Annotated in this window: 50 protein-coding genes and 5 pseudogenes (2 of these 55 only partly in view); 25 read left to right on the top strand and 30 right to left on the bottom strand. The window is 70.4% G+C overall.

The genetic code is table 11. The annotated features are described in order from the left end of the window. Together ACIOGX_RS28275 and ACIOGX_RS28270 are read left to right on the top strand one after the other, a co-directional pair. A protein-coding gene (locus ACIOGX_RS28275) for an SDR family oxidoreductase (RefSeq protein ID WP_356516180.1) crosses the window boundary here: on the top strand, positions 1–99 show its final stretch. The gene continues 648 nt to the left of window position 1, outside the view; the window shows 99 of its 747 coding nt (coding positions 649–747); its start codon lies off the left edge, out of view; its stop codon occupies positions 97–99. A 321-nt stretch (positions 100–420) separates the two neighbouring features. Further along, the gene (locus ACIOGX_RS28270) at positions 421–1143 is read left to right on the top strand and encodes a VOC family protein (protein WP_401917375.1); all 723 of its coding nucleotides are present in this window, start codon (positions 421–423) and stop codon (positions 1141–1143) included. A gap of 643 nt (positions 1144–1786) precedes the next feature. Here the strand turns inward: ACIOGX_RS28270 and ACIOGX_RS28265 are convergent. The 3 genes from ACIOGX_RS28265 to ACIOGX_RS28255 form a co-directional block, all read right to left on the bottom strand. Next, positions 1787–3292, bottom strand: coding sequence for a HEAT repeat domain-containing protein (locus ACIOGX_RS28265; RefSeq protein WP_401917373.1), 1506 nt, complete (start codon positions 3290–3292; stop codon positions 1787–1789). A gap of 575 nt (positions 3293–3867) precedes the next feature. Beyond that, complete coding sequence (locus ACIOGX_RS28260) at positions 3868–4674, bottom strand: helix-turn-helix domain-containing protein (RefSeq protein WP_401917371.1); 807 nt, start codon at positions 4672–4674, stop codon at positions 3868–3870. Then, the gene (locus ACIOGX_RS28255; protein WP_401917576.1) at positions 4626–5126 is read right to left on the bottom strand and encodes a hypothetical protein; all 501 of its coding nucleotides are present in this window, start codon (positions 5124–5126) and stop codon (positions 4626–4628) included. The genes ACIOGX_RS28260 and ACIOGX_RS28255 overlap by 49 nt, the downstream gene beginning before the upstream one ends. A gap of 102 nt (positions 5127–5228) precedes the next feature. Between ACIOGX_RS28255 and ACIOGX_RS28250 the strand changes: the two are divergent. Next, a pseudogene (locus tag ACIOGX_RS28250) lies at positions 5229–5327 on the top strand (IS5/IS1182 family transposase); the annotation flags it as partial. A 73-nt stretch (positions 5328–5400) separates the two neighbouring features. Here the strand turns inward: ACIOGX_RS28250 and ACIOGX_RS28245 are convergent. From ACIOGX_RS28245 to ACIOGX_RS28230, 4 genes and pseudogenes are all read right to left on the bottom strand, one after another. Then, positions 5401–6162, bottom strand: coding sequence for an alpha/beta fold hydrolase (locus tag ACIOGX_RS28245; RefSeq protein ID WP_401917369.1), 762 nt, complete (start codon positions 6160–6162; stop codon positions 5401–5403). Positions 6163–6430: 268 nt separating this feature from the next. Beyond that, positions 6431–7462, bottom strand: a pseudogene (locus tag ACIOGX_RS28240) (IS630 family transposase); the annotation flags it as partial. A 166-nt stretch (positions 7463–7628) separates the two neighbouring features. After that, positions 7629–8288 carry a response regulator transcription factor gene (locus ACIOGX_RS28235; RefSeq protein ID WP_356516192.1) on the bottom strand — a complete coding sequence of 220 codons (660 nt, stop codon included), beginning with the start codon at positions 8286–8288 and terminating at the stop codon, positions 7629–7631. Positions 8289–8305: 17 nt separating this feature from the next. Continuing rightward, a complete protein-coding gene (locus tag ACIOGX_RS28230; protein ID WP_356516194.1) occupies positions 8306–9565 on the bottom strand; it encodes a histidine kinase in 1260 nt (419 codons plus the stop codon). Positions 9566–9766: 201 nt separating this feature from the next. Between ACIOGX_RS28230 and ACIOGX_RS28225 the strand changes: the two genes are divergently transcribed. The 8 genes from ACIOGX_RS28225 to ACIOGX_RS28190 all read left to right on the top strand — a co-directional run bounded on the left by ACIOGX_RS28225 (position 9767) and on the right by ACIOGX_RS28190 (position 17877). After that, positions 9767–11443: a hypothetical protein gene (locus ACIOGX_RS28225; protein ID WP_401917366.1), complete on the top strand. Its 1677-nt coding sequence runs from the start codon at positions 9767–9769 to the stop codon at positions 11441–11443. Continuing rightward, positions 11440–11880 carry a hypothetical protein gene (locus ACIOGX_RS28220; RefSeq protein WP_356516198.1) on the top strand — a complete coding sequence of 147 codons (441 nt, stop codon included), beginning with the start codon at positions 11440–11442 and terminating at the stop codon, positions 11878–11880. Before ACIOGX_RS28225 ends, ACIOGX_RS28220 begins: the two co-directional genes overlap by 4 nt. A gap of 60 nt (positions 11881–11940) precedes the next feature. Further along, complete coding sequence (locus tag ACIOGX_RS28215) at positions 11941–13095, top strand: hypothetical protein (protein WP_401917364.1); 1155 nt, start codon at positions 11941–11943, stop codon at positions 13093–13095. 3 nt (positions 13096–13098) lie between these two features. After that, entirely contained in the window at positions 13099–13716 is a 618-nt protein-coding gene (locus ACIOGX_RS28210) for a hypothetical protein (RefSeq protein WP_356516202.1), read from the top strand. A 330-nt stretch (positions 13717–14046) separates the two neighbouring features. Beyond that, positions 14047–14730: a GntR family transcriptional regulator gene (locus ACIOGX_RS28205; RefSeq protein ID WP_401917361.1), complete on the top strand. Its 684-nt coding sequence runs from the start codon at positions 14047–14049 to the stop codon at positions 14728–14730. Between the two features lie 170 nt (positions 14731–14900). Then, positions 14901–16157: an MFS transporter gene (locus ACIOGX_RS28200; RefSeq protein ID WP_356516206.1), complete on the top strand. Its 1257-nt coding sequence runs from the start codon at positions 14901–14903 to the stop codon at positions 16155–16157. 35 nt (positions 16158–16192) lie between these two features. After that, a complete protein-coding gene (locus ACIOGX_RS28195; protein WP_401917358.1) occupies positions 16193–17554 on the top strand; it encodes an acyclic terpene utilization AtuA family protein in 1362 nt (453 codons plus the stop codon). Positions 17555–17559: 5 nt separating this feature from the next. After that, positions 17560–17877 (top strand): DUF4387 domain-containing protein, encoded by a 318-nt coding sequence (locus ACIOGX_RS28190; protein ID WP_356516210.1) that lies wholly within the window; start codon positions 17560–17562, stop codon positions 17875–17877. 224 nt (positions 17878–18101) lie between these two features. Here ACIOGX_RS28190 and ACIOGX_RS28185 read toward each other — a convergent pair whose 3' ends face one another. Continuing rightward, on the bottom strand, positions 18102–18398 hold the full coding sequence (locus ACIOGX_RS28185) for a hypothetical protein (RefSeq protein ID WP_360419539.1): 297 nt from the start codon (positions 18396–18398) through the stop codon (positions 18102–18104). Positions 18399–18802: 404 nt separating this feature from the next. Here ACIOGX_RS28185 and ACIOGX_RS28180 point away from each other — a divergent pair, with 404 nt between their 5' ends. Next, entirely contained in the window at positions 18803–19657 is an 855-nt protein-coding gene (locus ACIOGX_RS28180; RefSeq protein WP_401917562.1) for a SigB/SigF/SigG family RNA polymerase sigma factor, read from the top strand. 419 nt (positions 19658–20076) lie between these two features. Here the strand turns inward: ACIOGX_RS28180 and ACIOGX_RS28175 are convergent. Then, positions 20077–20784 (bottom strand): annotated as a pseudogene (locus ACIOGX_RS28175) (histidine kinase); the annotation flags it as partial. Between the two features lie 123 nt (positions 20785–20907). Between ACIOGX_RS28175 and ACIOGX_RS28170 the strand changes: the two are divergent. Together ACIOGX_RS28170 and ACIOGX_RS28165 are read left to right on the top strand one after the other, a co-directional pair. Continuing rightward, positions 20908–21633 carry a class I SAM-dependent methyltransferase gene (locus ACIOGX_RS28170; protein ID WP_401917354.1) on the top strand — a complete coding sequence of 242 codons (726 nt, stop codon included), beginning with the start codon at positions 20908–20910 and terminating at the stop codon, positions 21631–21633. After that, entirely contained in the window at positions 21630–22307 is a 678-nt protein-coding gene (locus ACIOGX_RS28165; protein ID WP_401768609.1) for a DedA family protein, read from the top strand. The genes ACIOGX_RS28170 and ACIOGX_RS28165 overlap by 4 nt, the downstream gene beginning before the upstream one ends. Here ACIOGX_RS28165 and ACIOGX_RS28160 read toward each other — a convergent pair. After that, positions 22277–22570: pseudogene (locus ACIOGX_RS28160) on the bottom strand (response regulator transcription factor); the annotation flags it as partial. The gene ACIOGX_RS28165 and the pseudogene ACIOGX_RS28160 sit on opposite strands and share 31 nt — an antisense overlap. A 98-nt stretch (positions 22571–22668) precedes the next feature. Here ACIOGX_RS28160 and ACIOGX_RS28155 point away from each other — a divergent pair. After that, positions 22669–23415, top strand: a complete 747-nt coding sequence (locus ACIOGX_RS28155) for a hypothetical protein (protein ID WP_401917351.1) — start codon at positions 22669–22671, stop codon at positions 23413–23415. A gap of 148 nt (positions 23416–23563) precedes the next feature. Here the strand turns inward: ACIOGX_RS28155 and ACIOGX_RS28150 are convergent, their stop codons facing one another. From ACIOGX_RS28150 to ACIOGX_RS28120, 7 genes are all read right to left on the bottom strand, one after another. Then, positions 23564–25087, bottom strand: a complete 1524-nt coding sequence (locus ACIOGX_RS28150) for an aldehyde dehydrogenase family protein (protein ID WP_401917349.1) — start codon at positions 25085–25087, stop codon at positions 23564–23566. A 147-nt stretch (positions 25088–25234) separates the two neighbouring features. Beyond that, positions 25235–26803 carry a GMC family oxidoreductase gene (locus ACIOGX_RS28145; protein WP_401917346.1) on the bottom strand — a complete coding sequence of 523 codons (1569 nt, stop codon included), beginning with the start codon at positions 26801–26803 and terminating at the stop codon, positions 25235–25237. Positions 26804–26831: 28 nt separating this feature from the next. Beyond that, positions 26832–28439 carry an APC family permease gene (locus ACIOGX_RS28140; protein WP_401917343.1) on the bottom strand — a complete coding sequence of 536 codons (1608 nt, stop codon included), beginning with the start codon at positions 28437–28439 and terminating at the stop codon, positions 26832–26834. After that, positions 28427–29896 (bottom strand): aldehyde dehydrogenase family protein, encoded by a 1470-nt coding sequence (locus tag ACIOGX_RS28135; RefSeq protein WP_356516228.1) that lies wholly within the window; start codon positions 29894–29896, stop codon positions 28427–28429. The genes ACIOGX_RS28140 and ACIOGX_RS28135 overlap by 13 nt, the downstream gene beginning before the upstream one ends. A gap of 191 nt (positions 29897–30087) precedes the next feature. Then, positions 30088–31341, bottom strand: a complete 1254-nt coding sequence (locus ACIOGX_RS28130; protein ID WP_401917340.1) for a GAF domain-containing protein — start codon at positions 31339–31341, stop codon at positions 30088–30090. 100 nt (positions 31342–31441) lie between these two features. Next, positions 31442–32845, bottom strand: coding sequence for an SWF or SNF family helicase (locus ACIOGX_RS28125; RefSeq protein ID WP_401917337.1), 1404 nt, complete (start codon positions 32843–32845; stop codon positions 31442–31444). After that, positions 32842–35754, bottom strand: coding sequence for a DEAD/DEAH box helicase (locus ACIOGX_RS28120; protein WP_401917334.1), 2913 nt, complete (start codon positions 35752–35754; stop codon positions 32842–32844). The genes ACIOGX_RS28125 and ACIOGX_RS28120 overlap by 4 nt, the downstream gene beginning before the upstream one ends. 279 nt (positions 35755–36033) lie before the next feature. Here ACIOGX_RS28120 and ACIOGX_RS28115 point away from each other — a divergent pair, with 279 nt between their 5' ends. Next, entirely contained in the window at positions 36034–37113 is a 1080-nt protein-coding gene (locus ACIOGX_RS28115) for a fatty acid desaturase family protein (protein ID WP_401917332.1), read from the top strand. Positions 37114–37181: 68 nt separating this feature from the next. Further along, positions 37182–37364, top strand: a complete 183-nt coding sequence (locus ACIOGX_RS28110) for a hypothetical protein (protein WP_129766350.1) — start codon at positions 37182–37184, stop codon at positions 37362–37364. A 151-nt stretch (positions 37365–37515) separates the two neighbouring features. Here ACIOGX_RS28110 and ACIOGX_RS28105 read toward each other — a convergent pair whose 3' ends face one another. The 3 genes from ACIOGX_RS28105 to ACIOGX_RS28095 form a co-directional block, all read right to left on the bottom strand. Next, the gene (locus ACIOGX_RS28105; protein ID WP_401768625.1) at positions 37516–38346 is read right to left on the bottom strand and encodes a hypothetical protein; all 831 of its coding nucleotides are present in this window, start codon (positions 38344–38346) and stop codon (positions 37516–37518) included. A gap of 70 nt (positions 38347–38416) precedes the next feature. Beyond that, on the bottom strand, positions 38417–38713 hold the full coding sequence (locus ACIOGX_RS28100; protein WP_383971771.1) for a hypothetical protein: 297 nt from the start codon (positions 38711–38713) through the stop codon (positions 38417–38419). Between the two features lie 239 nt (positions 38714–38952). Further along, a complete protein-coding gene (locus tag ACIOGX_RS28095) occupies positions 38953–39552 on the bottom strand; it encodes a class I SAM-dependent methyltransferase (RefSeq protein WP_401917328.1) in 600 nt (199 codons plus the stop codon). Between the two features lie 254 nt (positions 39553–39806). Here ACIOGX_RS28095 and ACIOGX_RS28090 point away from each other — a divergent pair, with 254 nt between their 5' ends. Together ACIOGX_RS28090 and ACIOGX_RS28085 are read left to right on the top strand one after the other, a co-directional pair. After that, the gene (locus tag ACIOGX_RS28090) at positions 39807–40208 is read left to right on the top strand and encodes a YciI family protein (protein ID WP_383971766.1); all 402 of its coding nucleotides are present in this window, start codon (positions 39807–39809) and stop codon (positions 40206–40208) included. A gap of 63 nt (positions 40209–40271) precedes the next feature. Next, positions 40272–41513, top strand: coding sequence for an RNA polymerase sigma factor (locus ACIOGX_RS28085; RefSeq protein WP_401917560.1), 1242 nt, complete (start codon positions 40272–40274; stop codon positions 41511–41513). A 75-nt stretch (positions 41514–41588) separates the two neighbouring features. On the opposite strand, the gene ACIOGX_RS28080 is transcribed toward ACIOGX_RS28085, so the two are convergent. Further along, on the bottom strand, positions 41589–42293 hold the full coding sequence (locus ACIOGX_RS28080) for a CGNR zinc finger domain-containing protein (RefSeq protein ID WP_401917325.1): 705 nt from the start codon (positions 42291–42293) through the stop codon (positions 41589–41591). A gap of 96 nt (positions 42294–42389) precedes the next feature. Between ACIOGX_RS28080 and ACIOGX_RS28075 the strand changes: the two genes are divergently transcribed. After that, a complete protein-coding gene (locus tag ACIOGX_RS28075) occupies positions 42390–43091 on the top strand; it encodes an SDR family oxidoreductase (RefSeq protein WP_401768632.1) in 702 nt (233 codons plus the stop codon). Positions 43092–43216: 125 nt separating this feature from the next. Here the strand turns inward: ACIOGX_RS28075 and ACIOGX_RS28070 are convergent, their stop codons facing one another. Continuing rightward, a complete protein-coding gene (locus ACIOGX_RS28070; RefSeq protein ID WP_356516248.1) occupies positions 43217–43645 on the bottom strand; it encodes a PPOX class F420-dependent oxidoreductase in 429 nt (142 codons plus the stop codon). Between the two features lie 133 nt (positions 43646–43778). Between ACIOGX_RS28070 and ACIOGX_RS28065 the strand changes: the two genes are divergently transcribed. Then, positions 43779–44192, top strand: coding sequence for a roadblock/LC7 domain-containing protein (locus ACIOGX_RS28065; RefSeq protein ID WP_129766342.1), 414 nt, complete (start codon positions 43779–43781; stop codon positions 44190–44192). A gap of 112 nt (positions 44193–44304) precedes the next feature. Further along, positions 44305–45129 (top strand): annotated as a pseudogene (locus tag ACIOGX_RS28060) (DUF6397 family protein); the annotation flags it as partial. 417 nt (positions 45130–45546) lie between these two features. Here ACIOGX_RS28060 and ACIOGX_RS28055 read toward each other — a convergent pair. Further along, the gene (locus ACIOGX_RS28055) at positions 45547–46521 is read right to left on the bottom strand and encodes an NADP-dependent oxidoreductase (RefSeq protein WP_356516252.1); all 975 of its coding nucleotides are present in this window, start codon (positions 46519–46521) and stop codon (positions 45547–45549) included. Positions 46522–46675: 154 nt separating this feature from the next. Here ACIOGX_RS28055 and ACIOGX_RS28050 point away from each other — a divergent pair, with 154 nt between their 5' ends. Next, positions 46676–47086 carry a winged helix-turn-helix transcriptional regulator gene (locus tag ACIOGX_RS28050; RefSeq protein WP_401917321.1) on the top strand — a complete coding sequence of 137 codons (411 nt, stop codon included), beginning with the start codon at positions 46676–46678 and terminating at the stop codon, positions 47084–47086. Here the strand turns inward: ACIOGX_RS28050 and ACIOGX_RS28045 are convergent. Both ACIOGX_RS28045 and ACIOGX_RS28040 read right to left on the bottom strand, forming a co-directional pair. After that, positions 47058–47411, bottom strand: coding sequence for a VOC family protein (locus tag ACIOGX_RS28045; protein WP_129766339.1), 354 nt, complete (start codon positions 47409–47411; stop codon positions 47058–47060). The two genes, ACIOGX_RS28050 and ACIOGX_RS28045, sit on opposite strands and share 29 nt — an antisense overlap. Positions 47412–47485: 74 nt before the next feature. Beyond that, positions 47486–48460 (bottom strand): fibronectin type III domain-containing protein, encoded by a 975-nt coding sequence (locus ACIOGX_RS28040; protein ID WP_401917318.1) that lies wholly within the window; start codon positions 48458–48460, stop codon positions 47486–47488. Between the two features lie 231 nt (positions 48461–48691). On the opposite strand from ACIOGX_RS28040, the gene ACIOGX_RS28035 reads away from it, so the two are divergent. Beyond that, on the top strand, positions 48692–49486 hold the full coding sequence (locus tag ACIOGX_RS28035) for an SDR family NAD(P)-dependent oxidoreductase (RefSeq protein WP_401917315.1): 795 nt from the start codon (positions 48692–48694) through the stop codon (positions 49484–49486). Between the two features lie 57 nt (positions 49487–49543). Here the strand turns inward: ACIOGX_RS28035 and ACIOGX_RS28030 are convergent, their stop codons facing one another. After that, positions 49544–50254 carry a carbonic anhydrase gene (locus tag ACIOGX_RS28030; protein ID WP_356516260.1) on the bottom strand — a complete coding sequence of 237 codons (711 nt, stop codon included), beginning with the start codon at positions 50252–50254 and terminating at the stop codon, positions 49544–49546. 228 nt (positions 50255–50482) lie between these two features. On the opposite strand from ACIOGX_RS28030, the gene ACIOGX_RS28025 reads away from it, so the two are divergent. Then, positions 50483–51013: a GNAT family N-acetyltransferase gene (locus tag ACIOGX_RS28025; protein WP_356516262.1), complete on the top strand. Its 531-nt coding sequence runs from the start codon at positions 50483–50485 to the stop codon at positions 51011–51013. A 185-nt stretch (positions 51014–51198) separates the two neighbouring features. On the opposite strand, the gene ACIOGX_RS28020 is transcribed toward ACIOGX_RS28025, so the two are convergent. The 4 genes from ACIOGX_RS28020 to rhaI form a co-directional block, all read right to left on the bottom strand. Then, the gene (locus ACIOGX_RS28020) at positions 51199–52221 is read right to left on the bottom strand and encodes a LacI family DNA-binding transcriptional regulator (RefSeq protein WP_356516264.1); all 1023 of its coding nucleotides are present in this window, start codon (positions 52219–52221) and stop codon (positions 51199–51201) included. Positions 52222–52364: 143 nt separating this feature from the next. Beyond that, positions 52365–53867, bottom strand: a complete 1503-nt coding sequence (locus ACIOGX_RS28015; protein WP_401917310.1) for a rhamnulokinase family protein — start codon at positions 53865–53867, stop codon at positions 52365–52367. 137 nt (positions 53868–54004) lie between these two features. Then, a complete protein-coding gene (locus ACIOGX_RS28010; RefSeq protein WP_401917307.1) occupies positions 54005–56056 on the bottom strand; it encodes a bifunctional aldolase/short-chain dehydrogenase in 2052 nt (683 codons plus the stop codon). A gap of 54 nt (positions 56057–56110) precedes the next feature. Continuing rightward, on the bottom strand, positions 56111–56235 hold the end of the coding sequence (rhaI, locus tag ACIOGX_RS28005; protein ID WP_356516268.1) for an L-rhamnose isomerase. Its footprint extends 1045 nt past the window's final position; the window shows 125 of its 1170 coding nt (coding positions 1046–1170); its start codon lies off the right edge, out of view; the stop codon is at positions 56111–56113.

Genomic DNA, 56235 nt, shown 5'->3' with positions numbered 1-56235 from the left:
GACGAGGTCGCCGACGTGGTGGCCTTCCTCGCCTCCGGGCGGAGCAGCTTCATCCTCGGCGCCAACCTGTACGTCGACGGCGGCGAGAACCAGATCTGACATCGGCTTACGCGACCCGAATGACACAACCCGAAATCCAGAGCGAGAGAAAGGCCATCATGTCCGACACCGACCTGCGCGAGTTATTCCAGCGCTACATCGACGCACTCAACACTCACGAGTTTCAGCGCATGACCGGCGCCGCCGTCAGGCCGCGGTGACCGAGGCGGCAGCCCTGCGTCGGGCCCGCGCGCAGCGTGCCGCCAGCCGTTTCGAGCGTGCTCGACAGCGGACGAGCGCGGGGCGTTAATCAGTTGACTGGGTGGCACCGACTGGGCACGCTCCAGCACGACCCGCCTGCCCCTACCGGAAGATCTGCGGATGACTTCTCACCTGCACGCGCTCTGCTTCGATGCGCACGACCCGCTCCGTCTCGCGCGCTTCTGGGCGGAATTTCTCTGCTGGGAGACAGCCGAGGACTCCTCCGACGGCATCACACTGCTGCCCAGCGATGACACCGGGTTCCGGCTCCGCTTCCTCCCGACCCAGGAGCGGAAGACAGGCCAGAACCACATGCACTTCGATCTGACAAGCACGTCCCTCGACGACCAGAAGCAGGTGGTGGAGAGGGCACTCCAACTTGGCGCCCGGCACATCGACATCGGCCAACGCCCGGAAGAAGGGCATGTAGTGCTCGCCGACCCCGAAGGCAATGAGTTCTGTGTCATCGAGCCTGGCAACAGCTTCCTCGCCGAGTGCGGATTCATCGGCGCGCTGGCGGGCGATGGTTCGCAGGAGACCGGGTCCTTCTGGAGCCGAGCGCTGGGCTGGCCATTGGTCTGGGACCAGGACCAGGAGACCGCGATCCGCTCACCGCACGGAGGCCCGAAGTTCACGTGGGGTGGTCCACCCCTGATGCCGAAGACGGGGAAGGAACGGCTGCACTTCGACCTCGCTCCACCAGCCGGCAGTGACCAACAGACGGAGGTAGATCGACTCGTCTCCCTCGGAGCAACGCGCATCGACATCGGCCAAGAGGACGTCGGCTGGGTGGTGATGGCCGACCCCGACGGTCACGAGTTCTGCGTGCTGACCCCCCGGTAGGCCTCAGAGTGGGGTGGGTGCATGAAAACAGGGCCTCCGATGCAGAACGAGGGTTGCTGACACCACTTGGCGAGACGCCATCAGGTAATGGACACAATGACGGGACGAGACCCTGTGGACACCTGATGGGACGAAGGCAGAACCGACGGTCAGAGCGACGTCAGTGGTCAAGCCGAAGCGGAACCTACAGGCCTTGTGGGATCTCAAATCCCGTTCCGGAATCTCACGGTCGATATCGGATGGAAGTCGGATCCGGAATCGACCGTGAGACACCGCATGTCCTGTCGCACTGAAGCTGTCGGATTCTCACTCGTTCTCGTTCGTGCCGACGGATTCTCACTGTGTCGCATACCGCGCGATGCCGTTTGCCCCGTACATGGGTTTGATCTCATTTCTACGGTCCGGTTCTCCCTGTACCTGTCACGGTAGCTTTCGGCAGGTACGCGGGGCGCCCAGCTGGTCAACGGCCCACCATCTGACAGCCTCAGTGCGACATGACGGATTCGCTTTCCTCGTCTTGGTCTCATTGCACCCGTAACAGCTGCTTTCGGCGTGCACGAGTACTGGAAGGCAATAGATCTGGGGCTGGGGGATGTCGAGCGGGCCACAGCTCGAATTACTGTTCCCCAGGGGTCTTCCACCTTCATGTATCATCGGCCGCCTCGTAGTACGCACGTTCCCGAAACTCGTCCATCAAGTTCCGCGTCTGCCGGTAAACGAGCAGAGCGGCTGGGATGGGGACACCGGATACGGCGGCGTTCCGCAGGGCGTGAACGGCCGCTTTTGCTACCGCCGGTTCCACGTCCTGCAGGAGCGGTCTGAGGCGCCTTACCGTAGCTGATCCCGGTAGTCCGCCAAGCGCGAAAGCAGCGCGTGCGCGCACGAGTCGGTCCGCGTCACGCGAAGCTTCGACCAGAAGTTCAGCCGCGTTCCCGGCGTCCAGGCACAGCCACACGGCACGGATCGTGGTGTACCGCACCAGGGCGTCGCGGTCGGCCAGCGAAGTCCGCAGCAGGTCCGCGACAGGTTCGGTTGGCCGCTGCCGACTGCCTGCGATGTTCGGTGACCAGTCGCCGACGGCGTCCGGAGCGTCACCGTCGGCGAGGGTAGCTAATACGGCGCGGCGCACGTCCGGATCCGACTCAGCGTCGGCAAACAGGTCGGCAAGCTCGGACCATCGCGGTTCGTCCAGCAGCGCGGCCGGCATCCGGCAGGCGCCGTTCGCCGACGCTCCGATGGCTTGGCGAACGGCGGATTGATCGAAGGGCATACCGTCAGCAAGGGCTCGGATGAACGCGAGGGCGACCGAGGGCTGGCCCGCCCAGGAAGCGAGGAGCCGCAGTGCCCCGCTACGCGCAGGCGCACTGCTTGTACGGGTGTCACCCCACCAGCGTTCTGTCCACCAGACCTGCTGCCATTCCAGGGCAAGGGTGGTGAGGGTCGGCAAGTGTCGACTCTCAACCGCCTGATTGGGGAGTCCTGCGTGGACCGCCGCTCTGGCCCGTGCTGCCAGATCCTCGTGCTCGTCGTCCAGTGCGTCGAGAACTGGCCTCGCTGCATCTGTTTCCCCACGCTTGGCACGTTCTGCCAGCTCCTCGAACGCGGCGATACGTAGTGAGGACAATCGGCTGCCCAGGGCGGTCGAAAGTACAGTCGTTGGCACCTCATCTACTCCAGCGGCGGCGCTGCCCGGCGGCCGGCGGTGGTATGCATCGGACAGTGAGCGGTTGTGTTCAGACGGCGGGTGAGCCAGCTGCGAGCCGGCGAAATCCCAAAGGTCGATCTGGTCCGAACGGGGGCCCTGCCCGTTTCGGAAGTCCTGTCCCACTCCGCAGTGGTTAAGTGGGTAGACCAGCGCCGCCAAGGTCTCGCGCAGTGCGAGCAGTTCGAGGGAGGCCCGTGGCAGCCCCGGCCACTCGGCCTGCATCACGTGCCAAACCGGCGACGGGTGTGCCTGATCATGGAGCTTGAGTGACCCCTCATGCCGCCCGAGGTAGCTGCGGACCGCGGTGAGCATCGCGTCGATGACGGCGAGGATCTGCTCTGGCCCGGTGACGACGATTTCGGCGTAGGCGTCGGCCAAGGCGTCGCGCAGTTCCCGCAGCGAGCGGAAAAACAACCTTGAAGATCTCGTGCTCCATTTCGTCATGGAGCACGTTCTTACTGCGCATCATCGCCAGCACACGTCCGACGGCACGTCGGGCGGCGGTCTGGTCGTCGCCTGAGCGCTGTAGCGCGGACAGCGCCTGTGCGATCTTCGTCGTGGAGGCATTGTCAAGTACCGGCAGTTTCCGATTGGCGTCCACGACCTGACGCAGCATGCGCTGCGGATCGCCAGGGTCGACCGGGGACCGGGGCCATGTGTTCGCTCTATCAAGCCGCTGCGACCACGCCACCAGCCCGGGAGCATGGGCGAAGTGCCGCGCGGGTATGGCGCGCAGTTCCCGCCGCCCCGGATTGCGGGTGTCGACGTCGGCCTCCACGATGCCGACGAGCAGACCGTCCGCAAACAGTGCTGCACCGGACATGCCCGCCCAGATGCTGCGGCCGTCGGATCGGATAGGAGGATCTCCGCCCTCGACTTGGACAACCCAGCGGTCCTGCTTGACCCCTGACAGCGGTGCGACAAATCCCCTGATCTGCCGGGACTCGCGTACGCGCCCGTGCACGTCGCCATCGGGGAAACCTACGGCTGTCACCTCGACGGGGTCCGCGACGGTCAGGTCAGCCCACATCGGGCGTCCGGAAGGCGTCCTCGGCCGGATCCGGCTGCGCCGTGCCCGTCGGCCCGTGGCCCGTCACGCGTGGCAACGCCGCGATCCGCAGGGCCAGATCGAGCTTCGCCTGGTCACCCACCAGCTCCGGGTCCAGGCCGAGAAGCGTCTCGACGTGACGAAGGCGTGAGGCAAGGGTGTTGCGGTGGATCTTCATGTGCCGGGTCGCGGTGGACGAGAAGGTCAGCCACGACCGAACCGTCCCGGTGAGCGTGCGGCTGTCGGGGCCGGTGCCCCGGGTGGGGACGTGCCCGGTCAGCGGTGCCAGCAGGCGGTCGGCCCAGGCGTGGCCGTGGCGGCCCACCACGACGGGCAGCCCCAGCGCGGCGTCGAACCGCGCCCAGCGCTCCGGGCGGCCAGGGGCCACCGCGAGCGCGTGGAATGCCTGTTCGTAGCCGGCGGCGGTATCACGCAGCGCCAGCGTGTCGCCGGTCCCCACGACACAACCCTCGATCTCGGCCGCGAGCGCGGCTTCCAGCGGGCGGGCGTCGGCGGGGACGGGCGTCGCCGACGCGACGACGAGCACATGGTCGGAGTAGACGGGACACCGTACGATCCACGCCCGGCCGCCGGTGAGTTCGGCGCAGATACGGATCGTCTCGGCCCGCCGGTCGACGCCGCACTCGATGACGTGGAACCGGGCCGGATCGGACAGGCGCGGTGCGAGGACGCTCGCGATCTGATGCGCCGTCGTGAGGTTCCCGGACATCAGCAGATGCAGCACGGCCTCCCGTCCACGCGCGTCGGCGATCTCCACGCGCCGCCGGGTCCGTTGGGTTTCCCTCGCCCCCAGCAGACCCCGAGCAGTGGCTCCGCGTCGGCCGGGGCGGCCGTACCGAGAGGATCGGATCCGACGACCGCGAGGACCAACCCGGACGGGACGGTTCCGGACCGGTCCCCGGGGATGCCGACGGCCAGCAGCGCGACCGAACAGTCCGGGGACTCGCCCGCGACGAACGCACGCAGCCCCCGCTCACGCATCACGCACAGCCCGTCGGCGACGAGCTTCATCACATCCGAGTCGCATCCCTGGGGAGATGCCGCCTGTATGCCGCCGGCCGGGTCCACCAGCCCGACCCAGCACCCCGTCCGGCGTGCCAGCCACCGCAACAGCGCCTGTACGCCGTCCGCCTTACGGGCCAGCCGGTGCATGGTCAGGATGTTGGCCGCGCGCCGGGAGTCCGGGAACGGCGCCGATGGCTCGCCCACGCCGCACCCCCTCTATCTCACCGGTCAGCGTGCCTGGGTCCTGGAAACCCGCCACGGGAGGAGACGGATTATCCCCGCTGTAGCGGGACTTCTGCCACCCTCCTGGGTGTCTTCACGCGGCTCCGGCACTTTGTCCTGGAGGCGTACTGGCGCATCGCCGGCCTCGTCGTGGACCAGATCGCTATCGGCGGGGCGATCTTTTAGGTGCCCGGAGGGGGAGAAGCCGCCGGACGCTGGCGGGTGGGCCGGGGCAGACGACAGGCCGTGAGCAGACTCAATGGGCAGGGAGCGTCTCACGCAGGAAGCCGAGAAGCAGATCGGTAACAACGGATGGCCGCTCCAAGCTGGGCAGATGACCTGCCCAGGGCAGTTCGAGGTGGCGGGCGTCCGAGAGCAGATCCGGCAGGCGGGCAGCGATCCGCTGGAAGTCCGCCAGATCATGCCCACCGGACAGGGCGAGGCAAGGGGCTTCGATCGCCGCCAGGTCGAACTCCGCCTCGATCGGCTCGAACTCCTCGGCGGCGAGTTGCACCTCAAAGGCGTGCCGCTGCATCAGGCGCACCGCCTCCCGAGCGGCCTCGTCGGCGTCCGGGCCCAGCCAGGTATCAGCCATCAGCTCAACCGCCCCGGTGATATCCCCAGCCTCAAGCAGCGCATCCTCACGCTCGCCGACAGCCTCAAGCGCAGGACTGGGCTCGTGGCCGGGAAGCGCGGAACACACCAGCACCATCGCGCTCACCCGGCCTGGCCACCGGGCGGCGACTTCCAAGGTGACCTGCCCGCCGTACGAGGCTCCAACCAGCGCCGCCTGGCCGATGCCGAGAGCGTCCAGGAGTTCCAGCACATCCTCAGCGTCACTGTGGGGTTCATCCGCCGCAGCAGTCTGGCCGAAGCCCCGAAAGTCGCAGCGCACCAGCCGGTAGCCGGCCTCGATCAAGGCAGGCGCCTGCGCGTCCCACATCCGCCGGTCACACACCCCGGAATGCAGCAGCACCAGTGCAGGACCGCTTCCAGCCACGTCATGGGAGATCGTCATCCGGCAGACCTTACGCAGCAGGTACTTGAAACGCTTCCCCAATACCACCACCGTCGACCCACCCGCCAACCCGGTGAACCCTCCCGGTCACAGCACTTGCGGCTTCGGTCGCTTTCTCCACGTGACGGACGAGGCTGTTCCAGGTGTGTGCGGTGGGGTTGGGCTGGCGGAGGATGTGGTGCCAGTAGGTGGCGAGTTCCCCGAATGCTCGCGCAGGGCGCACTGGGCGGCTGGCACGTTCGAATCCAGAGCTGGCGAAACTCCCGCCGGGACTTTGAACACAGGTACTGATCCAAAGGACACGCCCTAGTGACCTGAGTCGGAGATTCGTCGGCAGTAGGCGGCGACGGACACCCCGCTTGAGCTTCTTCTGGGTCAGCTCGGCGAACCACCGCTCCACCAGGTTGAGCCACGACGAGCTTGTGGGGGTGAAGTGCAGGGAGGTGGAGCCTTCGAAGCGAGGGTGTGCCAGCAGCCACTGTTTGACGGCCGGTGTCTTGTGGGTCGCGTAGTTGTCCAGGATCAGGTGCACCTGGCAGTCGGCAGGCACCTCCTTGTCGAGCTTGGCCAGGAACTTCTTGAACGCGACGGCCCGGTGGCGGCGGTGCAGGGAGCCGATCACCTTGCCGGTGGCGACCTCCAGGGCGGCGAACAGGGTGGTGGTGCCGGCACGGACGTAGTCGTGGCTGCGGCGCTCGGGGATCCCGGGCACCATCGGCAGCACGGGCTGGGACCGGTCCAGCGCCTGGATCTGCGACTTCTCGTCCACACACAGCACCAGGGCCTTCTCCGGCGGGTCGAGGCAGAGGCCCACGACGTCGCGGACCTTGTCGATGAACAGCGGGTCGGTCGACAGCTTGAAGGTCTGCGACCGGTGTGGGGCCAGCGCGAACGCCCGCCAGATACGGGAGACGGCGGACTACGACCTTCCCGTGGCCGCCGCCATCGACCTGGTCGACCAGTGGGTGGCGTTCTTCGGTGTCTGCTCCAGCGTCTTGACGATGACCCGTTCGACATCCGCGTCGGTGATCTTCCGCGGGACACCGGGCCGGGCTTCGTCGCACAGGCCGTCCAGTCCCCGTTCGAGGAATCGCCGCCGCCAGGTGCGGACCGTGTCCGGAGCAATCCGCAGCCGACGCGACACCTCCATGATCGAGTGCCCTTCGGCGCACTCCAGCACGATCCGCGACCGCTGGGCCAGACCCTGAGCCGTCGTGCGGCGACGCTGCCAGCCCTCCAACACACCTCGTTGGGCATCGGCCACAGACAACGGCGGAATCTTCGGCCCGGGACGACTCATACCGAACCAACGACGAATCTCCGACTCAGGTCACTCGGTGTACTGACCCGGCCGGGGTCCCGAACCTGGGTCACGGCACTCACCACCCCAGCCTCGTCTCGGCGGGCAGGACATCACGGAAGCGGACTGAGCTTCGCGCCGCCCGTCGGTCGAGGTCCGAGAACCGTCAGCCGGGGCGTCGGGGGAGGCCGTGGAGATGGGCGTAGACGACCGCGTGGACGCGGTCGCGCAGGTTGAGCTTGGTGAGTATCCGGGAGACATGAGTCTTGACGGTTTCGTCGCCGATGCCCAGCCGGGCGGCGATCTCGGCGTTGCTGTGCGCGCCGGCCAACTGGAGCAGCACCTCGTACTCGCGGGTGGTGAGCTGGTCGAGTTCGGGCGGGGCCGGGGGCGGCGCGATGCTGCCGGTGAAGCGGGAGATCAGGCGCCGGGTCACCGACGGGTCGATGAGAGCGTCCCCCCGGGCGGCGACGCGTACCGCCGCGATGAGCTCTTCCGGCGGCAGGCTCTTGAGAAGGAAGCCGCTGGCTCCGGCCCGCAGGGCTTGGTAGACGTATGCGTCGTCGTCGTAGGTGGTCAGAACGATCACTTTGGTGGTGTTGTCCGGGCGGGCCAGGATGCTTTCGGTGGCCCGCAGCCCGTCCAGGCGCGGCATCCGGATGTCGAGGATGGCCACTTCGGGGCGGAGCCTGATGACTTCGCTCACCGCCGTGCCGCCATCGGCGACCTCCGCGACACACTCAAGATCGGGCTGCGTCTCCAGGACGGCGCGCAGCCCGGAACGGAACATGGCGTGGTCGTCGGAGAGCAGGATGCGCACCTTCATGGCTGGGTCCCGGGGGCTCATGAGCGGTCCAGGGGGAACGCCACCGCGGTGGTCCAGGCGGTGCCGTCGGGCGTCGGGCCGTAGGTGGCCGACCCGTTGAACAGGGCGGCCCGGCCACGTATCCCGGCCAGTCCGCGCTGCGCGGACTCGGGCGGGCGGTGCGGTCGGAGGGGGCGGGGGAGGGGGTTGGCAGCGGTCAGGGTGAGAGAGGTGTCCGTGTAGGCCAGCTCCACCTCCACCTGGCTGCCGTCCCCGTGCCGCAGGGCATTGGTGAGCAGTTCCTGCACGATCCGGTATACGGCCATGTCCAGGGACTCCGGGAGTACGGGAGGGGTGCCGCGCGTGGTGAGGCGCGCTGTCAGTCCCGCGGAGTCCACGGCGTGCAGGAGCTCGTCGATGTTGTCCAGACCGGGCTGGCGCGCACCCCGGGAGTGGTTGCCGTGCAGGAAGTCCAGGAGCCGCCGCAGATCGAGCATGGCGGCGCGGCTGGACTTCTCGACGGCGGTCAGCGAGCCGGCGAGCGCCGTGGTGTCGGGGGAGGCGGTGAGTCCCAGGCGGGCGGCGCCCGCGTGTACACCGATCGCGCTGACATGGTGGGCGATCACATCGTGCAGATCGCGGGCGATGGCGCTGCGCTCCTCCGCGATCGCCTCGGTCAGCGCCTGCCTGGCGTGGTTCCGCTCGCGCTCCGAACGCTGCTCCAACTCGGCGATGTAGGCCCGGCGTGTGGTGGTGTACCGGCCCACCAGCCAGGGCAGCAGGGCGTTCTGCATCGCCTGGATGAGAAGCAGATGGATCTGGGCGAGCCCCGCACCGGCGATCAGACTCGACGCGACGATTCCGGTTGCCAGACCGGCCAGCGATACGGCGGCCGGGCGCAGTGTCAGCCAGGCGCCCGCGCGGTACGCCGAGATGAGCAGGCCCGCGTCGTTGAGATCGGGCAGGGGCCGACCGTCGGGGAGGAAGGCCGCGCAGGTCATCAGCAGGGCCGCCTGGGCGAGCGCCACCATACCCGACCTCCGGGCCGAGGTGGCCAGCGCCGCGTCCACGAGCACGATCGCCGCCAGGACGAGCCAGTTCCAGAGGCCGGGGTAGGAGTGGAAACCCTCGAACCGGAACGACAGGGTGTCCACCACCAGGCAGACCACGGCGACCAGCAGGGACTGGCGGGTCAGGGGTCCGCTGATGTCGCGGGCGCCCGCGAGCAGCGCGGTTCCCAGGCCGCGCAGCCTCCTCCGCGCGGGCCGTGGCGCCGTGTCGCGCCGGTGGTTCCTCATACGTCGTCTCGATTCCGTGTCGCGCCGGGCCGCCTGTGCCGCCTGTGCCGTCCGCACCGCGTGGCTGCCCGTACGGCGTGGTGGTGCCGCCTGCCCCGATGATGCCGGGCCGTACGTACCGGCGGGTCCCCTGCACGGGGGACCTGGGATCCCCTGTCTCCGTGACGACGGCGTCCGGCGGGGTTCCTAATCTCTGCCGGGATGAAAGACAACGTACTCAAACGCCGCCCGCGCGCGCTGGTGGCCGTGCTGCTGTGCGCCGTGGGTCTGCTGTTCGCGGCGAGTCCCCCCGCCGGGGCGGACGGCGGATCGAGCCGCGGGGACCTTCAGGTCGCCCAGACGCTCGGCGACCGCGAGCTGACGGTCACCCTGCGCCGCGTCACCGGTGTCCCCGGACCACTCCATGTGGATGTGCTCACTCACACGGGCACGCCCGCCGGACGGCTCCGTCTCGCGGCCACCCCGACGGGCATCTCCACGAACGCCTCGGCGGCGGCCACCTCCGGCACCGCCACCAGCACGGCCTCCGTCACCCTGGGCGCCACTCCGGGCTCGTACTCCGCCGTTCTGCGTGTCGACGGAGCCGGGCCGTGGGAGCTGTCGCTCGACGACGGCCGGCGTACGGCGAAGATCCCCTTCGTCGTCCCCGCGCAGACCGCCTCCCCGCCCGAACTCACCGTATACGCGGGCTTCGTCACGGCGGGGGTCCTCATCCTGATCACGCTCGTTGTCGCGGTCCGTGCCCGCCGGGGCTGGTGGGTGACGGTGCCCGCGGGCGGGGCGGTCGCCGCGTTCGCCACGGCGGTCACCGGCGCGCTGCTCTCCGCCTCCCTGCCCCTGCCGCCCGAGCAGGGGCAGCAGGTGGATCCCACCATCGACGGCGTCGCCCGCCCCTACTCCCTCGTCAGACCGCTGACTAGCGACTACTCACGTCCACCGGCCTCCTTCGTCCTGCGGCCCGTGACCGCCGGCGCCGGGGACGCCACTGACCTGCGCTTCTCCCTGTACGACGGCTCCACAGGCCTGCCCGCGGACGATCTCGTCGTCCACGACGGGGCGCTGTTGCATCTGCTGGTGATCGGGCCGTCCGGTGAGCTCTGGCATCTGCACCCCATTAGGACGGGACCCGGCGCCTTCGAGGTACGGCTGTGGCTGCCCGCGGCAGGTCACTACGCGGTGTCCGCCGAGTTCGCCCGGCGGGGAGGGGGCGTACAGCAGATTCGCTCCGCCACCGGGTTCGAGGCGGAGAAGCCCCCGGGTCCCGCGCAGGGCGGCGCCGTACGGGCCACCACACCCGGCACCACACCCGCACCGGAGCCGCCGTCGGGTCCCGGCACCACGCGGACCGTCGGGGGCGTACCGGTACGGCTCACCGCGCCGTCACTGACCGCGGGCAGGCCCAGTGCGCTGACCGCCCGCATCGGGGACACGGCGACCTTGCAGCCCTGGCTCGGCATGGTCGGGCACATGATCGTCGTCGGACCGCTGTCCCGGGCGGACGCGACCCGCACCACCGGACTGGGAGAAGCGGCCCACGACGCCGAGGTCTGGGCCCATGCCCACTCCATGGGCGGCATGTCGCATGAATCGGAACATTCAGCACACTCCGGGCATGGCATGGAGGGCATGAGGGGCACGCGCCCGGATCGGACGTCGGGAGGTTCCTCGGATACGCGATCGATGAGCGGCCTCATGCCGCTCAACGGCGACAGCCCGGCCGACGAGACCGTCGCCGCCTACGGCCCGGACGCCACGTTCGTCTACACCTTCCCGGCCCCCGGCCACTACCGCGTCTGGATCCAGGCGGAGCGCGACAACACCATCCTGACCGTCCCCTACCTGCTCCAGGTCACCTCACCCTCAGGGGGCACGCCATGACCGGACCTCTCGCGCCGCCGGTCCGCCGAGGTCTGCTCGGCGCGGCCGCCCTGGCCGCCGTCGTGGCGTCCCTACTGGCGATCGGGGCGATTCTGCCGGGCCACGCCACCGATACGACCCTGACTGGCGGCACCGCCCGGGAGGTGGTGACCCTCACCGTCTCCCCTCCCCGCACCGGTACAGCCACCGTCGACGTCCACCTGACGCCTCGTCGGAACACCGCGGCCACCGGCCCGGCGACGGTCGTCACGGCACAGGCCGTCCTGCCCACCGCAGGACACGCGACCCCCGCGGCCACCGCGACCCCGGACGGGAGAGGCGGCTACCGCATCTCCGGCGTCCATCTGATGATGCCCGGCCGCTGGGAACTCCTGATCGGCATCGAAGGCGACGGCCGCCGGGAGCGTCTTGTCTTCCCCCTCACCGTCACCGGCTGAGCGGCCCCGTCACCCCCGTACGCGACCGACGACCCACCCCCCCACCGGAAAGAAGCCGCGATGAACCCCATCTCCGCAACCGTTCCCCACGACCTGGCCTCGCCACGCCGCACGGGCCTCGTCCGGACGTACGGGCAGCCGGGCGTCCTCGGCGCCTACCTCGTACTGGCCGGCACGCTGGTGTCACTGATCGGCATCAGCTGGGACGTCCAATGGCACGTCGACGTCGGCCCGGACACCTTCTTCACCCTCTCCCATCTCCTGCTGTACTCCGGCAGCGCCGTCGCCGGTCTCACCAGCCTGGTCATGGTGGTGCGCGCCACCGCCGCGCAGCGCGCGGGACGCCCGGCCGAGCGAGCCGTCGGCGGCAGCCCCGTCCGGGTGTTCGGCGGGACCTTCACGGCGCCCCTGGGCTATCTGGTCGCCGGGACGGGCGGTGCGCTCTTCCTGCTCTACGGGCTGCTGGATCTTTGGTGGCACTCTCTGTACGGATTCGACGCCGTACTCGACTCACCACCGCACGTCGGGCTGTTCGTCTCGATTTCGCTCACGATGGTCGGCAGCGTCATCGTCTTCGCCGCGGCCCGCGCCGAACGCTGGGGCCGGGTCGGACTGATCGTCAGCATCCCTGTCCTGATGACGTTCAGCCCCATTACCACCAACGCCTTCGCCGCCCTGCCCCTGCCCTTCGAACCGGTCGTCGCGGGCACCGTCTTCTTCGCCGTCCTCCTGGTCATCATGGGAGGGCTCACCCTCGGCCGGGGAGCCGTCCTCGCCATCAGCGGCACCCTCGCCGCCATCCAGGGCTTCCTGTGGTGGTTCTCCCCCTGGGCCTCCCACGTCTACGCCGCCTCGCAGGGCCTGCCGCTGCGCGACAACCTCGGCAACAAGGCCCCGGAACTGCCCGCGAGCATCCCCATGTTCATGCTCCTGGCGGCGGCGGTCATCGAAACACTGCTGTGGCTGGGCTCGACGCGTGGCTGGTCGAACCGGTGGCTGCCCCAGCTTCTGGGCGCGTCCGGCGGACTGGTGATCAGCGTCTCGGTGCTCCTCCAGAAGTCCCTGCTCGGTGATTCCGGCACTCCCGACGCCGCCGGTCTGCTGACCGCCGCCGCCGTGGGCCTGGCCTTCGGCGCCCTCGCCGGCTTCCTCGGCGCGCGCTTCGCCGTCATCCTGCGCGCCAATACCCCGACCTCCAGCCCGGAAGGCAACTGATCCGTGCACAGCCATCTCACCGGCCCCGCCCCGGCGCCGTCCTCACGCACCACCACTCCCCGGCACCCGGCCCGCCGCGTACGCTCCCTGGTCCTCGCGCTGTCCGCGGTGGCGGCCCTGCTCTTCGCGTCGGCCGCGCCGGCCGCCGCCTACGAGCCAGTCGGGATCGTGCACACCGAACGCGTCCAGGCGGGCCCGTACAGCCTGACCATCGGGTTCTCCACCTGGCCGCTGCGTGCCATGCAGTCGCTGGACTTCACCTTCGCCCCCGAAGGAGGGATAGCGGGCAAATCCGGCACTCTTACCCGTGACGCCACCGGCCTCGACTCCGGTGACCGCGTCACCCCGCTGGCGCGCCACCCCCGCAAACTCGATGTCTGGGGTCTGGACATCAAGTCCTTCCCCGACCCGGGCGACGTGGCGCTCACCTTCGCCATCGACGGTCCCGAGGGGCATGGCACGGGGACCCTCAGGCACCTGACTGTCCTCGACCAGCCGGGCCCGCCGCTGTCGCTGAGCTGGAGCGTCTGCGCCCTGCCCGTCCTCGGGCTGATCGCCTTCCTGGTCATCGCCTGGCGGCGCAACGAACCGGCGTGCCGACTTTCCGAGTTGGGCATGTAGCACCGGACAGGCGCTGTACGCGCCGACGCCCGAGGGGGGTGCGTGGGAGTGGGCCGCGCTCCCCTTCGGCCGTGAACTGCCGGAACACTCGGCCATGCAATACATGCGCCTCCCTCGCGCCGCGAAAGGGCTGGGCAGGCAGTGGCTGGTCACCAAGGCTCCTGACCGTCGGAATCGTGGTTCTCGACTTCGTGATCCAGGCCCTGCCGGACTGCGGTTGGGTCGGCCTGCAACGTCCTGGAAAACAGCACACAATCGCCCTATTGACTGTTTGCTATAGCGGAAGTCACTCTTACGGTTATGCGAAACCCCCTCGGCCCCATGGAAACCATGTCGCTGGCCGACCAGGCCTACCAGCGGCTTCGTGACGCGGTACGCGAGGGCGCCTTGCGGCCGGGCGAGAAGATCACCGAGCGTGATCTTGCCGCCCGGCTCGGCGTCAGTCCCACTCCGGTGCGCGAAGCGCTGCGCCAGCTGGTTCACGAGAAGGTTGTCGAGCGGGTAGGGCCCCGGTCCCTGCGGATCGCGGATCATTCCGCCTCCGCGCGCTCGCAGATCGTGGAGGCGGAGGTGCGGCTCTCCGCGCTGATGGCCCGCCTGGCTGCCCGCAGTGCCACCGATGCCCAGCTCGCCGAGCTGTCGGAGCTGCTGGACCGGGCCGATCGGCTGGTCGCGCAGACGGAGCAGGCCGTGGCTGAGCAGGGGTCGGAGGTCGAGCTGGCCGACCGGCTTACTGCCGTGTTCCGGCTGCTGCGCCAGTTTCATCACCAGATGGAAGCCTCCGTCGGCAATCCCGTCCTGGAGGGCCTGCTTGGCCAGGCCCGCGCATTCAGTGACGAGGAGCGCCTGGACCTGACCATCAGGCTGGCCCCGGAGCGGGCCGAGGCGTTCCGTCGGCGCTATCGCGAGCATCGAGGTCTCCTCGACGCTCTGCTGGAGCGAGACGAAGAACGGGCCGAGCAGCTCGCCATGCACCACCACCGTGAAGCGTTGATCCAGCTCTCCAGCGGCTGATCTCCCCGTCATCTGGGCGTCTACCGGTCGGCCCTGCGGGAGGTTGCCGACGGGTGCACGTCCCACTTTAGCTATAGCATATGGCAAGGAGCGCCATGATGCACGAAACCCAGCGACCGTCCCCTGGCGGCGCACCAGCCACTCCGAGTCCGCCTGCCGCGCCGACACGGATGAGCGGCAGCACGGTCCTCTGGGTCACCCTGGCGGTCTTCGCTCAGGAATCGGTCTGGAACTTCTACGATGCCCAGGTCCCGGCGCAATTGCGCCACTACCTGACCTCCGCTGGCCTGGTAGGGCTGATCATGGGCATGGACAACGTCCTCGGCGTCATCGTCCAGCCCTGGATGGGATACCTCTCCGACCGGCGGGCCGACTCGCGCCTCGGGCGTTGGCCGATCATCCTCGCCGGTGCCTGCCTCGCCGCGGTGCCCTTCGCGCTGATCCCCTGGACGAGCAGCCTGCCGGCCCTGATGGTGTGCATCTTCTTCTTCGCGCTCGTCGCCAACGCCTTCAAGGGCATCATCGAGACCCTGGTGTCCGACTACATCGCTCCGGAGAACCGCAGCAAGGCCCAGGGCTTCATCAAGGCTGGCGTCAGCCTCACCATCGTGATCTCCTCGCTGGTCAGCCTGCTGGTGGTCGACCGCAGCCTTACTCTGGCGTTCGCCATCCCTCCGATCCTGATGCTGATCATGATCGGTGTCTCCTGGGCCTTCCTGGGCCGGCACCACACCGAGAAGGTCCTCCCCTCGCACCGGGATGCGGGTGTGCCAGATCACGCCGTGCCGGGTGGGGCGGCGGAGTTCTCCTCACCGTGGGCGGTGGTCAGGGATCTGGTCCGGGATCCCTCCGGCGCCCGGCTGCTGCTGATGGCCGGCATTTTCTGTTTCGCCGGGATGTGGTCCGCGCTGCGTTCGCTGCTCACCCCCTACGGCACGGAAGTGCTGGGGCTGTCGCGTGGAGCCGCGGGCGGGTTGGCGCTGCCCGGTGCGGTCGCTTTCCTGATCGCGGTCGTGCCGATCGCCTACGCGTCGGGCCGCATCGGCCAGGTCCGTGCGATCCGCTACGGCGTGGCATTGTTCGTCGTCGGACTGCTGGTCGGATCCGTCAACCCGAGCCCCACGACGACGATCGTCTCCATGGTCCTGAGCTCGATCGGGTATGCCGTCTTCGCGGTCAACGCCCTGGTCGCGCTGTGGAGTCTGGCTCCCAACGAACGGGTGCTGGGCACGTACACCGGCCTTTACACCGTCGCCTCCGCCGCCGGGATGGCGCTGGGACCCGCGCTCCTCGGTCTCACGGTCGACCTCACTGGATGGCGCTTCATGCTGCTGAACGCCGCTGTCTTCGGCGCCGTCACCTTCACCGTCTTCACCCGCCTCGCCCGCAAAACCGCCGACGAGAACACGGGCCCCCGCGAGGCCTGAGACACCCCGCAAAGAGAGAACAGAGAGACGCACTCATGGACTTCCGTATTCTCGCCCCCACCGGCGCGCTCGGCGCCGGCTTCGACGCCGTGGCGTTCCAGCGCGGCGTCGCCGCCCGCCCTGACGTCATCGCCTGTGACGCCGGGTCCACCGACAGCGGCCCCGCCGCACTCGGCTCCGGCACCCCCAAACTCTCCGCCCAGGCCGTCACCCGCGACCTGCGCCTCATGCTCAAGGCCCGCGACGAACTCGGCGTGCCGCTGATCATCGGTTCCTGCGGCACCAGCGGCCGAGACGTCGGCGTCGACGGGGTGGCCGAGCTCGCCCGCACCGTCGCGGCCGAGGAGAACCTGCACTTCACACTCGGCCTGATCTACTCCGACCAGAGCGCCGAACGCCTCCAGACCCTGTACGACGAGGGCCGCATCCGGGCCCTGCCGAACGCCCCGGAAATCGAGCGGGAGTTGTTCGCCCGCAGCCACACCGTCGCGATGATGGGCGTCGAGCCCATTCAGGAGGCTCTGCTGGCGGGCTGTCAGGTCATCCTCGCCGGCCGGGCCAGCGACACCGCCCTGTTCGCCGCGCTGCCGCACCTGCGGGGCGCCGACCCGGGCCTGACGTGGCACATGGCCAAGACCATCGAGTGCGGCGCCGCGTGCGCCATCCCGCCTTCCGCCAACGGCCTCCTCGTCCACCTGCGCGAGGACCACTTCGACGTCACCACCCTCACCGAAGGAACCCGCCTGACCCCGCGCTCAGTCGCCGCCCACACGCTGTACGAGAACGCCGACCCGTTCCACATCCTGGAGCCCTCCGGCACCTTGGACACCACCTACGCCACCTACGAAGCCGTCGACGAGCAGACCGTCCGCGTGTCCGGCGCCCGCTACCTGCCGGCCGACGGCTACACCAACAAGCTCGAAGGCGCCGAACTCGTCGGCTACCAGACCGTCATCATCGGCGGCGTACGCGACAAGGTCGTCATCCAACGCTTGCCCGAACTGCTGCCCTTCGCCGAGAAGTACTTCGAAGCGAAGATCCTCGACGTCTTCGACAGGCAGGTCGACCCCGACACCATCGACATCGACTACCGCCTCTACGGGGCCGGCGCCGTCCTCGCCGAACACGAGCCCGACACGCTCCAGCCCCAGGAACTCGGTGTCCTGATCACGGTCACCGCCCCCGACCAGGCAACCGCGCACGCGATCTCCACCTTCGTGGCACACGCCAGCAGCCACCTGCCCATCGCCGAATACGACGGCCTCGTCTCCACCCTCGCCTACCCCTACTCCCCGCCCGAGATGGACCGCGGACCGCTGTACCGCTTCACCCTCAACCACGTCGCCACCGGTGTCTCGCCCACCGAACTGTTCCGCACCACCACCGAGGAGCTGTAAGAACCGTGGCCACCCTGCTCGACTACTGCTCCCTGGTCCGCTCCAAGAACGCCGGGCCTTTCACTCTCACCTTCGACTTCATGTGTCGCGACGAGCACACCTACCACGCCCTCGTCGGCACCGGCTTCCTCGCCCCCGCCCTGTTCGCCGAACTGTTCCGTACCGACGAGGACAAAATCCTTGTCGTCAACCACCCCCTCGCCCTCGCCGTGAAGGTCTCCCTGCCCCGCCCCGCCGTCCAGGGGGACCTGCACGACAGCGACTGCTACGCCGGGCAGCAGTACGCCCCTCTGATGGCGATGAAGCTGCCCGAACTGTGCTGAACGACCAGCCGCCGCCGGACAGTTCGAGCTCACCCCCCCGGGGCAGGAGACGGCCGACGCCAGGTTCCGTCCGACAGGGTGGGCGCTGCTCGACGAGGCACTCTCCTACGGGATGGTGCGCTACTACGTCGCCGGCTGACTTCTGCAGGTCCCGCATCCAGGGCCGCCACCCAGCGGGCGGCGGCCCCGGATGGGACACCGAGGCGGAGGGATGAGACCGCTCATCACCGGTCGAGACCGCCGCTTTGCTCCAGGTCATCCACGAATTGCTCGTGCACTCGAAGCTCGCGGCCTCTGCCCGGACTCGTCAGGACGATGGTCTTCGCCTCCCCGAGTGCCGTGGGGCCGGCCCCCAGTAGCTCGCGCGTGATCACCACCGCGTCGAGCACCTCGACTCGGCGCTCACGCAGCAGCCTCTGCACGACAGCCATCCCACCAGCACTCATAAGCAGCGGTCGGCACTCATCCACAAGCACCTCAAGCCGGGCCGCCCTCTCCGGATGCAGCCCTTTGATCACCATCGCAGTGCCCCCTCGCTTCACAGATGCCCGATCGGCAGCGTCGGCCAAGGCGGCGAAAACTGATCCCCACACCCCAGAGCCCGACCCGCTGATCGCGTGCTTTTCGCCCCCCGCCCGCCGGGCGAGGACCGGAGTTGTCGGCGCGTCGAGCGGAACCCGCGGCGTACCCGCATGGATCAGCTCTGCGTGCTCCGCGCCCTCATGATGGCGTATGCGGAATCGACGCCGGCGCCGCTACCGGGGGGTACGCTCAGGCCCGCACCCGTTGCTGACTAATGTCTTGTGTAAACTATTAGCCGTCCGAAGGGCTCTCTTCCGGTTGTCAGGACGAAGGCTCGATAGATGGAGGCCACGACGTGACGACATCACCCCAGCCCACACGATCTCCCTCGCGGCCGACGCGAGTGACGGGCGAGAACGCGGTCGGCGAGTACGTGGGTGACCTGCCCTGGATCGAGGACGCGCAGAAGATCGCCCCCAAGGACGCGCGTGAGCTGTCGAGACTGTTCTTCGATCAGCTCCAGGCCCTCGAAGAGGGCACGTGGGAGTACCAATACGCACGCAACACCCTGATCGAGATGAACCAGTCGCTGGTGCGGTTCGCGGCAGGCCGGTTCCGTAACCGTGGCAGCGGGGAGATGGAGGACATCCTCCAGGTGGGCACGATCGGCCTGATCAAGGCGATCGACCGCTTCGATCTCTCACGTGAGGTCGAGTTCACCTCCTTCGCCGTCCCCTACATCGTCGGCGAGATCAAGCGGTACTTCCGTGACACGAGTTGGGCCGTCCATGTCCCCCGCCGCCTCCAGGAGCTGCGTGTCGAACTCGCGAAGGCGCAGGACCATTTCAGTGTCCTCCTCAACCGTCGCCCGACCGTCGCGGAACTCGCCGACCACCTTGAGCTGAGCGAAGAGGAGATCGTCGAGGGACTGGTCGCGGCGAGCGGCTATACCGCCGGTTCGCTCGACCTTCCTGCGGACGCCGATGACGACGGGCAGAGCGGCTCGAGCGGTCGCGTCTACGCCGACATCGTGGGTGGCGACGATCCGGCCATGGAGCTGATGGAGGACATCCACGCCCTCGCTCCGCTGATCGGTGAGCTCGACAAGCGTGCACAGCGCATTCTGGAAATGCGCTTCGGCGAGGAGAAGACGCAAGCCGAGATCGGAGCCGAACTCGGCGTCTCGCAGATGCAGATCTCACGCCTCTTGAGCCGTACGCTGGCCGAACTGCGCTCGGGCATGCTCGCCACCGACTGACCGGCCAGAACGATGCGCGGTGGCCCGACCCGGACGAGGACGGGCCACCGCTCATTGGCGTGCTCTCCCCGCGAGACCGGGGCGGCGGCGGACAACCGACGCGGGTACCGGCCCGACGGCGCGGGGCACCGCGCCGGACAGACCGAGAAATCTCGAACGGTAAGCGTCCTCCTGCGCTGACCGGCGTGTGCGACTCGAACGCGGGTACTAGGGGCACTGTCAACGTGATGGCAGATCATCGCGGTGCCGGACGCCCCCTCTCGACGATGTGGCGGCCCGCGCCACCGCAGGTCCCGTTGGGGCCAGGTGCCCCGGCAACAGCCCGCTTGAGCGCGACGGGCTGCTGAGATGTGCTAGTGCAGTACACCCTCGGAGCGAGGAATCAGGACGCCCCCTGGACCAGTCGTCACGGATCAGGCCAGATCTCCGGATACGTCGCGCAGGTCGGCAAGGGCTTCGACGGACGTCGTGCGCAGCAGACCGAGTCGTTCGGCGACGGGTGCGGGCAGTGTGTCGCTCTTGGTGGCCAGGACACCGGTGTGCAGTGCGATCAGGCTGAGGCGGTGGGCCAGGACGTCGTGCATCTCGGCGGCGATACGGGACCGTTCTGTGATGCGGGCCGCTTCCTCGCGCAGCTGTGACTCGATGCGCAGGTGCTCGACGTCGGCCGCCAGCGCCTGGACCAGGCGGCGCCGGCTGCCGAGCCACAGCCCGAGGAGCACAGCCAGCACCGGCAGGAGCAGCGTGGACGCATAGGACTGCCCCGTCCACAGGGAGGTGGCCCGGTAGCTGAGCAGGTTGGCGCCCAGCGCGGCGACGGCGCATCCCACCGCCACCCGCGCCCGGCGGTCCACGGCCAGGTCGAACAGGGCGACCGCCAGCAGGGGCAGCAGCGGCCATCCCCACCACGCCGTGGCCACGGTGACCAGGAGAGGCGAGACGGGCCATCGCAGCCGGGGCACGAGCAGAGCCGCTCCGCACACCAGCGCCGCGGTGACGACGGGGACCAGGTAGCGCCCTACGACCGACACATCGTTCAGCGCGGCGGACAGTACGCACAGGGCCACGAGAGCCCCACGTCCGTAGGCGGCCCATCTGCGGCTTTCTCTGCTGCTCACCTGGGCCATCCTAGGCAGACCGGTGCACTGTTCCGTCTGACGATCAGTGATGTCCACCCCCTACTTTCGCAGGGGGACGCTGTCGCAGAACGGCGGATCTCATGCCGGACGCGGCTTTTTAGCGTCAATTCCATGAACGACCGGACCACCTCCCACGACCGTGTCCTGGCGCAGCGCAATGCCGAAGGCTGGATGTTCCTGATCGAAGCGGCCCGTGATCTGCGCACCACGGGTGCCATAGCCCCCAGCGGCAAGGCCCTGGCCCGCGCGCTCACCGACCCCGTATGGGCTCGGGCGCCCCACCCGCTGGCAGTCCTGGAAGCCGGCGCCGGCACCGGCCCGGTCACCCGGGCCCTGATACCGCGGCTGTCCCGGGGCAGCACCCTGGACATCGTCGAGGCCAACCCGCGCTTCGCCTCGCGACTGCGCCACCTCGTCACCTCACACCCGCACCTGACAGCCACGTCCGCGCAGGTGAACGTGCATCAGACCTATGTCGAGCAGCTCGACACCGACCAGCGGTACGACGTGATCGTCTCCGGGCTGCCCCTGACCAACTTCACGCCCGTGCAGGTCGAGCGCATCATGGCCCGCTACATGGGACTCCTCCACCCCGGCGGCACGCTGACCTACTTCGCCTACCTCGGCACCCGCAAGGCCCGCGCTCTGACGGCATCGCGGGCCGAAGCCCGCCGCCACGCCGCCGTGGACGAGATCATGGCCGCCTACCAGCACACCTACGCCACGGGCCGCTGGACGGTATGGGCCAACGTTCCCCCCGCCTACGTCTGGCATCTGCAACGACCCCTCGTCCCCGCGAACCAGCCCACGCCGAAGTTCGACGGGACGAGGCGGTGAACGTGCTCTCGGACATCCTCGGCCACCTCCCGCCGGCCTCGGCGTACACCGTGGTGGCCGCTGCGGTCCTGGCCGAGTCGATCCTTCTCGTCGGCGCCTTCGTCCCGACGCTGTCCCTGCTCCTGACCGCGGGCGCGCTGGCCCGTACCGGTCACGTCGACATTCTCCTCGTCATCGCAGTCGCAGCCGGCGCCGTGGTGGCGGGTGACTTCCTCGCCCACCGCACCGGCAGGTATCTCGGTGACCGGCTGCGCGGCGGCCACCTGGGCCGTCGCGTTCCGGATGCCGCGTGGGCCAGGGCCGAGACGCTGATGACGCGCCACGGCGGCCGAGCGGTCTTCGCGGCCCGCTTCCTGCCGGTGGTGCGCACCCTCGTCCCGCACACCGCGGGCGCCACCCGACTGCCCTACCGGCGCATCGCTCCGTACAGCGTCGTCGCCGCCTGCCTGTGGGCCACAGCGGAAGCGGGTGTCGGATACGCCGCCGCTACCTCCCTCCAGCGCGTCCTCACTCTGGGCGGCCCTGCCCTCGCCCTGGTCGCTCTGACGGCTATCGGGGGCGCGCTGCTGTGGCGAAGAAGGCGCCGCCCGCCTGAAGCCGAGGGGCAGGCGCCCGAGCCCGGTACAGAGTCTTCCGGTCATGTTCAGGCAGGTCTGACGAGGCCGGTGTCGTAGGCGAAGATCACGGCCTGGACCCGGTCCCGGACCCCGATCTTGGTGAGGATGCTGCTCACGTGTGACTTGACGGTGGACTCGACGAGGGAGAAGCGTTCGGCGATCTCGGTGTTGCTCCAGCCGGTCGCGATGGCGGTGAGTACTTCGCGTTCACGGTTGGTGAGGCGGGCCAGTTGCCGTTGCTGTTCGGGCGTGTGGCCCGGCAGACGGCTGCCGAAGGCGTCGATGAGCTTGCGGGTCAGACCAGGCGAGGCCTGGGCATCAAGGACTACCCGATCCATACGGCAGCTGTGACGACGTCGACCGGGTTGGCTTCGTTGATCTCGGCACTGGACGTTGGGCTCTCTGGGCTGGGAAGCGGTTGCCAGCTGCGCCGGAAGGCGCTGACGAAGTCGATCCTGACTGCGTACCGAACCCGGCTCAGGTCGCCCGACTGCTTGCCGCCGTCGAGGCCCTACCGGGCCGTGGTCCTCACCTGTACGCCTTCTTCGGCTGCATGTATGACGCCGCCATGCGTCCGGCGGAGGTCATCCACCTGCAGAAAACCCAGTGCCGCCCGCCAACGAGCGGCTGGGGACTTCTGAACCTGAAGGGCGGTGTGGCGACTGCGGGTAAGGAGTGGACGGATGACGGCGCTGTCCATGAGATCCACTCCCTGAAACGGCGAGCAGCCAAGGCGACGCGGCCGGTTCCTATCCCACCAGTGCTTGTCCGCATGGTGCGCGAGCACATACGAACCTTTGGAGTGGCGCCCGACGGACGTCTCTTCCGCGATGCAGCGGGGAACTACATCGATGCCTCGGCGTACGGCATCACCTGGGGGCGAGCGCGTGAGGCTGTTCCTACGCTTGACGAGCACGCCCTTGACCTGGCGAAGCGCCCCTACGACCTGCGCCACGCCGCCATCTCGTTCTGGTTGGCCTGCGGCGTCGACCCTGCGGAGTGTGCGCGCCGGGCCGGGCAGAGGATCCAGGTCCTCTTCCGCTACCACGCCAAGTTCCTGGCTGAAGCGCGGAATCACGCCAACACCCTGATCGAAGACTCCATGCGGCGATGGGAGGAGGTCACGGACGATGACGATGCGGAGAGCGCCTTAGCGGGACCTTGACCCGGAGATGCCCCGGAACTGCTGGTCAGGGCTGGGATATGGGTGGGAGATATCGGGAGCGAGGGCGTGTTTCGACTCGCTGCTCAGATGTGCGCCGAGAAGGGCGCCTGACGGGTGAAGACCCTGGTCAGGCGCCCTTCCCTTGCGCCTAGAAGAAGCCCAGCTTCTTCGGCGAGTACGACACCAGGAGGTTCTTCGTCTGCTGATAGTGGTCCAGCATCATCCGGTGGTTCTCGCGGCCGATCCCCGACTGCTTGTAGCCGCCGAACGCCGCGTGCGCCGGGTAGGCGTGGTAGCAGTTCGTCCAGACCCTGCCCGCCTGGATCGAACGGCCCGCCCGGTAGGCGGTGTTCATGTCCCGCGTCCAGACGCCCGCGCCGAGTCCGTACAGGGTGTCGTTCGCGGTTTTGATCGCGTCGTCGAAGTCGCTGAAGGACGTCACCGCGAGGACCGGGCCGAAGATCTCCTCCTGGAAGATCCGCATACGGTTGTGGCCCTCGAAGATCGTGGGCTGGACGTAGTAGCCGCCGGCCAGTTCGCCGTCGTAGTCGATGCGCTGACCACCCGTCAGGACTTTGGCGCCCTCCTGACGGCCGATGTCCAGATACGAGAGGATCTTCTCCAACTGGTCGTTGGACGCCTGCGCGCCGACCATCGTGTCGGTGTCCAGCGGGTGGCCCGGCACGATCGCCTCCGTGCGGGCCACGCCGGCCTCCAGGAACTCGCTGTAGTGGCCGTCCTGGATCAGCGCCCGGGAGGGACAGGTGCACACCTCGCCCTGGTTGAGGGCGAACATCGTGAAGCCTTCGAGCGCCTTGTCACGGAAGTCGTCGTCCGCGGCCCAGACGTCGTCGAAGAAGAGGTTCGGGCTCTTGCCGCCGAGTTCCAGCGTGACGGGCTTGATGTTCTCGGAGGCGTACTGCATGATCAGCCGCCCCGTGGTGGTCTCGCCGGTGAACGCGACCTTCGCCACGCGCGGGTTGGACGCCAGCGGTTTGCCCGCCTCGACGCCGAAGCCGTTGACGATATTGACCACGCCGGGCGGCAGCAGATCGGCGATCAGACTCATCCACAGATGGATGGAGGCCGGCGTCTGCTCCGCGGGCTTGAGTACGACGGCGTTCCCGGCGGCCAGCGCGGGCGCCAGTTTCCAGGTCGCCATCAGGATCGGGAAGTTCCACGGGATGATCTGGGCCACCACACCGAGCGGCTCGTGGAAGTGGTACGCGACGGTGTCGTCGTCCAGCTCGCTGAGCGTGCCCTCCTGGGCGCGCAGTGCCCCCGCGAAGTACCGGAAGTGGTCGATGGCGAGCGGGATGTCGGCCGCGAGGGTCTCCCGGACCGGCTTGCCGTTCTCCCAGCTCTCCGCGACCGCCAGCTCCTCCAGATGCTCCTCCATCCGGTGGGCGATCCGGTTGAGGATATTGGCGCGCTCCGCCGCGGACGTCCTCGCCCAGCCGGGGGCCGCGCCGTGCGCCGCGTCCAGGGCGCGCTCGACATCGTCGGCGGTGCCACGCGCGATCTCGGTGAAGGGGCGGCCATTGACCGGGCTGGGGTTCTCGAAGTACTGGCCGCGCGCCGGCGGTACGTACTCTCCGCCGATCCAGTGGTCGTAGCGGGACGTGTACGAGACGATCGCGCCCTCGCTGCCGGGCGCTGCGTAACGGGTCATCTCTGTGGCCTCCCGGATTCCGCGCCGCCCGCCGTTGGACGGCGCCCACGCCCGACCTTATGGAGCGGCACGTTGCGGCGACGTTGCATCGTCGTCGTGCTCAGCCGTGCTCATCCGTTCGGGCCGGCGGACCACCCCGTTCCGCCCTCACCCCGCGTCGGCCTTGATCATGTCGGCGCACTTCTCGCCGATCATCATCGTGGTGATACAGGGATTGACCGAGGGCAGGAACGGCATCACGGACGCGTCGGCCACCCGCAGCCCGGTGACCCCCTTGACCCGCAGCCGTGGATCGAGCGGCGAGTCGGCGTCGCCCGGCGCTCCCATCCGTACCGTCCCCGCCGGGTGGTAGACGGTGTTGTGGGTCTCGCGGATGTACGAGAACAGCTCCTCGTCGGAACGTGCCGCCGGTCCCGGCGCCAGCTCCGTCCCGGCCCACTCCGCCATCGGCGCCCGGCCGGCGATCTCCCGGGCCAGCCGCAGCCCGTAGGTCATCACCCGGATGTCGTGCTGATGCGTGAAGTAGCGCGGATCCACCGCGGGCTTGTCCCGGAAGTCACGGGTACGCAGCCGGACGGTGCCCATGGACCGGGCCCTGGTGACGTTCGGGGTGAGACAGAAGGCATTGTCCGTGGTCGGATAGCCGCGCCGGTAGGTGTTCAGGTCGAACGGCACCGAACCGTAGTGGAACATCAGATCCGGGCGGTCCAGGCCGGGTTCGGTGTCGGCGAAGATGCCGATCTCCCACCACTGCGTGGACGAGGTGACCATCGGCCGCTTCGCCTCCCACATGATCACGCCCTCGGGATGGTCCTGGAGACGCGAGCCGACCCCGGGGGAGTCCACCCGTACATCCACCCCGACGTCCCGCAGCCACCCGGCCGGACCGATGCCCGACAGCATCAGCAGCTTCGGCGAGTCGATGGCACCGCAGCTGACGATCACCTCGCGCCGGGCCGCGACCGCGCCGCTGTGGATCGTGTCGGGTTCCAGATACTCCACCCCCGTACAGCGCCGCGCCTCGTCGAACAGCAGCCGCTTGGCCTGGAGACCGGTGCGGACCTCCAGATTCGGCCGCTTGCCCATGACGGGGTGCAGATACGCCACCGAGGCGGAGGAACGGACGCCGTCCTCACGCGCGTTGATCTGGAACCAGTGCGCCCCGCGCACCACCGTGGAGCCGGTGTTGAACGGTGTGACGGGGATACCGGCGGCGGCGCACGCCTCCAGCAGCGCCCGGCCGCACGGATCGTTCGGCGGTACGGTACGGATCGTCACCGGCCCCGAGCGGCCGTGGTGGTCGCCGGGCGCGTCGTTGGTCTCCAGCCGCCGGTAGAGGGGGAAGCACTCCGCCGCGCTCCACCCCGTACAGCCCTGCGCGCCCCACTCGTCCAGGTCCTCGGCCGGTGCCCAGAAGGCGATACAGGAGTTGTGGGACGAGCAGCCGCCCAGCACCTTGGCGCGGGCCTGCCGCATGAAGCTGTTGCCGTTCTCCTGCGGCTCGACGGGGTAGTCCCAGTCGTAGCCGGACTCCAGCAGCGCCATCCACCGGTCGAGTCTGAGGATGCTCTCGTCGCCGACGTCCGAGGGACCGGCCTCCACCACGCAGACGGTGACCTCCGGGTCCTCGGACAGCCGCGCGGCGACGACGGCGCCGGCGGTTCCACCGCCGACCACCACATAGTCGAACGCACGCACAGAGTGTTCCGCGGACATCGCTGCTCCAGGTCCAGGTCAGAGGTGTTCAGAGGGGGGTGGCGGGCGGCTCGGGCTCCTCGGCCGCCGACCGGTGCGCCTCGAGCGTGCCGGTGCGGGTGCGCTGGACGAACCAGTAGTAGGTGAAGCCGCCGATGGCGACGACGCCGACGAAGAGGAACGCGCCCCAGCGCAGATACCAGTGATACGGCGGCGACGCGTTGTACACCTCGTGGCGTGGCCAGGCCAGGTTGAGTGACATGGCCGCGCCCCACAGCACGGCGAGGACATTGACCGGCAGTCCGAACCTGCCGAGCGAGAAGTGCCCCTCGGCGGGTTTCCAGGTGCCGCGCAGCCGGCGGACCAGCATGGGGAGGGTGACCATCAGATAGGCCACATAGATCATGATGATCGCGATACTGGTGATCACCGAGAAGATCTGCGGCTGGTCGATATTGATCACCAGGATGCCGATGGCGACGAGCCCGATGAAGATGGCGGGCACCACCGGCGTTCCGAACCGCGGGCTGACCCGGGCCACCAGCGAGGAGGCGGGCAGGCAGTTGTCCCGCGCCATCGCGAACGCCAGCCGGATACCGGCCGCGTGCACCGCGAGCGCGCATACGGTGATGGCGACGACCACGCACCACAGCACGATCTGCCCGACGGTCGAACCGAGCGTGGAGAGCACCACGTACTGGAGTCCGTCCGCGGCCAGCGCCTTGTTGTGCAGATCGGGCACGGCGAGCAGCGCGAACAGCAGGATGAGCCCGCCGATGAGGAAGGACGCGATGAGGGCGCGCAGGATCGCGCGCGGCGCGTTGCGACGGGGGTTGAGCGACTCCTCGCCCAGCGAGGACGCCGTGTCGAACCCGTACATCACATACGCGGAGGCGAGCGACGCGGTCAGAAAGGCCCCGACGTAGCCGAGCGGCTGACCGGCGCCGAAGCTGCCGGTCGTGACGATGGCGCCGGGGCCGCGGGTGATGTGCGCGGCCAGCAGTCCGATCAGTACGATCGCGGCGATCAGTTCGACCATCACCCCGGCGGAGTTGATGGTGGCCATCAGTTTGACGCCGAAGGCGTTGACCAGGGTGGTGAAGACGATCAGTACCGAGCCGAGCAGTACGGCGTTCTTCGCCGCGTCGGTGGGGCCGAGGCCGTTCCCGACGAACTGGAAGACGCCGGAGATCTGCGGCAGCGTGATCTGGTAGGCGAGGGCGACCGCCGCGAGGGAGACCATGGTGGCGGTCACCATCATCCAGCCGCCCAGCCAGCCGAGATGCGGTCCGCCCAGCTTCTTGGACCAGTTGTAGATCGAACCGGCGACCGGATAGCTGGCGGCCAGCTCGCAGAAGCACAGGGCCACCATCAGCTGGCCGAGGAACACCATCGGCCACGACCACCAGTACCCGGGCCCGGCGAACTTGACGCCGAAATAGAAGAGCTGGAAGGTGCCGGTGAGGATCGAGATGTAGCTGATCCCGGCGGCGAAGGTATGGAAGGTGCCGAGGGTGCGTTTGAGTTCGGGCTTGTAACCGAACGCCTTCAGCGAATCGTCGTCGTCCTGGCTCTGGATGTCATGGGCGCTACGGGTATCGGGCGCGGGTTCGGGACCCGACGGTACGCGGCCGGGGCCCGGCGTCACTCGAACCATCCCAGGGGCCGCGGTGCGAGATTGCGCCACACATGCTTCGCCTCCTGGTACTCGGCGAGTCCGGCGGGCCCCAGCTCACGGCCGAAGCCGGACTGTTTCATCCCGCCCCACTCCGCCTGCGGCACATACGGCTGGAAGTCATTGATCCACACGGTGCCGGCGCGCAGCCGGGAGGCCACCCGGTGCGCGCGGCCCACGTCCTGGGACCAGACAGCCGCCGTGAGCCCGTAGATCGTGTCATTGGCGAGCGCGAGCGCCTCCGTCTCGTCGCGGAACCGCTCGACGGTGAGGACCGGTCCGAACGACTCGTCGCGCACCACGGACATCCCCGGCGTGCACTCGTCCAGCACGGTCGGCGGATAGTAGAAGCCGTCACGCAGCGCGGGGTCGTCCGGCCGCGCGCCCCCGCACCGCAGCACCGCGCCCTCGGCCAGCCCCGCCGCCACGTACGCCTCGACCTTGGCGCGGTGCGCGGCGGAGATCAGCGGTCCGGTACGGGCGTTCTCGTCGAACGGTCCGCCCAGCGGGATCGCGCGCGCCCGCGCCACCACGTCGTCGACGAACGCGTCGTGCAGCTCGTCCTGGACGAGCAGCCGTGCCCCGGCCGAACAGACCTGTCCCGAATGCAGGAACACCGCCGTCAGCGCGTAGTCGACGGCCGCCTCGTACGCGGCGTCGGCGAAGACGATATTGGGGTTCTTGCCGCCCAGCTCCAGAGCGATCTTCTTCACGGTCGGTGCCGCGGCGGCCATGATGCGCCGGCCCGTGACCAGACCGCCGGTGAACGACACCATGTCGACCCGCGGGTCCTCGCTGAGCGGCGCGCCCGCGGTCGGTCCGGCGCCCAGGACGAGATTCGCGACCCCGGCCGGCAGCCCGGCCTCGGTCAGCAGACTCATCAGCATGATGGCGGTGTGCGGGGTCAGTTCGCTGGGTTTGAGGACGAAGGTGTTGCCCGCACCGAGCGCCGGGGCGACCTTCCAGGCGGTCTGGAGCAGCGGATAGTTCCACGGGGTGATCAGCGCGCACACCCCGACCGGCTCATGCACCACCCGGCTGTCCACGCCGCGGTCGCCGGTGTCGACGATCCTGTCGGTGCCGCCCGCCGCCGTCAGATTGCCGAAGTAGCGGAAGCAGTTGGCGATGTCGTCGATGTCGTACGCGCTCTCGACGAGCCGCTTCCCGGTGTCCAGGGACTCGGCTCTGGCGAGTGCCGCCTTGTCGCGCTCCAGCAGATCCGCGACGCGCAGCAGCAGTCCGCCGCGCTCGGCGGCCGGGGTGGAGGGCCAGGGACCGCTGTCGAAGGCGTCACGGGCCGCGGCGATCGCCGCCGCGGCGTCCTTCGGCCCGGCCTCGTCGACGGTCGCGACCAGTGTGCCGTCGGCGGGGCAGCGGATCTCGCGCGTCTGCCCGCTGACGGCGGCCGTCCACCTGCCGCCGATGAACAGCTCCGGCATGAAGGCTCCTCCGGTTCCGGTCGGGACACCCGGCGGAGTGCGGCCCGTCGCACGGGCCGGGCGCCGTGGTGCTCTGTGAACCGACAGTAAGGAGCGAGGAGCGGCTTCGCAGCGCGGGAGGCGCCGAGCGTGGTCAGCCGGAGGAGCGATTCATCGCATGTATGTTCGCCTGTGCGGCCGGGGGCGCGCCGTCACCTCCGCTGCCAGGCGTCGAGTTCCCGTACCCGCGCGAGTGCGGCGGGCTGCTGCTGTCCGGGAAGTACGGAGGCGAGCGACCGCCACACCGGAAGGTCGTCCTCGCCCCAGGGGCTGTACGCCCAGTCCGCCAGCAGCCCCGGGTCACCCCGGGCGATCAGCGCGGCCCGCAGCTGGTCCGCGAGCCGCCGGCGCAGCCGTACCACCGTGGGTGCCCGCGAGGCGGGCAGCAGCGGCCCGGCGTACGCGCTCATCGCGGCGGTCACGGCGCCGGAGGCCAGCCGTCGCGTCACGGTCCCGTAGTCCGACTCGACGGGCGCGGCCAGCCGGTACGGCCGCGAACGCAGCAGTCCGGGGCCGAGCAGACCGCGCAGCCGGGAGAGTTCCGCGCGCAGCGTGACCGGCGTGACCGACTCGTCCTCGTACAGCTCGATGAGCAGCTCGTCCCCCGTGATGCCCTCGGGACGGCGCGCGAGGAGCGTCAGGATCTCGCTGTGCCGGGGGCTCAGCCGCAGCTTGCGGCCGGCCGCCACCAGCAGCGCCACGTCACGTCCCAGCGCGGTCAGCCGCACGGCATCGGCGTCGGGCGGCGGCGCGAGCAGCGCGAGCTGCGACTCCGCGGCCCGCGCGACCGCGCCCACGAAGGCCAGACTGTGCGGATGGGCCAGCCGGTCACCACCGGTGATGTCCACGGCGCCCAGCAGCCGTCCGCTGAACGGATCGTGGACGGGCGCCGCCGCGCAGGTCCACGGGTGCACGGGCCGCTGGAAGTGCTCGGCCGCGAAGACCTGTACGGGCCGGTCCACGGCGATCGCCGTGCCCGGCGCGTTCGTTCCGGTGACGGCCTCCGACCAGCGGGCGCCCGGCACGAAGTTCATCCGGCCCGCCAGCAGCCGGGTCGCCCGGTGCCCCTCGACCCAGAGCAGTCTGCCGTGCACGTCGCACACCGCCATCAGATGCTCGCCGTCCATCGCGTACGCGCCCATCAGCTCACGGAAGAGCGGCATCACCCGGGCCAGCGGATGCGCGTCGCGGTACCCGGCCAGCTCGTCGTCGGACAGCTCCACACGCGCCGTGCCCTCCGGGCTGACATGGGCGCGGGCGGAGCGCCGCCAGGAGGCAGCCACCACCGACCGCACCGGATGCTCGACCCGTCCCGCCGTCGCGTACGACTCGTACGCGCGGCGCAGCGCCCCCCGGCGCTTCACCGGGTCGGCGCCCGCTTCCAGAGCCACCCAGGTGTCGGTCAACGCGGCCTCCCCGGTCGGACGTCACCGGACGTGACCATCGTCGCTCCGGCGGCCCGGCCGGGCAAGCGTGCCGCCGGGCCACCGTGCCGTACGGACCGGCTCATTCCCCGGTGGGCATGTCCTCGGTGAGCGCGTCCTCGGTGAGCGCGTCCGCGAGGGCCGCCGCGGGATCGGGGCCTCCCGGACCGGCCGGGGCCCAGCGCCCGCGCTCCTTGCGGTACGGCCACCAGCGCCCGTCGCGGCCGTACCGCACCTGCGCCGGTGTCCCGGCCACGGTCCAGCGACCGCCGCCGCCCGCCCGCAGCCGAGGCCGGTCCCCGTCCTCCCAGGCCGCGTCGAGAGCGGCCGTGGCCCGTGCGAGGACCTCGGGCTCCGGGGTCCAGGTGTCCTCCAGTACGGCGAGGGCCGCCGCACCGCCGTACCTCCAGGCGCGTACCGCGAGCTCCAGCTCGGCCGGCCGCCGGCCGGAGCCCGAGGCGAGCCGCGCCACCAGCCGCTGGTCGGACGTCGTCGCGGCCAGCCGTACCGCGTCCTGTGCGGGCGTCAGCTCCGGTTCCTCCGGCTGCTGTTCATGGCCGGGCAGCATCGCTTCCGACAGCAGACGCAGCGCCCGCGCCGCCGCGTCCGCGGCGAGGAACTCCAGGGCGTCCGCGTCGATCCCGGCCGGCGGCGCGCCCTCCGTGTCCAGGGCCGGAGGCTGTCCCGGCTCCGGCGGCAGCGGCGGGGGAGCGGGCAGCGGGGGCAGGTGGCCGCGCGCCGCGAAGGCGGCCACGGCCGGTACGCCCGCCTCCTCGCCGCTCCGGGCGCCGCCGTCACGCGTACCGTCTCCCGGCTCCTCCTTCGTACGGGCGGCGCGCGCGACGCTGCGTACCTGAAGCTCGTCGAGGAGCCGCCGCTCGCTCCTGCCCCGCATCAGCAGCAGGACGAACGGATCCTGGTCCAGCAGCCTGGCCATCTGATAGCAGAGCGCGGCGGAGTGCGGGCAGTGGTCCCAGGCCTCGCAGCCGCACTCGGGCTCAAGGTCGCCTATGCCGGGGAGGAGCTCGACCCCGGCGCCCGCGGCGTCCTCCACCAGATGCGGCGGCATCTCCCGGTCGAGCAGGGCCGCGATGTGCCCCGCCCGGTCGACCGCCATGTCCAGGAAGCGGTCCCATTCCTCCTCGCTCAGCTGCTGCAACAGCACGTCGCTGCGCTGGGCGGTGCCGTCCCGGTCCTGGACGACCGCGGTGATCCGGCCCGGCCGTACGGACACGGCGCCGACGGCGCCCTCGCGGGCCTGTCTGCGCCCCCTCTTCAACTGCTGGCCGTCGAGCGCGGTGTCCTCCAGCGCCTTCAGCCAGGCCCGGCCCCACCAGGTCTGCGCGAAGGCCCGGCCCTGGGCGGGCGCCAGGGCGGCGAAGGTGCGCTCGTCGCCGCCCGCGGAACCGCCCACCGAACCGTCCTCGGATCCCTCCGGCGAACCGTCCTCGGAACCGCCGTCGTACCCGTTGTACGTACCACTCATCGGGCGCTCCCTCGCAGCTCCACCAGATCCGCCAGCTCGGCGTCGGTCAGTTCGGTCAGGGCCGCCTCGCCGGAGCCCAGTACGGCGTCGGCCAACCCCTGTTTACGTGCCAGCATCTCGGCGATCCGGTCCTCGATCGTGCCTTCGGTGATCATCCGGTGCACCTGTACGGGCCGGAGCTGTCCGATGCGGTACGCGCGGTCCGTCGCCTGTGCCTCGACGGCCGGGTTCCACCAGCGGTCGAAGTGCACGACATGCTCGGCGCGGGTCAGATTGAGCCCGGTGCCCGCCGCCTTCAACGACAGCAGGAAGACCGGCACCTCACCGTTCTGGAAGCGGTCCACCATCGCCTCGCGCTCGGCGATCGGCGTACCGCCGTGCAGGAACTGGGTCGGCACGCCGCGCGCCGCGAGATGCCGCTCCAGCAGCCGCGCCATCTGTACGTACTGGGTGAAGACGAGCACGCTCGCGTCCTCCGCGAGGATCGTGTCGAGCAACTCGTCCAGCAGCTCCAGCTTCCCGGAGCGGTCGGTGAGGCGCGGCCGGTCCTCCTTCAGATACTGCGCCGGGTGATTGCAGATCTGCTTGAGCGCGGTCAGCAGTTTGACGACGAGCCCGCGGCGTTCCATGCCGTCCGCCTCCGCGATCGCCGCGAGGGTCTCCCGTACCACCGCTTCGTACAGGCCGGCCTGTTCCCTGGTGAGGGAGACGGCGCGGTCGGTCTCGGTCTTGGGCGGCAGTTCGGGTGCGATCCCCGGATCGGACTTCCTGCGGCGCAGCAGGAACGGACGGACGAGCGCGGCGAGCCGTTCGGCCGCCGCCGGGTCGTTGCCGCTCTCGACGGACTCCGCGTAGCGGGTGCGGAACGTGCCGAGGCGGCCGAGGAGCCCGGGGGTCGTCCAGTCGAGGATCGCCCACAGTTCGGAGAGGTTGTTCTCCACGGGGGTGCCGGACAGGGCGACCCTGGCCCTGGCGCCGATCGTGCGCAGCTGCCGGGCGGTGGCGGAGTACGGGTTCTTGACGTGCTGCGCCTCGTCGGCCACGACCATGCCCCAGTCCGTCCCGCCGAGTCTCGCCGCGTCCAGCCGCATGGTGCCGTAGGTGGTGAGGACGAACTCGCCGTCGCCCAGCTCCTCCAGACTGCGCGAGGCACCGTGGAAGCGGCGCACCGGTGTGCCGGGACCGAACCGTTCGATCTCGCGCTGCCAGTTCCCCATCAGGGAGGCCGGGCAGACCACCAGGGTCGGGCCGGCCGCCGCCGGGTCGGTCTGCCGGTGCAGATGGAGCGCGATGAGCGTGATGGTCTTGCCGAGCCCCATGTCGTCGGCGAGACAGCCGCCGAGTCCGAGCGAGGTCATGCGGTGCAGCCAGTTGAGCCCGCGGAGCTGGTAGTCGCGGAGCGTCGCGGCGAGCGCGGCCGGCTGTCCGATCTCCTGTTCCGCGCGCTCCGGATCGGCGAGCCGGTCGCGCAGGGTGGCGAGCCAGCCCGTCGCCCGCACCTCGACCCGGCGGCCCCCGACCTCGGTGGAGCCGGTCAGTACGGCTTCGAGCGCGTCGACCGGACTGAGCTTGCGGTCCTGGCTCTCGCGGGCGCGCCGGGCCTCCGCCGGGTCGATCAGAACCCACTGGTCACGCAGCCGGACGACGGGACGGCTCGCCTCGGCGAGCCGGTCCAGCTCGGCGCGCGAGAGCCGCTGATCGCCCAGCGCGAAGTGCCAGTTGAAGGAGAGGAGCGCGTCGGCCGACAGGAAGGCGGGCAGATCCGTCCCCCGTCGCGGGGATCCGCCGGTTCCGGCGGTCTCGGCACTGTCCGCCGCGTCGGAGTCGGCCCCGTCCTCCGCGGGGCCGATGACCGCGCGGGCCGTCAGCGTGCGCGCCAGCTCCCTGGGCCAGTGCACCTGGACGCCGGTCGCGGCGAGCGCCCCGGCCGCCTCCCCCAGCAGTTCGGTGACCTCCTCGTCCGCGAGCTCGATGGAGTCCGGCACGGCGGCCGAGAGCAGCGGGGTGAGCGGCGGCCAGGCACGGGCGGCGCGGCGCAGCGCGAGCAGGGCGTCCATCCGGGCGCGCGGACCGAAGGCCGCCGCCGAACCCGACCACACGTCTGCGGCGTCGGAGACCACCGAGGGGTCGCTGACGCTGTGCATCTGGAGGACGGCGTGGAAGACCGGCCCCGCGGTGCCCGACGCGTCGGCCAGGCCCGGCAGTTCGACGCGCAGCGAGAGCCGTACGCCCGTGTCGTGCCCCGCCGCCACATCCCCGGCCCAGTCGCGCAGCGCGGGAAAGCGCCGCGGCGGGGTGGCGGCGAAGGCGGGTCCCGCCGCGACGAGCGTGGCGGCCGGCGTACGCGGCAGCCCGTCGACGACCGCGTCGAGGAAGGCCCTCAAGAGCCCCTCCGGCCGGGGGAGAAGAAGCTCGTCCGCCGGGTCGGCGGGCGGGCCGGCGGTGGTGGTGCCGAGCGGTACAGCGTGCGCGCTGGGCGGCATGGCCGCGGCCAGCGCGCGGATCCGCTCCAGATCCTCGGCGGTCAGCGGTCCAGCCCGCCACGCGTCGTGATCCGTGCCGGTCAGGCCGGGCAACAGCCGCCCACGGGCGGCGAGTTGCAGGGCCAGCAGCGACGCGGCACCCCAGAAGGCGGCGGACGGTGAGGTGTTCGCCGCGGCGCGGGCCCTGGTGAGCACGGGGAGAGCGGCGGATAGGGGAGTCAACAGCGCCCGGACCGTGAGAAGGTGGCCTTCGGTGTCGACGACGGCCAGTTCCTCCGGGGAGCCCGGTCCGGAAGGCGGCTCCGCGCCGTCGGGTCGCCAGAAGGCGATCCGTCCGGTGCGAGCCGGATCCGCGGGGAGAAAGACGGTGGAACAGTTTGCGAGTTCGGCGGTTCGGGAGAGCGTTGCCGCGGGGAGCCTGTGCACAGCGAAGACGCATTCCTCAAGTTTGACTAATGCGGGTCGGAGCCGCCGAGGGTACCTCACCGCGAAGCCACGCGGCGACGGCGCCGCCGTGACCTGACTCACTCCCTCGACATCCCAGGTGTAGCCAGCACCACCCCCACCCCCCGGACAGCACCCACCTCTTCCGGGTGGTGGCGCCATGGCTGCCCGGTAGTACGCACCCCTACGTTTCAAGGGGGCCGACGCAGTCCGCGCGGCCCTCTCTCAGCGCCCACCTCGGCCTACAGACCGGAGACCGACATGCCCCAAGCCGCCGCCACCCCGCTCGCGGAGCCCATACCCGACCCCGCAGTCGGCCGCGCCGGCGGCAGCGACTTCGCACCTCTCCTCCGTACGGTCAGGGAACAGGGGCTCCTGGAGCGCCGGGTCGCCTGGTACACCCGGGGCATCACCGTCAACTTCCTTTTCCTGGCCGCGATCGTCGCCGGAATGGTGCTCCTCGGATCCTCCTGGTGGACGCTGCTTCTCGCGCCGCCGCTGGCCGTCGTGTCCGCGCGTATGGCGTTCGTCGGCCATGACGCGGGACATGCCCAGATCACCTCCGACCGGGGCCGGGGCCGTGTCATCCAGCTCGTCCACGCCAACCTGATGCTCGGTATGAGCCAGGAGTGGTGGAACGACAAGCACAACCGGCACCACGCCAACCCGAATCACATCGACAAGGACCCGGATGTCGCCGCCGACATCCTCGTCTTCACCCAGCACCAGACCGCGGGCCGCACCGGACTGCGCCGCTGGCTCACCCGTCACCAGGCATGGCTGTTCTTCCCGCTGACCACGCTGGAGGGCATCGCCCTCAAGGTGTACGGCTTCCAAGCCGTCTTCTCCCGCGGTGACGACCGGATGCCCGCCCGCCGGCGGGTGACCGAGGGAGCGCTGCTCACCGCCCATGTCGTGGCGTACGTGACCCTGCTGCTGACCACGATGACCGTCGGCCAGGCCATCGTCTTCGCCGTGATCAACCAGATGCTCCTCGGTCTCCATCTGGGCATGGCCTTCGCGCCCAACCACAAGGGCATGGAAATGCCCGACCCGGAGAACAGCGAGGGCTGGGGCCATCTCCGCCGTCAGGTCCTGACCTCGCGGAACGTCCGCGGCGGATTCCTGACCGACTGGTTCCTCGGCGGGCTGAACTACCAGATCGAGCACCATCTCTTCCCCAGCATGCCGCGCCCCCATCTGCGGCTCGCCCAGCCGATGGTGCGCGCCCACTGCCTCTCGCTGGGGCTCCCGTACACGGAGACCGGACTGATCGAGTCGTACCGCCAGGCACTCGGCCATATGTATGAGGTCGGCGAACCGCTGCGCGCGGGCGCATAGTGGAACTGCCGAACGCCCGTGCGCGTTCACTGGGCAGGAAGCGGCTTGGCCGCGAAGGAGGCGTCGGGATGTCGACACGTACGAAGATCGCCATCGGGGGAGTGGCCGTAGGCCTTCTTCTGATACCGCTGATCGGATTCTGGTTCTCGCTACTGGTGGTGCTCGGCGTGCCGGCGGCCGCGTATCTGATGCTGGACCCGTCGCAGCGCCGCAGGCTGCGGAGGATCAGCCGGAAGGAACTCGGCCGCTGACCCGGCCGGGCTGAATCATCCGCGTGTGGGGCTCCGGGCCGGACGGTCCGTGGCCCCGCACGCGCACGCTCCGGGATTCGTGACCGGAAGCCGGCCGTCCGCGGCCGTCCGCGTGGAGCGCCGCTCCGTGGGGCGCCGTCCGTGGGGGGTGTCAGGCCGGGCGTACGGCCATGTTGTCGAGCGCCTTCAGCAGCTCGGGCAGTTCCGTGCCCCGGCCGACCGGCAGCACTTCCCCCGGCTCCTCGTCCAGCAGGACGAACGCCATGTCGTCGGTCCTGGCGACGAAGGACCAGCCGGGGCCGTCGGCGCGCAGCGTCCGGGCCTCGCCAGGGGCGAAGCCGGAGCGGACCCGGCCGGGGGGCGGTGGCGTGTCCAGATAGCCGCGCAGTTCCTTCAGCACGCGTCGCACCCCCTCGTGGCCGGCCGCCGGTGCGCTGTCGCTGCCGGCGGCCTCCGGCTCCTTGCCGTGGAGCTGTTCCCGCCACGCCGTCCACTGGAGGGCGATTCCGTCCGCGCCGAGGCGCCGCTGAGCCGGGCCCCATGTCTCCGTGTCGGGCGGGGCGAGGGGCGGCCGGAGGCGGCTCTCCTCGGAGCCGGGTTCCGGTTCCGGGTCGTGCGGGGCGGGTACGCCGGGCGCCGCGACCGCCAGGGCGACGGGCCAGCCGGGCAGGGCGCACACCACGGTCCGTTCCCCCGGGGACAGATCGTGCTCCATGCCGCAGTCCCAGGCCGCGATCGCGACCGCGACCAGCGACACGTCGTCCACCACCACCGTCCAGCGGGCCCCGGCGCCGTCCTGGCCCATGACCAGCCCGTAACCCCGGTCGTACGGATCGAGACCGAGGGCGGCGCAGGCTTCCGGGTAGTCGTCGCCGAGCACGGCCGGGAATCCCGCCGGTGTGAGCAGCGCGGCGGTGAGCACATACAGTGCGTCGTCGTCCACGGAGTCTTCCGTTCCGGTCACCGCGCCTCCCGAACCCATCGGTTGTCGGCGCACCCTAACCAGTGGGTAACCCGGACGTCGAGAGCGCGGTACGAGCAGGCTTTCCCGCTCAGGGCCCGGCCGCGGGCAGGCCGAGCAGACCGCGGGCCACGGTCTGCGGCGACTCGTCGCGCTCGCGGGCCAGCGCGATGACCGCCCGGCAGGCGAGTTCGCTGACACCGAAGGAGAGGGCCTCGGGGGAGACCCAGCCCGCCGCCTCGTCGATCCGCTGCTGATCGTCGTCCGCGCACGCCGACACATAGCCGGCGGCGGCCTCGAATATGTTGTGCGGCCGGGCCGGGGGCCGATCGGCGGCCGGGACGGTGGCACGGTCCGACACGAGGATCCTGCGCAGTCTGCTGAACACGGGGTCCACCTTCCCTGCTGCCTGGCGTTGCTCGGGGCCGCGCGGCCGTCGGGGCCCCGAGCAACGCCAGGGACTCGGGGCCGCCCTTCCAACGTACGGTCGTCCGGGCCCCGGCAGAAGAGGCCCTTCCCCGGTGCGCGCCCTGAGAGCCGCCGGGAAGCGGAGCTGAGCCGTGGCGTACCGCCCTGGGCTCAGGAGTGGCGTACCGCCGGGGCTCAGCAGTGGCGCGCGGCTGGGGCTCAGCAGTGGCGTACCGCCAGGGCCAGGAAGCGGGAGTCCTCGTCGGTGTACGACTCCAGCCGCCAGCCCGAACCAGCCAGCAGCGGGCGGAGGTTGGGCTCGGCGCGTAGATCCTCGTTTGTGATCCGCCGGCCCTGCCGGGCCGCCAGCGCCGCCCGGCCGAGGGGATGGAACAGCGCCAGCCGGCCCCCCGGCCGTACGACCCGGGCCAGCTCCCGCAGATTCTCGCCGGGGTGCGGGAGATGCGCGATCAGCCCCGCACCGAACACCGCGTCGAGCACCGCGGAACGCACCGGCAGACGGCCCACATCCGCGAGCAGCAGCTGTCCGGCGGTGCGGCGGCCGGCGCGTACGGCCGCGGCGAGCATCTCCGGGGTCAGATCCACGCCCAGGACCGTGCCCCGCGCGCCCACCGCGCCCCGCAGGGGAGGCAGCGCGCGGCCCGTCCCGCAGCCCGCGTCCAGCACGGCGTCACCGGGGCGCAGCCCGAGGTCGGCGACGGCGGCGGCATAGGCCGGACCGTCGTCGGGGAAACGAGCGTCCCAGTCCGCCGCCCGGGAGCCGAAGAATTCCTGCACATGTGTGTGGTCATGGGCCATGTGGCTATGATCCACGGCGCGGTCGTCACACCGTCCGGGCCGCCCCACTTCCCGTCGGCTTTTCCCGGGGGTAGCTTGTCCCAGAGGTTCCGGACATTCGGGATGTTCTGGGGTCTCGGAGGATCCAGGGGGCTCCCCGCGAAGATTTTTCCGAGAAATCTTCGCTCGTCCCCGTCGAGGATGTCGAAATCACGGCGCGTGCTTCTACCTGTCAGTGAGAGCGCCGAGAAGGGCGCGACAGTGAGGAGAACGTCATGAAGTACATGCTGCTGATGCAGTTCAGTGAGACGACCGTGAACTTCCCGCCGATCACGGAGTGGACCCAGGACGAACTCAGGGCCCATATCGCCTTCATGCGTGACACGAACACGAAGCTCTCCGAGGCGGGCGAGCTGGTGTCGGCGGAGGGGCTGGCGGGTCCCGACCAGGCCAGGATCGTACGGGCGGGCGGCGACGGCTCCGCCGTCATCACCGAGGGGCCCTTCCCCGAGACCAAGGAATTCCTGGCCGGTTACTGGATCGTGGACTGCGACAGCGCCGAGCGGGCGGTGGAGCTGGCCGCGGACATCTCGACGGCGCCCGGCCCCGGCGGAAAGCCGCTGAACATGCCGATCGAGGTGCGCCAGGTGATGGCGGGACCGCCCGAGGAGATGTGAGCGCTGACTGACACGACCCCCCGCCCGGCGGAGCCCGAGCCCGATCCGGGGACGGATCCGCCGATCGACGGGGAGACGACGGCCGAGGACCTGCTGCGCACGCTGGCGCCGCAGGTCGTCGGCGTGCTCACCCGGCGGTTCGGGGACTTCGACTCGGCCGAGGACGCCGTGCAGGAAGCCCTGCTCGCGGCGGCGACGCAGTGGCCCGACGAGGGCATGCCCCGCAACCCACGCGGCTGGCTGATCCAGGTCGCGAGCCGCCGGATGACCGAGCAGGTACGTGGCGAGCAGGCGCGCCGCCGCCGCGAGGACCTGGCGGCGAGACAACTGCCCGCCGACCGGACGACGGCGCCGGCGGCGGACCGCGAGGACCCGGCGGACCGGGACGACTCGCTGGTCCTGCTGTTCCTGTGCTGCCATCCCGCACTGTCGCCCACGGCCGCGATCGCGCTGACCCTGCGCTGCGTCGGTGGTCTGAGCACCAGCCAGATCGCGCGCGCCTTCATGGTGCCGGAGACGACGATGGGACAGCGCATCAGCCGGGCCAAGCAGCGGATCAAGACGTCCGCTGTCCCGTTCCGGATGCCGGAGGGCGAGGAGCGCGCCGACCGGCTCGTCGCCGTGCTGCATGTCCTCTATCTGATCTTCAACGAGGGGTACGCCACCAGCGAGGGCCCTGATCTGCAACGGGTCGAGCTGTCCCGGGAAGCGATCCGGCTGACCAGGGCCGCCCATGAACTGCTCCCCGATGACAGCGAGGTGGCAGGTCTGCTGGCGCTGATGCTGCTCACCCACGCGAGAAGCGCGGCGCGCACCGGCCCCGACGGTGAGCTGATCCCGCTCGCGGAGCAGGACCGGGCGCTCTGGGACGCGCGGGCCATCGACGAGGGCACCGCGCTCCTCACGGTCACCCTGCCGAAGGGGCCTCTCGGCCCGTATCAGGTCCAGGCGGCGGTCGCCGCCGTCCACGACGAGGCCGCGACGGTCGAGGAGACGGACTGGCCGCAGATCCTCGCCCTGTACGGAGTGCTGGAGCAACTGTCCGCCAGTCCGGTCGTGTCGCTGAACCGGGCGGTGGCCGTCGCGATGGTGCGCGGCGCGGACGCCGGGCTCGCCATCATCGAGGACCTCACCGCGAACGGCCGTCTGGCGGGCAACCACCGGCTGTATGTGGCGCGGGCCCATCTCCTGGAAATGGCCGGTGACCGGCAGGGCGCGCTGGAGAACTACCGGGAGGCGGCGCGCCGTACGACCAGCCTTCCGGAACGGCACTACCTCACGCTCCGCGCCGCCGCACAGGACTGAGGGGCGTCTCCTCGGGGTCGTCTTCTCGCGAGCGGCACCTCGGGGCGCGAACGGTGTCGCGGACCGTGTGAGGGATCAACCGGTCGGTGCGCCCTTGTCCTTGTCCTTGGCCGCGGCTTCGTCCTTGTGCTTGCTGTCGCTCTCGGCGGCGGCCCGTATCCGCTTGCGCTGCCGTGAGGCGCGCAGATTGACGGCGTTGCCGCAGATGCGTACGTCGTGCCAGACGCCGCTGTTGTTGCGCGACGTGTCGTAGAAGGACGATCCGCACTCGCCGTTGCGGCAGATCTTGAGCCGGGCCCACGTTCCGGCCCGCTGGGCGAGCAGTGTCTCCGACCAGAGGGCCGACTCCAGCCAGTCGCGCCCCCGGCCGACCGGGAGCAGCTGTACCTGCCCCTGCTCGTCGGGTGCGAGTCGCACCGTCACGCCACGAACGGGCCCGCCGCCGCGAACGGGAGCGGGTGCGGGACGGGGTGTCTCGCCCGCCGCGGGATCCGTATCCGATGCGGGGGGCGTGGTGGTGAGCAGCCGCTCGAAGGAGTCCCGCAGGTCGCGCAGGGCCCGGGGATCCGACGGGGACAGCGCACAGTCGGGGGAGCCGAGGCCGTGGATACGGGCCCACTCCCCGGCGGCGCCGGTCAGCCACCGCTCGGCACTCTCGCGGTCGGCCAGAAGATCGGGCGCGTAGTCGCTGATCGCGCGGGTGTTGATCAGCTCCTGCACGAGCGCGAGTCCGGCAGGGGCCTGGCGTACGCGATATCGCTCACTGGCTACCCATGACATAACCGAATCCTACTTGACTATGTCGCGACGGGCGAGCACGGTAGAGACAGAGGCTAAACGATTACGCCTCTGTCTATTCCATGAGGAGAGAGCGATATGACCACCGTCAACGGAGCGATCGCCCTGGTCACCGGCGGACAGCGCGGCCTGGGCCGGGCCTTCGTACAGGAACTGCTGGAGGCGGGGGCCGCCAAGGTCTACGCCACGGCCCGTACACCCGTCGCCGAGAGCGACCCGCGGATCGTTCCCCTGCCGCTGGAGGTGACCGACGGGGACTCGGTCGCGGAACTGGCGCGCAGGGCCGGCGACGTCTCCATCGTCATCAACAACGCGGGGGTCTTCGCCGGAGGCTCGCTGACCGAGGTCGGTATCGATGAGGTCAGGGCCCTCTTCGAGGCGAATGTGTTCGGTGCGCTGCGCGTCGCCCAGGCGTTCGCCCCTGTGCTCGCGGCCCGCGGTGGCGGCGCGCTGGTCGATATCCACTCGGCGCTGTCCTGGGCGGCGGGGGCCGGTGTCTACGGTGCGACGAAGGCGGCTCTGTGGTCGCTCACCAACTCGCTCCGGCTGGAACTGGCGCCCCAGGGAACGCAGGTGGTGGGGGTCCATCTGGGGTACACGGACACCGACATGATCCGTGACCTGGACGTCGTCAAGAACGATCCGCGGGATGTGGCCCGCGATGTCATCACCGCGCTGGAGAAGGGCGAGAGCGAGGTCCTCGCCGACGAGGTGAGCCGTGTCTTCAAGGCCGCGCTCTCCGGACCGGTCGAGGGGCTGAGCATGCGGTCGGCCGCCTGAGGCTGAGATCGCGTGCGGCGCGGGCGGGGCGTGCGGCGCGGGCGGCGCGGGCGGGGCGTGCCGCGCGTGCGGGGCGTGCGGCGGGGCGTCCGGCACGGAGTCGTGTCGGGCGCCCCGCCCGTACGTCAGTCGGCGACTCCCGCGAAGGCCAGCACCTTGTCGATCTTCACCCGTACCACCAGTTCGCCCGGCACCCCGTTGCGCTCCCCGAACTCCCGCGCCCGCTCCTCGCCCATGTACCGCGCGGCGATCCGCGTCGCCCAGGCGCGCAGTTGGTCCGGCTCCTCGTGGATCTCGGCCCGACCGTTGATCACCACGAAGGCGAACGGCGGACGTTCGTCGTCCACGCACAGCGCGAGCCGGCCGTCGCGCAGCAGATTGCGGCCCTTCACGGTGTCCTTGCCGGTGTTGAAGACGAGATCGTCGCCGTCCAGTACGAACCAGACGGGCGCGATGTGCGGGCTCCCGTCGGCCCGTACGGTGGACAGCTTGCCGGTGCGCGTACCTTCCGAGACGAAGGCGTGCCACTGCTCCTTGCTCATGTTTGTCGCCATGTCCGCATTTTCCGCCGCCGGGGCGGCCGACGCGACGCGACGCCCCGGGGACCCGCTTGCCCGTGAGCGGCCGGTGAGGAAGGCTACGGGCGTTGCGGAACCATGGGGAACACCTGAACGGGGAGGAACGACAATGCCGTTGGAAAAGGGACTCGACTGGTTGCTCGACGACCTGACCGAACGAGTCGAGCACATCAAGCACGCGCTGGTGCTGTCCAACGACGGCCTGGTGACAGGGGCCAGCAGCGGACTGGCGCGCGAGGACGCGGAGCATCTCGCGGCGGTCTCCTCGGGGCTGCACAGCCTCGCGCGGGGATCGGGGCGGCATTTCCGGGCCGGCCAGGCGCGGCAGACGATGGTCGAGTTCGACGAGGCGCTGCTGTTCGTCACCGCCGCCGGTGACGGCAGCTGTCTGTGCGTCCTGACGGCGGCCGAGGCCGATGTCGGTCAGGTCGCCTACGAGATGACGCTGCTCGTCAACCGGGTCGGCGAGCACCTCGGTGTCGCGGCACGGCAGCCGGGAGGCACCAGTCTGAGCGGTCTCTGACGGGCCGGATTCCGGGCCCGGTCCGGGAGTTATCCACAGGCTCGGCGAGGAATGCCGCTGCCGCGCTACGGTCGTCACCGAGAGTAGTTACGACTCACGGGGGAGGACCACCATGTCCGTCAGCGATGCTCAGTCACAGACCCGGAACGACGACGCCGGGGCACCGAACACGACCGCCTTGGCCGCGACGGCCGAGGCGGTGGAGACCACGGGGAAAGTGCCACGGGCCGTCGGCGCCGACCGGGCCGCGCGGGAACTGGAGCTGCGGCGCGGCGAGTTCGAGCTCGCCGCGCAGCTCGGGCACATCCGTACCATGACCAGCGCCGTCGCGACGACCGCCGGCTCGACCGCCGGGGTGACCCTGGGCCGACGGCAGGTCACGCGCCTGGAGATCGACCGTCTGCGGGCGGCGGAGGGATTCCCGGACACCCTGCGCGAGCGGGTGCGGACCGTTGGCACGGCCGAGGGGGCGGCGCTGATGTCTGTCAGCCCGGGACGCTTCGCGCAGCTGGCCCGGTCGGGGTTCATCGTGCCGGTGAGGTTCTACCTGAACCGCTATCGCACGGTCGTATGGCTCTATCTGGCCGAGGAACTGCGGTCCTTCGCCGCCAGGGAACCGGCTCTGCTCGCCGGACGGTTCCCCCGGCCGCTGCGGGCCGGTCTGGAAGCGGGGGAGGACTGGCGTCCGCGCAACTGGCGGGGCCGGCGCATCGGTCAGTTGCTGCACGAGAGCGGGGACCCCTGGGAGCGGGCCGCCATCGCGGGCTGTGTGCTCGATCCGGTCCAGCTGGCCGAGCTGGTGGCTGATCCGTACGAACGGGCCTATCTGGAGCGGCTGCGGCCGGACCTCGGACAGGGGCGGCCCGAGTCGGAGGCGGCGCGGACAGCCGTTCAGCGTCTGCTGGTGGCGGACCACCCGGACGAGATCCAGTGGCACCGGGCCAGTCTTGACACGCTGCTCATGGCGGCCCGACGCACACGCCCTGCCCCGCGTCCCGGCGGCTCTCTCCCGCATGCCGGGGACCCTGCCCCGAGGTATGAGGAGAGAGGACGAGCACCAGCACCGGCACCAGTACGCGGACACGACTTCGCATCCGGACGCGAGCACGAGCACGGTCACGAACCCGCATCCGAACCGACGGAACCAGCGGGACTGGCATCCGAGCCGACGGCGGTGGCGCACGAACCGGCGCACGAATCGCCGCGCGAGGGTGGCCGCCGGGGGCTCCTGACCCGGCTGCGGGTCAGGAGCAGGAGGGAGGGAGAGCGCCTTCATGCCACGGTCCGAAGCCGAGCGGGTGATGTACGAGCCGGAGCCCGGCCGGGGGCCGGGGGCAGCGGCCCCCGGCGGATGTCAGGAGGTGACGCGCAGGACGAGCTTGCCGCGGGTGCGTCCCCGCTCGCCCCGGCGGTGTGCCTCGGCCGCGTCGGCCAGCGGAAGGACGTCCTCGACCTCGACCTTCGTGACGCCCTCGTCGATCAGCCCCGCGATCCGGGTCAGGGAAACGCCGTCGGGCTCCACCAGAAAGGCGGTCGCGCGCACGCCCCTGGCGAGGGCCGCGTCGTAAAGCCCGGGGGAGATGCCGGAGGGCACGGCGACGAGGACGCCGCCCGGCCGCAGGGTCCCGAGTGAGCGGGTGCTTGTCGCGTCGTGCCCGTCCCCGACGAGATCGATGACCACATCGACGTCGCGTACGGCGTCCTCGAACCGGACCGCGGTGTAGTCGACGAGCTCATCGGCGCCGAGGGAGCGCAGCCAGTCGTGTTTGGCGGCGCTGGCGGTGCCGATGACATGAGCGCCGAGGTGCTTGGCGAACTGCACGGCGAAGTGGCCCACGCCGCCCGCGGCGGCATGGACGAGAACACGCTGTCCCGGCTCGACCCGCGCGGCGTCGGTCAGCGCCTGCCACGCGGTGAGCGCGGCCAGTGGTACCGCCGCGGCCAGTTCATGGCCGACCGACGCGGGCTTCCGGGCGAACTGGCGGGAGGGCGCGGTCACATACTCGGCGTAGCCGCCGGCCTGCCGGGGGAACCACGGCATTCCGTACACCTCGTCGCCCACCTGAAGGGTGTGGACACCGAAACCGACCGCCGTCACGACGCCGGAGACATCCCAGCCCAGCACGAAAGGAGGTTCCCCCAGGACACCGGACATACCGCCGCCCTCGCGGGTCTTCCAGTCGACGGGGTTCACCCCCGCCGCGTGGACCCGTACCTGTACCTCGGTCGGCAGAGGTTCCGGCCGTGCCAGCTCGGTGAGCCGGAGTACCTCGGGTCCGCCCAAGGTGTCCTGGGTGATCGCGCGCATCGTCTTCGCGTTGTCGCTCATCGCGGTTCTCCTGTGGTGCGTGCGGGGGCGACTGCGCACCCCCGGCGGCTGCTGTCCGACGTCCGCAAGCTATCCCCGGGGTATTGGTTTCCCGCAAGGGCAATTACTATCTCCGGGGAAGTATGCAGCTCGGGGCAGTATGGAGGGACGCGCGATGGCCATCACCTGTACGACGGGCCGACACGCCGAGCACGACGTCTACGCGGCCCAGTGCCCGTGCCGGGATGTGCTCGATCTGCTCGCCAACAAATGGGCCGCGCTGGCGATCGGCGCGCTGGAGGAGGGGCCGCAGCGGTTCGGGGCGCTGCAGCGACGGCTGCAGGGCGTCAGCCCCAAGGTGCTGACGAGCACCCTGCGCAGGCTGGAGGACCACGGCTTCGTCGACCGCACGGTCTATCCGGCCGTGCCGCTCCATGTGGAGTACGCGCTCACGGCGCTCGGCGTGAGCGTCTCCGAACCGCTCGGGCAGGTACGCGCCTGGGTGGAGAACCATCTCGACGAGATCGCGTCGTCCGGCCCGGAGGAGGGCGCCCGTGTCACTGCCGGAGGTGACTCACCACATTGACCACCCGGCCGTTGGGATCGGTGACGAAGAACCGCCGTACCCCCCACGCCTCGTCACGCAGGGGGTAGACGATCTCGGCTCCGCTCGCGACGACCGCCGCGTACACCGTGTCCACGTCGTCCACCTCGATACTCAGATCGGGGACGACGGCGACGGACTCGTCATGCCGCATCAGCGTCAGCTGCGCGCTGGGCTGGGAAGGGGAGGCGAGCGTCATGACCCAGCCCAGGTTCATGACTTCCTCCAGTCCGAGGAGTCCGTAGAAGTCCCGGCTCTCCTTCATGGCCTCGGACCGGATGTCGGGTACGACTCTGCGGACGGACATCGGTGGCTCCTGTCGTGAATGCGGGCGGTCCCGCGTGCCCCATCCTTCCCCGAAGCGGGGCCCGTTGTCCGTCGTCAGGGCCGGGCGCCACCCGTGACGATGGTGCGTTCCGCGGAGAACTTGCCCCAGTTGCCGTCGGGCAGCTTGGCGCGGATCTTCACCCGGTAGGTCTCGCCGGCCTTCTTGCTCGCGTACACGCTGTAGGTGGCCCGGCCCGTCGGAGGCTCGCCGCCCCAGATCAGGGTCGTCGCGAACTTCCCGTCGAGATAGATCTGATACGAGGGGACCTTGCCGCCGGTCTTCGGCGCCAGCCAGGACAGATCCACGTAGTGAGCGCCGTCGGCGGCGTGTGTCGCGGCACGGAAGTCGATCGGCGCGGTGTCGGGATCGTCGCCGGGGCCGCGCGGCGTCGTGATCTCCACGGGCCGGCTGGCGGGCGAGCTGTTGTCGGCCGCGTCCCGCGCGGTGACGGTGAAGCTGTAGCGGGTCCCCGGCCGCAGCTGGGTGAGCCGCGCGCCGGTCGCCTTCCCGTCGACGCTATGGATCTTGGAGCCGCCCTGGTGGATGTCGTACGAGGTGATGCCCTGGTCGCCCGCCGCCGCGGCCCAGTTGAGCCGGGCGCCCCGGGCGCCGTCGCTCTTGCCGGTCACCCCGGTCGGCTGTGCCGGGGCCTTCTTGTCCTCGGCGACCGCGGCCGGTGTGGTGACGGCCAGTTCGCCGCTGGGCGGGGAGACGGTGCCCTCGGCGCCCCGGGCCCGGACGCTGAAGGTGTAGGCGGTGGACGGCTTCAGCCCGGTGACATCGATCATGCTCTGGCCCGCCGGGACGTCCTTGATCTTCGTCTTGCCCCGGTACACCTCATATCCGCTGACTCCGTCCTTGCCGGCGGCCGGCTTCCACATGACATGGACGGAAGTGGCACTCCCGGCCTGGGCCGTGACGCCGGCGGGCGCCGAAGGCGCCTTCGCGGCCTCGTCGCCGGTGCCGCACGCGCCCAGCGCGAGGACGGCGGCGGACGCGAGGGCGGCAAGGCTGAGGGTCCTTCTCATGGCCGTGTCCTCCACCTGGGGGCAATGGTCTAGACATATATGACACAGGTGTCGGGTTCACATCAAGGGGCAGGCGGAATCCGATGACGGATCATCACGACACCCGCGCGCCAGGGCGCCGGCCCCGGCAAGCCGCCCGACACGCCGCCCGGCACGTCGGGCCGGGACCTGGCGCGTCCCTCGCACACCATGGGCATGACGCAATGAGGACACCGGAAAGGGACCTGAATCGTGCAGATCGACCTCACCGGAAAGACCGCACTGGTGACGGGCTCGACGCAGGGGATCGGCGCGGCCATCGCGGCGGGACTCGCCCGCGCCGGGGCCCGCGTCGCCGTCAACGGGCGCGGCGCCGACTCGGTGGACGCGGCGCTGGAGCGCCTGAGCGGGCAGGTGCCCGACGGTGAATTCCTCGCCGTGCCCGGTGACATCGCCTCGGACGAGGGGGCCCGGCAGGTGCTCGACGCACTGCCCCGGGCGGACATCCTCATCAACAATCTGGGCATCTTCGGCGCCCGGCCCGCGCTGGAGATCAGCGACGAGGAGTGGCGGCGGTACTTCGAGGTCAATGTCCTGACCGCGGTCCGGCTCACCCGGGCCTATCTGGGCGGGATGACCGAGCGGTCCTGGGGACGCGTCCAGTACATCGCCAGTGACTCCGCGATCGCCATCCCCGCCGAGATGATCCACTACGGAGTGTCCAAGACCTCGCTGCTCGCGGTCGCCCGGGGATTCGCCAAGGCCGCGGCGGGCAGCGGCGTGACCGTCAACTCCGTACTCGCGGGGCCGACCCACACGCCCGGCGTGGAGGAGTTCGTGTACGGGCTGGTGGGCTCGTCGCTTCCCTGGGGCGAGGCGCAGCGCGCCTTCATGCTCGAACACCGCCCGCAGTCCCTGCTCCAGCGGCTGATCGAGCCCGAGGAGATCGCGAACATGGTGGTCTACCTCAGCTCGCCCCTCGCCTCGGCCACCACCGGGGCGGCGATCAGGGTCGACGGCGGACTCATCGACTCGATCGTTCCCTGACCGGGACACCTTCCGGCCCCGGTCAGGGAACGATCGAGTGGCGACGCGGGAAGCCGGTCAGGCGATCTGGTGGACCAGCTGGCTGGCGAGCTCGTAGCGGGCACCGACGATGGCCAGCTTGCCCGTGGACACCCTGGCCGCGAGGTCGGGCTCGGCGGCGAGGCGGGAACGGACCATCCTGACGTTGGCGCTGACGGTGGCGTCAACGCGTGCGTCGCCCTGCTGGGTGTGATCGATGGCGGGCTTGATCTGGTCGGCCAGATACTGAATGTGCGACGGCAGCCGCTCGCCCGTCTCGTCCGCCTCGACCGCCGCGGCGACGGCGCCGCACGACTGGTGGCCCAGGACGAGGACCAGCGGGATCTCCAGTTCGAGCACGCCATAGGCGATGCTGCCGAGGACGGCCTCGTCCAGGACCTCGCCGGCCGACCGTACGGTCATCAGGTCGCCCAGACCCTGATCGAAGGCGAGCTCCGGGGCCACCCGGGAGTCGATGCACCCGAGGACGACGGCGAAGGGGTGCTGGCCCGTCACCAGGGACTGCCGCACGGTCGCATTCTCGTGCGGGTGCTGCTGGCGGAAGGTTCGCCAGCGCTTGTTGCCCTCGGAGAGTTCGTGAAGTGCCTGCTCGGGGGTTGCCGGGCGGGCGCTGCTCGGGCGGGTGACGGTCGCGCCCGCGGAGGGCACGGCAAGCGTCACGCCCGCGGTGACGGCGGTTCCCGCGAGGGCCGCGCGAAGCAGCGTCCTGCGAGGTGTTCCGGTGGACATGGGGGGTCTCTGAGTGTGTCTGCTCAATATCACGGCCGGAGACTATCCGTGACAGCCTTGGCCAACGATTTCACTTGGTGATCTGTTGACCATGTCTTGAGCCAACTGTGGCTCAAACGGAGCGGTTTCAGGAGCGCGTTCCGTGTCCGTTCCCCTGCCGTTCGGCTGTTGGACCCGAACGGGAGAGCCGTCGGTCTGTGGTTGCATGGTTCGGTGAATCGACAGACTATGCCTACGGCCGATGACATCCCCATGTGTGATGTCCGGCGTCGCGGCAGGGATGACCTCGACGCGTGTGTGCGGGTCCTGGCCGAGGTGCACAAGGGCGACGGATACCCGGTGAACTGGCCGGAGCACCCCATGGGCTGGCTCGCTCAACCCGTCCAACTCGACGCCTGGGTCGCCGAATTGGACGGCCGGATCGTCGGCCACCTCGCTCTCTGCCCGGCGGGCGAGGGCGATGTGGCCCCGGCGCTCTGGAGCAGCCGCGCCGGCACCAGCATCCGTGAGACCGCCGTGGTGAGCCGCCTGTTCGTCGACCCCTCGGTGCGCGGACACGGGATCGGCGCCCTGCTCATGGCGCAGGCGGCGAGGGAAGCCAGACACCGCGGTCTGCACCCCGTACTGGACGTGGTGTCAACCGACGCCGCCGCGGCGGCACTTTACGAACGCATGGGCTGGAGCCTGCTCGCCGTCGTCGAGCAGCGCTGGGCCCCGGGGCAGACGGTCACCGTCCGCTGTTACGCCGCGCCCGCCTGATCCAACCGCCGCGGGGACGACGTGAGTTGCGGGGCCACCGGGCGCCGTGCCCGGGGCGGCTGTCCGCCCCCGTCACCACGCGGTACGCCTTCCGGGGCCCGATCAGTGGAAGACGGCCCGTGGCCGAGGCCCGGCAGTGACACGGACGGGGGAATTCTCACCACCCGCCGACGGCCGTCACGCGCTCAGCGTCCCAGGCGGCGCGTCGAACTGCGCACCACCAGTTCGGGCTGGAGGACGACCGAACGATGCGTGTGACGCTCCGCGTCCGGGCCCGTCTCGTCCATCAGCATCTCCGCCGCCGCCCGTCCCATAGCGGCGGCCGGCTGTCGTACGGACGTGAGCGGTACGACGGCCGCCGCCGCGAACTCGATGTCGTCATAGCCGACGATCGACACATCGCCGGGCACCTCCACCCCGGCCCCGTACATCGCCTGCAACACGCCCAGCGCGAGCAGGTCATTGGCGCAGAACACGGCGGTGGGGCGGTCGGCGAGACCCAGCAGCCGCGCCCCCGCGTCGATACCGGACGCCACATCGAGCCGCGCCGACTCGACCTGCCGCAGGGCCTCTTCGGGCAGGCCCGCCTCGCGCAGGGCGGCCAGCGCGCCGGTACGGCGGTCCCGGCACTGGGGGAGCGACATCGGGCCGCTGATGTACGTGACGGACCGGTGCCCGGCCGCCAGCAGATGCCGGACGGCGAGTGCGCCGCCGGCCACATCGTCCACCGATACGGAGCATCCCTCGGCGGCGGGCACCGCCCGGTCGACATGGACGAACGGAATGCCCCGGCGCGCGAAGTCCCGTACGTTGCCGCCGGTCGTGTCGGCCGGGGTGAGCAGTACCCCGCGCACCCGCTGCTCGGCGAAGAGCGCCAGATACTCCGCCTCCTCGGCCGTGCTGCCCGCGCTGTTGCAGAGCATCACCCCGAGCCCCGCCTCCCGCGCCGCGCGCTCCGCGCCCTTGGCGACGGCGACGAAGAACGGGTTCGCCATGTCGAGCACCAGGATGGCGAGGATCCGGCTGGTACCGACCCTGAGCTGCCGCGCCGTCTCGCTTCGTACGAAACCGAGCTGGTCTATCACCGCCCGCACCCGCACGCGGGTGTGCTCCGACACCTTCTCGGGCCGGTTGAGCACATTCGAGACGGTGCCGACCGAGACCCCCGCCAGCCGGGCCACGTCCTTGATACCGACCGTTTGCGCCACGCGTCCTGCCCGTTCTGTCACATCGCGTTGGTTCCCCTGACCGAGTGGACCATCCTAACGGGGGACGGGGCCCCGCCGGATATATCACCCAGAGGCATGTCACCACAGGTATGTCCCCTCGGGAGGGTCCACCAGGTGACATATCAGCGCCGCGCGCCCTCCCCGGCGAGCAGCGCGGCGGCCCGGTCCCAGCCCGCCCGGTCCCCGGTGGGCTCGTACCGGCGCGGCTCCAGCGTGGCGCGGAGCAGGGCGCGCAGTTCGGCGAGACCGCCCCGGACAACGCCCGCGGCCCGCGCCTGGACGAGCACGTTGCCGAGCGCGGCGGCCTCGGCGGGACCCGCGACGACGGGCAGCCCGCAGGCGTCCGCGGTGAGCCGGCACAGCAGTTCGTTGTGGGCGCCGCCGCCGACGACATGCACGGTGTCCACGGCGCGGCCCGACAGCCGCTGGGCGTCCTCGATCGCCCCGCGGTGCGCGAGCGCCAGGGAGTCGAGGACACAGCGGGTGATCTCGGCCGGGGTCCGCGGCGCCGGGACTCCGACATGGCGGCAGGCATCCCGGATACGGTCCGGCATACCGCCGGGCGCGAGGAACGCCGGATCGTCGGCGTCCACGAACGACCGCAGCCCCGGCACCTCCTCGGCCTCCCGCAGCAGCCGGTCGAGCCGCTGCGGCGCGCCCTCGGCCTCCCAGGTCCGCAGACACTCCTGGAGCAGCCACAGGCCCATGATGTTGCGCAGATAGCGGACCGTGCCGTCGACGCCCAGCTCATTGGTGAAGTTGGCGCGCCTGCTCTCCTCGGTGACCACCGGGGCGTCCAGCTCCAGGCCCGCCAGAGACCAGGTGCCGGTGGCGACATAGGCGAACCGGTCCCCGGAGGCGGGCACCGCGGCGACCGCCGAGGCCGTGTCGTGGGAGCCGACGGCCGTCACCGGCACCGGGCCGGTCAGCCCGGTCTCGGCGAGCACCTCGGGGAGCAGCCGACCCGCCGGATCGCCCGGACCGCGCAGCGGCGCGAAGAGCGTCAGATCGATACCCAGCGTGTCGGCGACGGACCGCGACCATTCCCGGGTCCGGGGGTCGATGAGCTGGGTGGTGGAGGCGTTGGTGAGCTCGGTCCCCTCCTCGCCGGTGAGCCAGTACGCGATCAGGTCGGGGATCAGCAGCAGCCGGCGCGCGGCGCCGAGCGCCGGACTGCCGTGCGCGGCGGTGAGCTGGTACAGCGTGTTGAACGGCAGGTGCTGGAGGCCCGTGGCCTCGTACAGCGCGGACGGTGACAGCACCGCGCCGGCCTTCGCCGCCTCGCCCTCGGTGCGGGTGTCCCGGTAGTGCACCGGATTGCCGAGCAGCGCGCCGGAGGCGTCCAGCAGCCCGTAGTCGACGGCCCAGGTGTCGATACCGACGCTCGCGGGCGCGCGCCCCGCCGCCGCGCCGGCCGCCCGCAGCCCGTCCAGCACGCCTCCGTACAGCGACAGGATGTCCCAGTGCAGCGTGCCCACGGTCCGAACCGGCCGGTTGGGGAAGCGGTGGACCTCCTCCAGACGCAGTGTCCCGGCGCCCCGGCCGCAGACATGTCCGACCATGACACGGCCGCTGGACGCGCCGAGGTCGACGGCGGCGAAGGGGAGCGGTTCGGTGGGCGGCACGGTGACCTCGTCGGAACTCGTCGAACAGCGGGAGCGGGGGAGAGGAACAGCGGGAGCGGTGGGGTGCGGGTACGGCGGCGCGGCGGGCCGGGCCGAGGCGCGTGGCCCGGACCGGCCCGGCTCGCACCGCCGTGACGTCAGCGCAGGAACGCCGCCGCGACCCCCGCGTCCACCGGGACATGCAGCCCCGTCGTATGGCTCAGCTCACCGCCCGTGAGGGCGAACACCGCGTTGGCCACATGCTCGGGCAGCACCTCCCGCTTGAGGATCGTGCGCTGCGCGTAGAACTCGCCGAGCTTCTCCTCCGCCACGCCGTACACCGCGGCGCGCTGCGCGCCCCAGCCGCCCGCGAAGATCCCGGAGCCGCGCACCACCCCGTCGGGGTTGACGCCGTTGACGCGGATGCCGAGACCGCCCAACTCGGCCGCGAGCAGCCGCACCTGATGGGCCTGGTCGGCCTTGGTCGCGGAGTAGGCGATGTTGTTCGGGCCCGCGAACACCGCGTTCTTGGAGGCGATATAGACGAGGTCACCGCCGAAGCCCTGGTCCGTCATCACCCGGGCCGCCTCGCGCGACACCAGGAACGAGCCGCGCGCCATGATGGAGTGCTGGAGGTCCCAGTCCCGGGCCGTGGTCTCCAGCAGCGGCCTGGAGATCGAGATACCGGCGTTGTTGACGACGAGATCCACTCCGCCGAAGGCGAGCGCCGCCGCGTCGAACGCCGCCTTGATCTGCTCCTCGTCGGTCACATCGACGTTCACCGCGACGGCCTTGTCCGCGCCGCCCAGTTCGTCGGCGACCGCCGCCGCGCTCTCGGTGTCGAGATCGGCGACCACCACACACGCGCCCTCGGCGACCAGCCGGTGCGCGATGGCCCGGCCGATCCCGGAGCCCGCGCCCGTCACCAGCGCCACCCGGGAGGCCAGCGCCTTCGGGGCCGGCATCCGGCGCAGTTTGGCCTCCTCCAGCTCCCAGTACTCGATCCGGAACTTCTCGGACTCCTCGATCGGCGCGTACGAGGAGACGGCCTCGGCGCCGCGCATCACATTGACGGCGTTGAGGTAGAACTCCCCGGCGACCCGGGCGGTCTGCTTGTCCTTGCCGAACGAGAACATGCCCACGCCCGGCACCAGCACGATCGCCGGGTCCGCGCCGCGCATCGGCGGCGAGTCGGGCGACGCGTGCCGCTCGTAGTACGCCCGGTACTCCTCGCGGTACGCGGTGTGCAGCTCCGCGAGCCGCTCGCGCACCCGCTCCAGCGGCGCGTCGGCCGGCAGATCGAGGACCAGCGGGCGGACCTTGGTGCGCAGGAAGTGGTCCGGGCAGGAGGTGCCCAGGGCCGCCAGCCGCGGATGCTCCGCGCGGGAGAGGAAGTCGAGGACGGGTTCCGTGGCCGTGTAGTGGCCGACCTGGGGCCGGTCGGTGGAGGCGAGACCGCGGATCAGCGGGGCGAGCGCCGCGGCCCTGGCCCGCCGCTCGGCCTCCGGCAGCGGCTCGTACCCCTCCTGTACGGGGCCGAACGGCTCGGGCGTGCCCCGCTCGGCGAGAAACGTCTCGGCGGTACGGATGATGTGCAGGGAGTTGCGTTCGCACTCCTCGGAGGTGGCGCCCCAGGCGGTGATGCCATGGCCGCCCAGCACACAGCCGATCGCCCGCGGATGGGCCTCCTTGACCGCGGCGATGTCCAGGCCCAGCTGGAAGCCGGGGCGGCGCCAGGGCACCCAGACCACGGTGTCGCCGAAACACTCGGCCGTCAGCTTCTCGCCGTCGGCCGCGCAGGCCAGGGCGATCCCCGAGTCGGGGTGGAGATGGTCCACATGCGGCGCGTCGACCAGCCCGTGCATCGCGGTGTCGATGGACGGGGCGGCCCCGCCCTTGCCGTGCAGGCAGTAGTCGAACGCGGCGACCATCTCGTCCTCGCGCGCCACACCCGGGTAGACCGCGGTCAGCGCGCGCAGCCGGTCGACGCGCAGCGCGGCCAGTCCACCGGCGGTGAGCGTGCCCAGGTCGCCACCGGACCCCTTGACCCACATCAGTTCGACCTCGTCACCGGTCACCGGGTCGGTGGCGGATCCCTTGGCCGAGGTGTTGCCGCCCGCGTAGTTGGTGTTGCGCGGATCGGCGCCGAGACGGTGCGAACGGTCGAGCAACTGAGCTGCCACAGGATGGATATGGGGCTGGTCGGTCATCATGTCCCTCTGTGAGGTGCGGTCTTCGCAAGGGCGGGGGTACGGGGTGAGCGCTCAGGCTCCCCAGCCGGCCTGGGTGCCGCCGATCCGCTCGGCGACGATCTTCTCGCCGTAGCCGGAGGCGTGGTAGGCGGCGACCGGGTCGGCGTCCGCGCCCAGTTCGGCACGGACCTCGGCGA

This window comes from Streptomyces sp. NPDC088147 (assembly GCF_044741565.1).
In the GTDB taxonomy this organism is placed as follows: domain Bacteria; phylum Actinomycetota; class Actinomycetes; order Streptomycetales; family Streptomycetaceae; genus Streptomyces.
This window is presented reverse-complemented; position numbering and strand designations above follow the sequence as displayed.

Bases quoted from the DNA above. Each gene is read 5' to 3' on its own strand.
- ACIOGX_RS28135 (WP_356516228.1), bottom strand. From the start codon at position 29,896: ATGCCGGAGCTGTTCATCGGCGGCAGGTGGACGGCCGCCGTCAGCGGG.
- ACIOGX_RS28145 (WP_401917346.1), bottom strand. From the start codon at position 26,803: ATGTCCGCGGAACACTCTGTGCGTGCGTTCGACTATGTGGTGGTCGGC.
- ACIOGX_RS28090 (WP_383971766.1), top strand. From the start codon at position 39,807: ATGAAGTACATGCTGCTGATGCAGTTCAGTGAGACGACCGTGAACTTC.
- ACIOGX_RS28265 (WP_401917373.1), bottom strand. From the start codon at position 3,292: ATGACGAAATGGAGCACGAGATCTTCAAGGTTGTTTTTCCGCTCGCTG.
- ACIOGX_RS28245 (WP_401917369.1), bottom strand. From the start codon at position 6,162: ATGACGATCTCCCATGACGTGGCTGGAAGCGGTCCTGCACTGGTGCTG.
- ACIOGX_RS28065 (WP_129766342.1), top strand. From the start codon at position 43,779: ATGCCGTTGGAAAAGGGACTCGACTGGTTGCTCGACGACCTGACCGAA.
- ACIOGX_RS28110 (WP_129766350.1), top strand. From the start codon at position 37,182: ATGTCGACACGTACGAAGATCGCCATCGGGGGAGTGGCCGTAGGCCTT.
- ACIOGX_RS28040 (WP_401917318.1), bottom strand. From the start codon at position 48,460: ATGAGAAGGACCCTCAGCCTTGCCGCCCTCGCGTCCGCCGCCGTCCTC.
- ACIOGX_RS28195 (WP_401917358.1), top strand. From the start codon at position 16,193: ATGGACTTCCGTATTCTCGCCCCCACCGGCGCGCTCGGCGCCGGCTTC.
- ACIOGX_RS28095 (WP_401917328.1), bottom strand. From the start codon at position 39,552: ATGGCCCATGACCACACACATGTGCAGGAATTCTTCGGCTCCCGGGCG.
- ACIOGX_RS28075 (WP_401768632.1), top strand. From the start codon at position 42,390: ATGACCACCGTCAACGGAGCGATCGCCCTGGTCACCGGCGGACAGCGC.
- ACIOGX_RS28185 (WP_360419539.1), bottom strand. From the start codon at position 18,398: ATGGTGATCAAAGGGCTGCATCCGGAGAGGGCGGCCCGGCTTGAGGTG.
- ACIOGX_RS28270 (WP_401917375.1), top strand. From the start codon at position 421: ATGACTTCTCACCTGCACGCGCTCTGCTTCGATGCGCACGACCCGCTC.
- ACIOGX_RS28030 (WP_356516260.1), bottom strand. From the start codon at position 50,254: ATGTCCACCGGAACACCTCGCAGGACGCTGCTTCGCGCGGCCCTCGCG.
- ACIOGX_RS28200 (WP_356516206.1), top strand. From the start codon at position 14,901: ATGAGCGGCAGCACGGTCCTCTGGGTCACCCTGGCGGTCTTCGCTCAG.
- ACIOGX_RS28025 (WP_356516262.1), top strand. From the start codon at position 50,483: ATGCCTACGGCCGATGACATCCCCATGTGTGATGTCCGGCGTCGCGGC.
- ACIOGX_RS28205 (WP_401917361.1), top strand. From the start codon at position 14,047: ATGTCGCTGGCCGACCAGGCCTACCAGCGGCTTCGTGACGCGGTACGC.
- ACIOGX_RS28045 (WP_129766339.1), bottom strand. From the start codon at position 47,411: ATGTCCGTCCGCAGAGTCGTACCCGACATCCGGTCCGAGGCCATGAAG.
- ACIOGX_RS28150 (WP_401917349.1), bottom strand. From the start codon at position 25,087: ATGACCCGTTACGCAGCGCCCGGCAGCGAGGGCGCGATCGTCTCGTAC.
- ACIOGX_RS28125 (WP_401917337.1), bottom strand. From the start codon at position 32,845: ATGAGTGGTACGTACAACGGGTACGACGGCGGTTCCGAGGACGGTTCG.
- ACIOGX_RS28215 (WP_401917364.1), top strand. From the start codon at position 11,941: ATGAACCCCATCTCCGCAACCGTTCCCCACGACCTGGCCTCGCCACGC.
- ACIOGX_RS28055 (WP_356516252.1), bottom strand. From the start codon at position 46,521: ATGAGCGACAACGCGAAGACGATGCGCGCGATCACCCAGGACACCTTG.
- ACIOGX_RS28105 (WP_401768625.1), bottom strand. From the start codon at position 38,346: ATGGGTTCGGGAGGCGCGGTGACCGGAACGGAAGACTCCGTGGACGAC.
- ACIOGX_RS28010 (WP_401917307.1), bottom strand. From the start codon at position 56,056: ATGACCGACCAGCCCCATATCCATCCTGTGGCAGCTCAGTTGCTCGAC.
- ACIOGX_RS28235 (WP_356516192.1), bottom strand. From the start codon at position 8,288: ATGAAGGTGCGCATCCTGCTCTCCGACGACCACGCCATGTTCCGTTCC.
- ACIOGX_RS28080 (WP_401917325.1), bottom strand. From the start codon at position 42,293: ATGTCATGGGTAGCCAGTGAGCGATATCGCGTACGCCAGGCCCCTGCC.
- ACIOGX_RS28220 (WP_356516198.1), top strand. From the start codon at position 11,440: ATGACCGGACCTCTCGCGCCGCCGGTCCGCCGAGGTCTGCTCGGCGCG.
- ACIOGX_RS28230 (WP_356516194.1), bottom strand. From the start codon at position 9,565: ATGAGGAACCACCGGCGCGACACGGCGCCACGGCCCGCGCGGAGGAGG.
- ACIOGX_RS28140 (WP_401917343.1), bottom strand. From the start codon at position 28,439: ATGGTTCGAGTGACGCCGGGCCCCGGCCGCGTACCGTCGGGTCCCGAA.
- ACIOGX_RS28115 (WP_401917332.1), top strand. From the start codon at position 36,034: ATGCCCCAAGCCGCCGCCACCCCGCTCGCGGAGCCCATACCCGACCCC.
- ACIOGX_RS28050 (WP_401917321.1), top strand. From the start codon at position 46,676: ATGGCCATCACCTGTACGACGGGCCGACACGCCGAGCACGACGTCTAC.
- ACIOGX_RS28225 (WP_401917366.1), top strand. From the start codon at position 9,767: ATGAAAGACAACGTACTCAAACGCCGCCCGCGCGCGCTGGTGGCCGTG.
- ACIOGX_RS28070 (WP_356516248.1), bottom strand. From the start codon at position 43,645: ATGGCGACAAACATGAGCAAGGAGCAGTGGCACGCCTTCGTCTCGGAA.
- ACIOGX_RS28170 (WP_401917354.1), top strand. From the start codon at position 20,908: ATGAACGACCGGACCACCTCCCACGACCGTGTCCTGGCGCAGCGCAAT.